52 protein-coding genes, 1 tRNA gene and 1 pseudogene (1 of these 54 only partly in view) are annotated in these 55,654 nt (G+C 64.9%); 29 read left to right on the top strand and 25 right to left on the bottom strand.

All coding sequences use genetic code 11. The features are described 5' to 3' along the window. Positions 1-800: 800 nt before the first annotated feature. The 4 genes and pseudogenes from A3AS_RS0104930 (at position 801) to A3AS_RS0104915 (ending at position 6,189) form a co-directional block, all read left to right on the top strand. Positions 801-4,217 (top strand): helicase-related protein, encoded by a 3,417-nt coding sequence (locus A3AS_RS0104930; protein ID WP_018316486.1) that lies wholly within the window; start codon positions 801-803, stop codon positions 4,215-4,217. A 75-nt stretch (positions 4,218-4,292) separates the two neighbouring features. Further along, positions 4,293-4,562, top strand: a pseudogene (locus A3AS_RS0104925) (RNA-binding S4 domain-containing protein); the annotation flags it as partial. A gap of 132 nt (positions 4,563-4,694) precedes the next feature. Then, entirely contained in the window at positions 4,695-5,033 is a 339-nt protein-coding gene (gene fdxA / locus A3AS_RS0104920; RefSeq protein WP_011082989.1) for a ferredoxin FdxA, read from the top strand. A 343-nt stretch (positions 5,034-5,376) separates the two neighbouring features. Beyond that, positions 5,377-6,189, top strand: a complete 813-nt coding sequence (locus tag A3AS_RS0104915) for a CarD family transcriptional regulator (RefSeq protein WP_084674786.1) — start codon at positions 5,377-5,379, stop codon at positions 6,187-6,189. Positions 6,190-6,471: 282 nt separating this feature from the next. On the opposite strand, the gene A3AS_RS0104905 is transcribed toward A3AS_RS0104915, so the two are convergent. From A3AS_RS0104905 to cyoA, 7 genes are read right to left on the bottom strand one after another with little or no spacing between them, the layout of a single operon-like run. Next, on the bottom strand, positions 6,472-7,005 hold the full coding sequence (locus tag A3AS_RS0104905) for a response regulator transcription factor (protein WP_018316482.1): 534 nt from the start codon (positions 7,003-7,005) through the stop codon (positions 6,472-6,474). Beyond that, positions 6,995-8,398, bottom strand: coding sequence for an ATP-binding protein (locus A3AS_RS0104900; protein ID WP_026201678.1), 1,404 nt, complete (start codon positions 8,396-8,398; stop codon positions 6,995-6,997). Before A3AS_RS0104900 ends, A3AS_RS0104905 begins: the two co-directional genes overlap by 11 nt. After that, positions 8,370-9,221 (bottom strand): SURF1 family protein, encoded by an 852-nt coding sequence (locus A3AS_RS0104895; protein WP_018316480.1) that lies wholly within the window; start codon positions 9,219-9,221, stop codon positions 8,370-8,372. Before A3AS_RS0104895 ends, A3AS_RS0104900 begins: the two co-directional genes overlap by 29 nt. Further along, the gene (gene cyoD, locus A3AS_RS0104890) at positions 9,218-9,598 is read right to left on the bottom strand and encodes a cytochrome o ubiquinol oxidase subunit IV (RefSeq protein ID WP_018316479.1); all 381 of its coding nucleotides are present in this window, start codon (positions 9,596-9,598) and stop codon (positions 9,218-9,220) included. The genes A3AS_RS0104895 and cyoD overlap by 4 nt, the downstream gene beginning before the upstream one ends. Beyond that, entirely contained in the window at positions 9,595-10,224 is a 630-nt protein-coding gene (gene cyoC / locus A3AS_RS0104885; protein WP_018316478.1) for a cytochrome o ubiquinol oxidase subunit III, read from the bottom strand. Before cyoC ends, cyoD begins: the two co-directional genes overlap by 4 nt. Beyond that, the gene (gene cyoB, locus A3AS_RS0104880) at positions 10,225-12,222 is read right to left on the bottom strand and encodes a cytochrome o ubiquinol oxidase subunit I (RefSeq protein ID WP_018316477.1); all 1,998 of its coding nucleotides are present in this window, start codon (positions 12,220-12,222) and stop codon (positions 10,225-10,227) included. It abuts the gene before it with no gap. 12 nt (positions 12,223-12,234) lie between these two features. Further along, positions 12,235-13,395, bottom strand: a complete 1,161-nt coding sequence (gene cyoA, locus A3AS_RS0104875) for a ubiquinol oxidase subunit II (RefSeq protein ID WP_018316476.1) — start codon at positions 13,393-13,395, stop codon at positions 12,235-12,237. Between the two features lie 180 nt (positions 13,396-13,575). On the opposite strand from cyoA, the gene A3AS_RS0104870 reads away from it, so the two are divergent. Next, positions 13,576-14,904 carry an MFS transporter gene (locus A3AS_RS0104870; RefSeq protein WP_018316475.1) on the top strand — a complete coding sequence of 443 codons (1,329 nt, stop codon included), beginning with the start codon at positions 13,576-13,578 and terminating at the stop codon, positions 14,902-14,904. Between the two features lie 351 nt (positions 14,905-15,255). On the opposite strand, the gene A3AS_RS0104865 is transcribed toward A3AS_RS0104870, so the two are convergent. Both A3AS_RS0104865 and A3AS_RS0104860 read right to left on the bottom strand, forming a co-directional pair. Then, complete coding sequence (locus tag A3AS_RS0104865; RefSeq protein WP_244550774.1) at positions 15,256-16,647, bottom strand: M48 family metalloprotease; 1,392 nt, start codon at positions 16,645-16,647, stop codon at positions 15,256-15,258. Between the two features lie 131 nt (positions 16,648-16,778). Then, positions 16,779-17,627: a thermonuclease family protein gene (locus A3AS_RS0104860; protein WP_018316473.1), complete on the bottom strand. Its 849-nt coding sequence runs from the start codon at positions 17,625-17,627 to the stop codon at positions 16,779-16,781. A gap of 309 nt (positions 17,628-17,936) precedes the next feature. Between A3AS_RS0104860 and A3AS_RS0104850 the strand changes: the two genes are divergently transcribed. From A3AS_RS0104850 to A3AS_RS0104835, 4 genes are all read left to right on the top strand, one after another. Next, positions 17,937-19,145 carry an ABC transporter substrate-binding protein gene (locus A3AS_RS0104850; protein WP_018316471.1) on the top strand — a complete coding sequence of 403 codons (1,209 nt, stop codon included), beginning with the start codon at positions 17,937-17,939 and terminating at the stop codon, positions 19,143-19,145. 137 nt (positions 19,146-19,282) lie between these two features. Then, positions 19,283-20,074 (top strand): enoyl-CoA hydratase, encoded by a 792-nt coding sequence (locus A3AS_RS0104845; protein ID WP_018316470.1) that lies wholly within the window; start codon positions 19,283-19,285, stop codon positions 20,072-20,074. 2 nt (positions 20,075-20,076) lie between these two features. Beyond that, positions 20,077-20,823: a hypothetical protein gene (locus A3AS_RS0104840; protein WP_026201677.1), complete on the top strand. Its 747-nt coding sequence runs from the start codon at positions 20,077-20,079 to the stop codon at positions 20,821-20,823. 166 nt (positions 20,824-20,989) lie between these two features. Then, positions 20,990-23,104 (top strand): acetate--CoA ligase family protein, encoded by a 2,115-nt coding sequence (locus A3AS_RS0104835; protein ID WP_018316468.1) that lies wholly within the window; start codon positions 20,990-20,992, stop codon positions 23,102-23,104. Positions 23,105-23,289: 185 nt separating this feature from the next. Here the strand turns inward: A3AS_RS0104835 and A3AS_RS0104830 are convergent, their stop codons facing one another. From A3AS_RS0104830 to A3AS_RS0104820, 3 genes are read right to left on the bottom strand one after another with little or no spacing between them, the layout of a single operon-like run. Continuing rightward, positions 23,290-24,102, bottom strand: coding sequence for an enoyl-CoA hydratase/isomerase family protein (locus A3AS_RS0104830; protein WP_018316467.1), 813 nt, complete (start codon positions 24,100-24,102; stop codon positions 23,290-23,292). A gap of 16 nt (positions 24,103-24,118) precedes the next feature. Next, positions 24,119-25,279 carry an acyl-CoA dehydrogenase family protein gene (locus A3AS_RS0104825; protein ID WP_018316466.1) on the bottom strand — a complete coding sequence of 387 codons (1,161 nt, stop codon included), beginning with the start codon at positions 25,277-25,279 and terminating at the stop codon, positions 24,119-24,121. Positions 25,280-25,295: 16 nt separating this feature from the next. After that, a complete protein-coding gene (locus A3AS_RS0104820; RefSeq protein ID WP_018316465.1) occupies positions 25,296-26,360 on the bottom strand; it encodes an acyl-CoA dehydrogenase family protein in 1,065 nt (354 codons plus the stop codon). A 260-nt stretch (positions 26,361-26,620) separates the two neighbouring features. Between A3AS_RS0104820 and A3AS_RS0104815 the strand changes: the two genes are divergently transcribed. Then, positions 26,621-27,406: an SDR family NAD(P)-dependent oxidoreductase gene (locus tag A3AS_RS0104815; protein WP_018316464.1), complete on the top strand. Its 786-nt coding sequence runs from the start codon at positions 26,621-26,623 to the stop codon at positions 27,404-27,406. Positions 27,407-27,629: 223 nt separating this feature from the next. Here A3AS_RS0104815 and A3AS_RS0104810 read toward each other — a convergent pair whose 3' ends face one another. After that, positions 27,630-27,902 carry a GlsB/YeaQ/YmgE family stress response membrane protein gene (locus A3AS_RS0104810; protein WP_018316463.1) on the bottom strand — a complete coding sequence of 91 codons (273 nt, stop codon included), beginning with the start codon at positions 27,900-27,902 and terminating at the stop codon, positions 27,630-27,632. 42 nt (positions 27,903-27,944) lie between these two features. Further along, positions 27,945-28,526, bottom strand: coding sequence for a YidB family protein (locus A3AS_RS0104805; protein WP_020508623.1), 582 nt, complete (start codon positions 28,524-28,526; stop codon positions 27,945-27,947). Positions 28,527-28,688: 162 nt separating this feature from the next. On the opposite strand from A3AS_RS0104805, the gene A3AS_RS0104800 reads away from it, so the two are divergent. Together A3AS_RS0104800 and A3AS_RS0104795 are read left to right on the top strand one after the other, a co-directional pair. Next, positions 28,689-29,696 (top strand): 2-dehydropantoate 2-reductase, encoded by a 1,008-nt coding sequence (locus tag A3AS_RS0104800; RefSeq protein ID WP_018316461.1) that lies wholly within the window; start codon positions 28,689-28,691, stop codon positions 29,694-29,696. A gap of 16 nt (positions 29,697-29,712) precedes the next feature. Beyond that, a complete protein-coding gene (locus A3AS_RS0104795; protein WP_018316460.1) occupies positions 29,713-29,925 on the top strand; it encodes a hypothetical protein in 213 nt (70 codons plus the stop codon). Positions 29,926-30,063: 138 nt separating this feature from the next. Here A3AS_RS0104795 and A3AS_RS48145 read toward each other — a convergent pair whose 3' ends face one another. Further along, positions 30,064-30,684 (bottom strand): hypothetical protein, encoded by a 621-nt coding sequence (locus tag A3AS_RS48145; RefSeq protein WP_018316459.1) that lies wholly within the window; start codon positions 30,682-30,684, stop codon positions 30,064-30,066. A 241-nt stretch (positions 30,685-30,925) separates the two neighbouring features. On the opposite strand from A3AS_RS48145, the gene A3AS_RS0104785 reads away from it, so the two are divergent. The 5 genes from A3AS_RS0104785 to A3AS_RS0104765 all read left to right on the top strand — a co-directional run bounded on the left by A3AS_RS0104785 (position 30,926) and on the right by A3AS_RS0104765 (position 35,596). After that, entirely contained in the window at positions 30,926-32,443 is a 1,518-nt protein-coding gene (locus tag A3AS_RS0104785; protein ID WP_018316458.1) for an AMP-binding protein, read from the top strand. 19 nt (positions 32,444-32,462) lie between these two features. Further along, entirely contained in the window at positions 32,463-33,101 is a 639-nt protein-coding gene (locus A3AS_RS0104780) for an RraA family protein (protein WP_018316457.1), read from the top strand. Positions 33,102-33,237: 136 nt separating this feature from the next. Next, positions 33,238-34,125 carry a hypothetical protein gene (locus A3AS_RS0104775; RefSeq protein ID WP_157644204.1) on the top strand — a complete coding sequence of 296 codons (888 nt, stop codon included), beginning with the start codon at positions 33,238-33,240 and terminating at the stop codon, positions 34,123-34,125. Positions 34,126-34,142: 17 nt separating this feature from the next. Further along, positions 34,143-34,514, top strand: coding sequence for a cupin domain-containing protein (locus tag A3AS_RS0104770; RefSeq protein ID WP_020508622.1), 372 nt, complete (start codon positions 34,143-34,145; stop codon positions 34,512-34,514). Between the two features lie 125 nt (positions 34,515-34,639). After that, positions 34,640-35,596 (top strand): tripartite tricarboxylate transporter substrate-binding protein, encoded by a 957-nt coding sequence (locus A3AS_RS0104765; protein WP_018316454.1) that lies wholly within the window; start codon positions 34,640-34,642, stop codon positions 35,594-35,596. 57 nt (positions 35,597-35,653) lie between these two features. Here the strand turns inward: A3AS_RS0104765 and A3AS_RS0104760 are convergent, their stop codons facing one another. After that, a complete protein-coding gene (locus A3AS_RS0104760) occupies positions 35,654-35,947 on the bottom strand; it encodes a GYD domain-containing protein (RefSeq protein ID WP_018316453.1) in 294 nt (97 codons plus the stop codon). Between the two features lie 106 nt (positions 35,948-36,053). Beyond that, the gene (locus A3AS_RS0104755; RefSeq protein WP_018316452.1) at positions 36,054-36,407 is read right to left on the bottom strand and encodes a VOC family protein; all 354 of its coding nucleotides are present in this window, start codon (positions 36,405-36,407) and stop codon (positions 36,054-36,056) included. Positions 36,408-36,549: 142 nt separating this feature from the next. On the opposite strand from A3AS_RS0104755, the gene A3AS_RS0104750 reads away from it, so the two are divergent. From A3AS_RS0104750 to A3AS_RS0104740, 3 genes are all read left to right on the top strand, one after another. Then, a tRNA-Arg gene (locus A3AS_RS0104750) sits at positions 36,550-36,626 on the top strand. 263 nt (positions 36,627-36,889) lie between these two features. Next, on the top strand, positions 36,890-38,017 hold the full coding sequence (locus A3AS_RS0104745; protein ID WP_018316451.1) for a DUF2252 family protein: 1,128 nt from the start codon (positions 36,890-36,892) through the stop codon (positions 38,015-38,017). Positions 38,018-38,149: 132 nt separating this feature from the next. After that, positions 38,150-39,289, top strand: a complete 1,140-nt coding sequence (locus tag A3AS_RS0104740; RefSeq protein WP_018316450.1) for an amidohydrolase/deacetylase family metallohydrolase — start codon at positions 38,150-38,152, stop codon at positions 39,287-39,289. Positions 39,290-39,332: 43 nt separating this feature from the next. On the opposite strand, the gene A3AS_RS0104735 is transcribed toward A3AS_RS0104740, so the two are convergent. Then, the gene (locus A3AS_RS0104735) at positions 39,333-40,058 is read right to left on the bottom strand and encodes an alpha/beta hydrolase (protein ID WP_018316449.1); all 726 of its coding nucleotides are present in this window, start codon (positions 40,056-40,058) and stop codon (positions 39,333-39,335) included. A 139-nt stretch (positions 40,059-40,197) separates the two neighbouring features. Between A3AS_RS0104735 and A3AS_RS0104730 the strand changes: the two genes are divergently transcribed. Next, positions 40,198-41,178 (top strand): helix-turn-helix domain-containing protein, encoded by a 981-nt coding sequence (locus tag A3AS_RS0104730; RefSeq protein ID WP_018316448.1) that lies wholly within the window; start codon positions 40,198-40,200, stop codon positions 41,176-41,178. A gap of 6 nt (positions 41,179-41,184) precedes the next feature. Here the strand turns inward: A3AS_RS0104730 and A3AS_RS0104725 are convergent, their stop codons facing one another. Continuing rightward, complete coding sequence (locus A3AS_RS0104725) at positions 41,185-42,330, bottom strand: acyl-CoA dehydrogenase family protein (protein ID WP_018316447.1); 1,146 nt, start codon at positions 42,328-42,330, stop codon at positions 41,185-41,187. A 126-nt stretch (positions 42,331-42,456) separates the two neighbouring features. On the opposite strand from A3AS_RS0104725, the gene A3AS_RS0104720 reads away from it, so the two are divergent. Then, on the top strand, positions 42,457-43,134 hold the full coding sequence (locus A3AS_RS0104720) for an alpha/beta family hydrolase (RefSeq protein ID WP_018316446.1): 678 nt from the start codon (positions 42,457-42,459) through the stop codon (positions 43,132-43,134). 3 nt (positions 43,135-43,137) lie between these two features. On the opposite strand, the gene A3AS_RS0104715 is transcribed toward A3AS_RS0104720, so the two are convergent. Further along, positions 43,138-44,112: a ketopantoate reductase family protein gene (locus A3AS_RS0104715; RefSeq protein ID WP_026201674.1), complete on the bottom strand. Its 975-nt coding sequence runs from the start codon at positions 44,110-44,112 to the stop codon at positions 43,138-43,140. A 148-nt stretch (positions 44,113-44,260) separates the two neighbouring features. Here A3AS_RS0104715 and A3AS_RS0104710 point away from each other — a divergent pair, with 148 nt between their 5' ends. Next, on the top strand, positions 44,261-45,064 hold the full coding sequence (locus A3AS_RS0104710; protein ID WP_018316444.1) for an enoyl-CoA hydratase-related protein: 804 nt from the start codon (positions 44,261-44,263) through the stop codon (positions 45,062-45,064). Positions 45,065-45,067: 3 nt separating this feature from the next. Here the strand turns inward: A3AS_RS0104710 and A3AS_RS0104705 are convergent, their stop codons facing one another. Next, positions 45,068-45,313 carry a hypothetical protein gene (locus tag A3AS_RS0104705; protein WP_245283144.1) on the bottom strand — a complete coding sequence of 82 codons (246 nt, stop codon included), beginning with the start codon at positions 45,311-45,313 and terminating at the stop codon, positions 45,068-45,070. Between the two features lie 175 nt (positions 45,314-45,488). Beyond that, entirely contained in the window at positions 45,489-46,373 is an 885-nt protein-coding gene (locus A3AS_RS0104700; protein ID WP_018316442.1) for a LysR family transcriptional regulator, read from the bottom strand. Between the two features lie 111 nt (positions 46,374-46,484). On the opposite strand from A3AS_RS0104700, the gene A3AS_RS0104695 reads away from it, so the two are divergent. From A3AS_RS0104695 to A3AS_RS0104680, 4 genes are all read left to right on the top strand, one after another. After that, complete coding sequence (locus tag A3AS_RS0104695; RefSeq protein ID WP_018316441.1) at positions 46,485-47,849, top strand: FAD-dependent oxidoreductase; 1,365 nt, start codon at positions 46,485-46,487, stop codon at positions 47,847-47,849. A gap of 35 nt (positions 47,850-47,884) precedes the next feature. Further along, complete coding sequence (locus A3AS_RS0104690; RefSeq protein WP_018316440.1) at positions 47,885-48,889, top strand: ABC transporter substrate-binding protein; 1,005 nt, start codon at positions 47,885-47,887, stop codon at positions 48,887-48,889. A 187-nt stretch (positions 48,890-49,076) separates the two neighbouring features. Then, on the top strand, positions 49,077-49,850 hold the full coding sequence (locus A3AS_RS0104685) for an ABC transporter ATP-binding protein (RefSeq protein ID WP_018316439.1): 774 nt from the start codon (positions 49,077-49,079) through the stop codon (positions 49,848-49,850). Then, entirely contained in the window at positions 49,843-50,664 is an 822-nt protein-coding gene (locus A3AS_RS0104680; protein ID WP_026201672.1) for an ABC transporter permease, read from the top strand. Before A3AS_RS0104685 ends, A3AS_RS0104680 begins: the two co-directional genes overlap by 8 nt. Before the next feature lie 123 nt (positions 50,665-50,787). Here the strand turns inward: A3AS_RS0104680 and gtdA are convergent, their stop codons facing one another. Next, positions 50,788-51,828, bottom strand: a complete 1,041-nt coding sequence (gene gtdA, locus A3AS_RS0104675) for a gentisate 1,2-dioxygenase (RefSeq protein WP_018316437.1) — start codon at positions 51,826-51,828, stop codon at positions 50,788-50,790. 179 nt (positions 51,829-52,007) lie between these two features. Between gtdA and maiA the strand changes: the two genes are divergently transcribed. After that, positions 52,008-52,640 carry a maleylacetoacetate isomerase gene (gene maiA, locus A3AS_RS0104670; protein ID WP_018316436.1) on the top strand — a complete coding sequence of 211 codons (633 nt, stop codon included), beginning with the start codon at positions 52,008-52,010 and terminating at the stop codon, positions 52,638-52,640. Then, on the top strand, positions 52,630-53,142 hold the full coding sequence (locus A3AS_RS0104665; protein WP_020508621.1) for a MarR family winged helix-turn-helix transcriptional regulator: 513 nt from the start codon (positions 52,630-52,632) through the stop codon (positions 53,140-53,142). Before maiA ends, A3AS_RS0104665 begins: the two co-directional genes overlap by 11 nt. A 318-nt stretch (positions 53,143-53,460) precedes the next feature. Here A3AS_RS0104665 and A3AS_RS0104660 read toward each other — a convergent pair whose 3' ends face one another. Together A3AS_RS0104660 and A3AS_RS0104655 are read right to left on the bottom strand one after the other, a co-directional pair. Continuing rightward, positions 53,461-55,074: a benzoate-CoA ligase family protein gene (locus tag A3AS_RS0104660; RefSeq protein ID WP_018316434.1), complete on the bottom strand. Its 1,614-nt coding sequence runs from the start codon at positions 55,072-55,074 to the stop codon at positions 53,461-53,463. Further along, positions 55,071-55,654, bottom strand: the 3' portion of a protein-coding gene (locus A3AS_RS0104655) for an FAD-dependent monooxygenase (protein WP_018316433.1). The gene runs 556 nt beyond the window's last position; only the last 584 of its 1,140 coding nucleotides appear in the window; its start codon lies off the right edge, out of view; its stop codon occupies positions 55,071-55,073. The genes A3AS_RS0104660 and A3AS_RS0104655 overlap by 4 nt, the downstream gene beginning before the upstream one ends.

Raw genomic sequence — 55,654 nt, 5'->3', positions numbered from 1 at the left:
CCGCGCCTGTCCTTTGTTAACTCGTCACCCTGAGGTGGCCGCCTCTTTGGCGGCCCTCGAAGGGCGACAGCTCGGCTCTCACCGCGAGGAAACCAGCGCCAGCCGCCGCAACCGGGCCGTCCATCCTTCGAGGCTCCCGGCGCGGTGCTGGGCACCGCGCCACTCGCACCTCAGGATGACGGAAGAAGTGTCGTGATTTCAAGCACATCCCTACTGTGCATGGGGTTGTTTTCGCGAAAACGAGTTCGGGCGGCCTCGATCCTGGAATCCATTTGACTCCTTCCCGATTCTGATTCGACTCCGCGCCGTCCCCAACTTAAGGCTTTGCGCCATCGAAACGTCACTTGTACGGCGGCCCAAAACTCCATCTAGTTGCAGCCAACAAGACTCCCGCGACATGTTGCGTGAACGGAACATGACTCCAGGGGGAGTCAGCGATTCGGCCGCGATTCGTTCTAGAGTCGTTCCGAAGCTTAAGACCAACGGGAAAAGCGTCGCAAAGTGAGACAGTTGCGCGAGGTTTGGGGAGGCGCCGGATTCTCCGCTGCCACATCCCGTCACCCTGAGGTGGCCGCTTCTTCAGCGGACCTCGAAGGGCAACGGGCCCGGCTGGCGCCGCGGACATTCGCTGGGTTGGCACCCGGACCGTTCATCCTTCGAGGCTCCCCATGCGGCGCGATGCGCCGCATGGCTCGCGCCTCAGGATGACGGGCTGATGGTGGGCGGATCAGCCCCCAAGCCCCGCCCCCGCCCCAGACAGCACTGACATTCGCCCAAATCGCCACTACCTAATCCCCCAGATGCCCTTTTCCTCCTCCCCCTTCGCTTCCGAGCGCGCGCCGTCCGATCGCGTGCCTGGCGCCGGCGTCACTGCGGTGCTCGGGCCGACCAACACCGGCAAGACCCATCTCGCCATCGAGCGGATGCTGGCGCATCCGTCGGGGATGATCGGCCTGCCGCTGCGCCTGCTCGCGCGCGAGGTCTACAACAAGATCGCTGGCAGGGTCGGCGCCGAGGCGGTCGCGCTCGTCACCGGCGAGGAGAAGATCAAGCCCAGGAATCCGCGCTATTGGGTATCGACCGTCGAGGCGATGCCGCGCGACCTCGACCTCTCCTTCCTCGCCGTCGACGAGGTCCAGATCGCCTCCGACCTCGAACGCGGCCACGTCTTCACCGATCGCATCCTCAACCGCCGCGGCCGCGACGAGACGCTGCTGCTGGGCGCCGCCACGATGCGCCCCATCATCGAGCGACTGCTGCCTGGCGTCTCCATGATCACGCGGCCGCGCCTGTCGCAGCTCGAATTCGCTGGCGACCGCAAGATCACGCGCCAGCCGCGCCGCACCGCCATCGTCGCGTTCTCGGCCGACGAAGTCTACGCCATCGCCGAGCTGATCCGCCGCCAGCACGGCGGCGCCGCCGTGGTGCTGGGCTCGCTCTCGCCCCGCACGCGCAACGCGCAAGTGGCGATGTTCCAGAACGGCGACGTCGATTATCTCGTCGCCACCGACGCGGTCGGCATGGGCCTCAATCTCGACGTCGACCACGTTGCGTTTGCCTCGGACCGCAAGTTCGACGGCTACCAGTTCCGTAGGCTGACGCCGTCCGAATTCGCGCAGATCGCCGGCCGCGCCGGCCGCGCCACGCGCAACGGCACCTTCGGCACCACCGGCCGCTGCGCGCCGTTCGAGCCCGAGCTCGTCAACGCGCTGCAGAACCACACCTTCGATCCCGTGAAGATGCTGCAATGGCGCAACGCCAGGCTGGATTTCTCCTCGCTCGGCGCGCTCCAGGTGTCCCTGAACCTCGCCCCCGGCCACGAGGCGCTGACGCGCGCCCCGGTCGCCGAGGACATGCGCGTGCTCGATCATGCCGCCCGCGACGTCGAGGTGCGCGATATCGCGCATGGCAAGGCGGCGGTGGAGCGGCTGTGGGAGGCCTGTCAGGTCCCCGATTACCGAAAATTGTCGCCGGCCGCCCATGCCGAGCTGGTGACGACGCTGTACGGCTTCCTGATGCGGAAGGGATGCATCCCCGACGCCTGGTTCGAAGCCCAGATCACCCAGGCCGACCGCATCGACGGCGATATCGACACGCTGTCGGCCCGGATCGCGCAGATCCGCACCTGGACCTTCGTCGCCAACCGCCCGGACTGGCTGAAAGACCCCGAACGCTGGCAGGGGATCGCGCGGGAGGTCGAAAATAAATTATCGGATGCGCTCCATGAACGCTTGACTGAGCGTTTCGTTGATCGCCGGACCAGTGTATTGATGCGCCGCCTGCGGGAGAACACGAGCTTGAATACTGAAATCGGCAAGACCGGCGAAGTCATCGTCGAAGGCCATGTCATCGGCCGCCTCGACGGCTTCACCTTTGCACCGGATGCGGCGGAAGCCGGCTCGGATGCGAAAGCCTTGCAGGCTGCAGCGCAAGCAGTGCTCGCCGGCGAGATCAACACGCGCGCCGAAAAGCTCGGCAATGCGCCCGACGATCAATTCGTGCTGACCTCGGAAGGCACCATCCGCTGGACCGGCGACGCCGTGGCGCGGCTGTCCGCCGCAGAGGACGCGCTGCATCCGCGCATCCGCATCATCTCCGACGAGCGCCTGACCGGCGGCCCCCGCGAGAAGGTGCAGGCCCGGCTCGAGCTCTGGCTCAAGACCCATGTCGAGAAGCTGCTCGGGCCGATGTTCGAGCTCTCCAAGGCCGAGGATGTCACCGGCATCGCCCGCGGCATCGCCTATCAGCTCGTCGAGGCCCTCGGCGTGCTCGAGCGTCCCAAGATCGCCAACGAGCTGAAGGATCTCGACCAGCCCTCGCGCGCGGTGTTGCGCAAATATGGCGTCCGTTTCGGCGCCTATCACATCTATTTCCCCGGCCTTTTGAAGCCCGCCGCGCGCGCGCTCGCAGCGCTGCTCTGGGCGCTGAAGCAGGACAATGTCGATCTGTCCTCGCTCTCGGGCGCGCAGCATCTGGCATCCTCGGGCCGCACCTCGTTCCCGGTCGACAAGGCCCTGCCGCGCGATGCCTATCGCGTGCTCGGCTACAAGCAGGCCGGCGAACGCGCCGTGCGCGTCGACATTCTGGAGCGTCTTGCCGATCTGATCCGCCCGGCGCTGGCCTGGCGCGAGAACGCATCCGGCGAAAAGCCGGCCGGCGCCTTCGATGGCCGCGGTTTTGTGGTGACGCAGGCGATGACCTCGCTCACCGGTTCGGCCGGCGAGGATTTCGCCTCGGTCCTGCGTGCCCTCGGCTATCGCATGGAGAAGCGTCCGCCGCTGCCGCAAAAGCCGGCCGTGGTGGAAACGGTCGCGGCCGAGACGCCGCCGGCTGAAGGCAGCGCCGAGTCCGCGACAGAGACCTCGACCGAGACCGCGGCGGAGGCCGTTGCCGGCCTGCCGGCGGAAGCCTCCACCGAAGCTGTCGCCGAGCCGGTCACGGTCGAAGATGCGCCCGGCATGGAGCTGCAGGACGAGCCGGCTCAGGAGGCTGAGCCCGCGCTCGAAGCCTCACCCGAGGCCCCTGTCACGCCCGAAGACGCCCCCGGCATTGCGCCGCCGGCGGACGAGCCCGCTGCGCCCACCGAGGCTGCCGGCCTCGAAGCCGCTCCGGCCGAGACGGCCGCAACCGAAGCCGCCGCGTCACCCGACGCCGCCGCGCCTGTCGAAGCTGCGGCGACGCCCGCCGAGCCCGAGCTGATCGAGGTCTGGCGTCCCGGCGGCCGTCACGAGGACCGCAAGCCGCGCCACGAGCGCCATCGCCACCAGCGTCATCACCATCAGCGTCCGCAGGCCGGCGCTGAAGCTGGCGCTGCAGCGAGCGCCGCGCCCGGCGAAGCAGCCGACGGCGCCAAGCCGGGCCATCGTCATGGCGGCCATCGCAGGGACGGCGGCAGAGACTTCCGCAAGCCGCGCGAAGGTGGCGAAGGCGCGCCGCGTCCCGAGGGGCGCGACGACAGGAACCGCCGCTTCGAGGGCAAGGATCGCGACAACAAGGGACGCGATCGCGACAAGGGCAAATTCGGCGGAGATCGCGACAAGGGCCGTGACAACCGCGGCCGTGACCGCGACAAGGGCCGCGACCGCCAGGGTGGACCCTCGCTGCGTCCCTACGCCTCGAGCGCAAATCCGCGCGAGCGCGATCGTCCGGCCGATCCGAATTCGCCCTTCGCCAAGCTCGCGGCGCTGAAAGAGCAGCTGTCCGGGCGGAAGGAGTAGCATAGCGTTTTCAAGCGAAGTGCGGAGCGGTTCGCGTGAAGAAAACGCGTCAGAAGGAATAGAGCCACGACGACCGAGCGGCAGCGCCTCGACAAATGGCTGTGGCACGCGCGGGTGGTGAAGGCGCGCACCTCCGCGGCCGAGCTCGTCGGGTCGGGCCACGTTCGCGTCAACGGTGAGCGCGAAAAGTCGCCGGGGCATGCGATCAAGATCGGCGACGTCATCACCGTCGCGCTCGATCGCACCGTGCGGGTGTTGAAGGTCACCGGCTTCAGCGAACGCCGTGGCGATGCTGCCGCGGCGCGGGTGCTCTTTGAGGAGCTAAGCGAAGCGAAACGCAATTAATTGCGTTTCGAATTCAGTTCTTGGTCGATCAAACACACAAAGCCGTCATGATCGGGCCTTCCCGACCTTGCAGCGCAGGGCCATACGCGCTACGCAAGCCGCGACTTTTAAAAGAGCTTTTCGGAGCGTTGGATGACTTACGTCGTCACTGAAAACTGCATCAAGTGCAAGTACACCGACTGCGTCGAGGTCTGCCCGGTCGACTGCTTCTACGAGGGTGACAACATGCTCGTCATCCATCCGGACGAGTGCATCGATTGCGGCGTGTGCGAGCCGGAATGCCCCGCCGACGCCATCAAGCCAGACACGGAACCGGGCCTGGAAAAGTGGCTTTCGGTCAACGCCGACTACGCCAAGAGCTGGCCCAACATCACCCAGAAGAAAGAATCACCTGCCGACGCCAAGGAATTCGACGGCATGGAAGGCAAGTTCGAGAAATATTTTTCTCCGAACCCCGGCTCCGGCGACTGAATCGGGCTCAAACTTAACCCTAATAGCGGCGCTTCCGCCGAAAACCAGCCCTCAAGACCCCTAAATCATTGATTTTTGCGGGAAATGTGCTATATTGGGCACATTAAGCCGAACCCGTCAGCCCCGTTGGCCCCGCTGGGTTCCCGTGAAACCAAATGTCGAACAGGGGCGTGGCAGTTTCCGCGCGCAGGCTGTGTCACAGAAAACGCGTAAAAAGAGTACTTCAGCGAGGGCTTCCCATAAGGAGGCCAAAAAAGTCGCCGCGGCCAGCCGTAGCGCATCCAAAGGTCGGACCGCGACGAAGGCGCCGGCTGCAAAGTCCTCGAAGAACAAAAGAAGCGCAATGCCTAACAAGACTGCCAAACCGGCCGCGAAAGCGACCGTTGCCAAGCCTGCTGTCAAGCCCGTTGCCGCCAAGGCTCCCGCTGCCAAGCCCGCCGCGTCGAAGGCTCCCGTTGCTGCTCCTGCCAAGGCTCCCGTTGCTGCCGCCAAGCCCGCTGTGAAGCCGGCGGCTGCTGCGCCGAAGGTCGAGGAAAAGAAGGTCGTGACCCAGCGTCAGGGCTTCAAGGCCAATGAATTCGTCGTCTATCCCGCTCACGGCGTCGGCCAGATCCTGGCCATCGAGGAGCAGGAGATCGCCGGCGCGAAGCTCGAGCTGTTCGTCATCAACTTCATCAAGGACAAGATGACGCTGCGCGTGCCGACCGCCAAGGTCGCCAATGTCGGCATGCGCAAGCTGTCCGAGCCCGCGCTGGTGAAGAAGGCGCTGGAGACGCTCAAGGGCCGCGCCCGCGTCAAGCGCACCATGTGGTCGCGCCGCGCCCAGGAATACGAAGCGAAGATCAATTCGGGCGACATCGTCGCGATCGCGGAAGTCGTGCGCGACCTCTACCGCTCGGAGTCGCAGCCGGAGCAGTCCTACAGCGAACGCCAGCTCTATGAAGCGGCGCTCGATCGTCTCTCCCGCGAGATCGCGGTGGTGCAGCACTCGACCGAGACCGAAGCGGTCAAGGAGATCGAAGCCCAGCTCGCCAAGAGCCCGCGCCGCACCAACGCCAAGGCGGAAGCCGCCGACGGCGAGGGCGATACGGATGCCGAGGGCGATACCGACGACACCGATGGCGACGACACCACCGTCGCCGACGAGGCCGCGTAAGCGTCGCGTCGTTCGCAAGAGATCAAAAGCCCGGCTGTCCAGCCGGGCTTTTTGTTTGGGGAATGTTTTCCAAGACGATGACTGAAGCTTTGTGCAAGAGGTCTCTCGACAAACTCGGTGTCGTCCCGGCGAACGCCGGGACCCATACCCCCAAGGAGAAGTTTGACGAAGACTAGTCGTTCGGTACGCCTACCGATCGCAACGATAGATTCCGCGGTAGGGGTCTCGGCGTTCGCCGGGACCACGAGAGGAGAGAGTCTTCGTCAAACGACGCGTGGCGGCCTACTTCACCGGCCGCTTCTCGAGCTTTCTTGCCAGCGTGCGCCGGTGCATGCCGAGCCTTCGTGCCGCCTCCGAGATATTGAAATCCGTCTCGATCAGGGTCTGGTGGATGCGCTCCCATTCCAGCGTCTTGATCGAGGTCGGCCGTGCATCGAGCGCGACCTCGGCGTTGCCTTCGGCCTTGTTGAAGGCGGCTTCGATGTCGTCGGTGTTCGAGGGCTTTGCGAGATAGTGGCAGGCGCCCAGCTTGATCGCCTCCACGGCGGTCGAGATGCTGGCAAAGCCGGTCAGCACCACGATCAGCATGTCAGGGTCGTGCGTGTGCAGCAGCTCGACGCAGGCAAGGCCGGAGGCGCCGCCGAGCTTGAGGTCGACGACGGCGTGGCCGAAGGAGCGTTCCTCCAGCACGTTCCGCACGTCCTCGATCGAGGCGGCGAGCACGACATCATAGCCGCGGCGCTCGAACGAGCGCTTCAGCGTGCGTGCAAAGCCGGCATCGTCCTCGACGACGATGAGCGAACGGTCAGGCGTCAAAATTCCCTCCGATCGCGAGCGTTGCGAGCGGCAGCGTGAGGCGGACGGTGGCGCCGCGCTTCCTGTGGTTCTCGGCGGTCACGGTGCCTCCGAGCTTGCGCACGACGTTCACCACCAGGAACAGCCCGAGCCCGCCGCCGGCGCGGCCCTTGCTCGAGTGATAGGGTTTTCCGAGCTGCGCCAGCATCTCCGGCGCAAAGCCCGGGCCGCGATCGCTGATCGACAGCACGAGGTTGTCGCCCTCGCGCTCGGCGACGAGCTCGACCCATTCCCGCGAGACTTCATAGGCGTTGTCGAGCACGTTGAAGATGACCTGCTTCAGCGCGATGTCGGAGACGATGGCGACGTCCGCTCCGAACGTATTGACGAAGTAGAGCGTCCGCGCCGAGCGCGCGTCGCGCCACTCGTCGACCAGGGCGGTGACGAAGGCCGTCACCGTCGTCGGCGATGAGCCTTCGCCGCGCGCTTCGCCGGCCGAGACCAGGATGCCTGTCACGATCGACTTGCAGCGCTGCAGCGAGGTTTCCATCTCCGCGAGGTCCTCGGCGAGCTCCTGATCGGCGGCAAGATCCGGCATGCGGCGCCAATCGCTGAGGATCACCGAGAGCGAGGCGAGCGGCGTGCCGAGCTCATGGGCCGCGCCGGAGGCGAGCAGGCCCATGCGGACGATGTGATCCTGCTCGGCGGCATGCTGGCGCAGCGCGGCCAGATTCGCGTCGCGCTCGCGCAAATTCCTGTTGATGCGGGTGACGAACACGACCAGTAGCACGGCGTTGAGAACGAAGCCCAGCAGCATGCCGGCGACCGTGAGCGTATAGGTCTCGCTCAGCGGATTCGGCGGCAAGTCCAGCGGGCGGTATGCCAGCGTCAGCCAGACAAAACTCGCGCAGGTCAGCGCGACCAGCGACCAGGTCGAGCGGGCATCGAGCAGCACCGCGCCGAGCGTCACCTGGAGCAGGAACAGCGAGGTGAAGGGATTGGTCGCGCCGCCAGAGAGGTAGAGCTGCGCGGTCAGCGCGGCGACGTCCAGCATCAAGGCGACCAACAGCTCGTTGTTGGTGATCGCGGCGCGATGGCGCACCCAGACCAGGCTGGAGACGTTGAGCAGCACCAGCGCGCCGATCACCGCGCCCATCCGCTCCAGCGGCAGGGGAATGCCGAGCCCAAGATGCACACCGCCGATCGTCACGATCTGGCCGACTACCGCGGTCCAGCGCAGCTGGATCAGCAGCGCCATGTTCTTGCGGTTGGTCTCGTCGTCGGTCGGACTCGTGCCGATCAGCTCGCTGCGCGCGTCCGCCTGCGATTGCAGCGTGACGGCCAGCCCGCCATGCGCAAGTGTGTGGGAAAGCGTCTTCCCGTCGTCAGGTCGGCTCGACGATCGTTCCAGCATCTGATCCCGTCCTGCGGGCGACGGCATCGGAGCCGCCTGCCTTTTCGTGGACGAAGCGTTTGCGGCGGAACAGCCCGCCGCCGAATGTGACGAAGAGTTTACCCGCCAGCATGAAAGCCAGGGCGAACCACGTCAGCGCGTAGATCAGGTGGTTATTGGGAAAGCTGACCACGGTCAATCCGCCGATTGGACCGCTGCCGGATTGTGATCCGGCATCGGCATCGACGAAGAACGGCGCGACATCGTACAGACCGCGGGCCGTCGCAATCGCGGCGACATCCCGCGAATACCAGCGGTTGTGCTGGGGCACGTTGTTCCGGAGAAATCCGCCTTTCGGCTCTGTCATGCGGAGCAAGCCGGTGATCTCCACCTGGCCGTCCGGATTGCCGTCCCGGCGCGTCGATGCGTCGCGCCGCTCGGACGGCACGAAGCCGCGGTTGACCAGGACCTGTGTGCCGTCGTTGCGCTGGAGCGGTGTCAGCACCCAATAGCCCGGGCCTTCCTCGGTGACCGCCTGGACCAGCGTCTCGCGGTCATGCAGGAAGCGGCCGGTGAGGCTGACATGCCTGTATTCGTCATTTGCCCTGGAAACCGCAGGCCATGAATCGGGCGAGGGGATCGGCTGGGCCGGGGCATGGACGCGCTGCTCGACACGGTCGATCAGCGCCAGCTTCCAGGTGCGGCGCTCGATCTGCCAGATGCCGAGTGCGATCAGAAGAACAAAGGCCGTCAGCGAGAGGACCGTGAGCCACAGGGACGGGGACCGCACAGCCTCGCTGCGCGCCCCGCTCGTCTTGCTGGTCACGGTCCTGACTTCGCTCACTTCATTCCGCTCATCTGGTGGATCGGCATCATGTTGCTGTTGAGGTGGCTCATCACCCACAGCGAACCCGACAGCGCGATCACCACCATCACGATGGTGAAGATCAGCGCCATCATGCTCCAGCCGTTCTCGGACGTCGTGTTCATGTGCAGGAAGTAGATCATGTGCACGACGATCTGCACGACCGCGAAGGCCATGATGACAAGCGCGGTGATCTGCTTGCTCGGCAGCACGCCGCTCATCACCAGCCAGAACGGGATCGCGGTCAGCACGACCGAGAGCACGAAGCCGAGCATGTAGCCCGAGAACGTGCTGTGGGCGTGGTCGTCGGCGTGGTGATGGTCGTGCGCGCCGGCTGCGTGGGTATCGGTGCTCATCGCAGAACTCCCAGGAGATAGACGAAGGTGAAGACGCCGATCCAGACCACGTCGAGGAAGTGCCAGAACATCGACAGGCACATCAGGCGGCGGCGGTTGGCTTCGATCAGGCCGAACTTCTGGACCTGCACCATCAGCGTCACCAGCCAGATCAGGCCGCAGGAAACGTGCAGGCCGTGGGTGCCGACCAGGGTGAAGAACGCCGACAGGAAGGCGCTGCGCTGGGGCGTGGCGCCTTCATGGATCATGTGAGCGAACTCGGTGAGCTCGATGCCGATGAAGGCGAGGCCGAACAGGCCGGTGATCGCCAGCCAGATTTGCGTCTGCGCGACCTTGTTCTGCTGCATCGTCAGCATGGCAAAGCCATACGTGATCGACGACAGCAGCAGCATCGAGGTGTTCACCGCGACCAGGTTCAGGTCGAACAGGTCCTTCGGTGCGGGGCCTGCGGCGTAGTTGCCGCCGAGCACGCCGAAGGTGGCGAACAGGATCGCGAAGATGAGACAGTCGCTCATCAGGTAGATCCAGAAGCCGAGCGAGGTGCTCCAGCCTTCCGGATGCGGGTGCTCGTCGGCGAGATAGAAGACCGGCTCGCCGGTCTGGGCGGGATTGACAGCGACAGTCATTTACTTGGCTCCGGCGAGCAGTTTGGTGCGCGCGTCCTCGGTCCGGATGACGTCTTCAGCCGGAATGTCGAAGTCGCGGTGATAGTTGAAGGTGTGGCCGATGCCGACGACGAGCAGCGCGGCGAAGCTCACGGCGGCGAGCCACCAGATGTACCAGATCAGGCCGAATCCCATCGCGGTGGCGAGGCCGGCAAGGATGATGCCGGTGCCGGTGCTGCTGGGCATGTGGATCGGCCTGAACCCGGTGAGCGGACGCTGGTAGCCGCGCTTCTTCATGTCCCACCACGCGTCATTGTCGTGAACGACGGGGGTGAAGGCGAAGTTGTAGTCCGGCGGGGGCGAGGAGGTCGCCCATTCCAGCGTGCGCGCGTCCCAGGGATCGCCGGTGACGTCCTTGAGCTGCTCGCGCCTGAGGAAGCTGACCGCGAACTGCATCAGCATCGAGAGGATGCCGAGCAGGACGAGGAACGCCCCGACCGCGGCGATCACGAACCAGATCTGCAAGGACGGATCGTCGAACACGCGCAGGCGGCGGGTCACGCCCATCAGGCCGAGCACGTAGAGCGGCATGAAGGCGAGGTAGAAGCCGGTGACCCAGAACCAGAACGACATCTTGCCCCAGAATGGATCGAGCTTGAAGCCGAATGCTTTCGGGAACCAGTAGGAGATGCCGGCGAAGGCGCCGAACACCACGCCGCCGATGATCACGTTGTGGAAGTGCGCGATCAGGAACAGGCTGTTGTGCAGCACGAAGTCGGCCGGCGGCACCGCCAGCAGCACGCCGGTCATGCCGCCGATCACGAAGGTCAGCATGAAGGCGATCGTCCACATCATCGGCAGCTCGTAGCGGATACGGCCGCGATACATCGTGAACAGCCAGTTGAACATCTTCGCGCCCGTCGGGATCGAGATGATCATCGTGGTGATGCCGAAGAACGAGTTGACGCTGGCGCCCGAGCCCATCGTGAAGAAGTGATGCAGCCAGACCAGGTACGACAGGATGGTGATGACGACCGTGGCGTAGACCATCGAGGTGTAGCCGAACAGCCGCTTGCCGGAGAAGGTCGAGGTCACCTCCGAGAAGATGCCGAACGCCGGGAGAACCAGGATGTAGACTTCGGGATGACCCCAGATCCAGATCAGGTTCACGTACATCATCGGGCTGCCGCCGAAATCGTTCGTGAAGAAATTGGTGCCGACGTAGCGGTCGAGCGAGAGCAGCGCGAGCACGACGGTCAGGACGGGGAAGGAGGCGACGATCAGGACGTTGGTGCAGAACGAAGTCCAGGTGAAGACCGGCATCTTCATCATGGTCATGCCGGGACACCGCAGCTTGACGATGGTGCAGATCAGGTTGATGCCTGACAACGTCGTGCCGACGCCCGCGACCTGCAGCGCCCAGATGTAATAGTCGACGCCGACATCGGGGCTGTAGCCGATGTTCGACAGCGGCGGATAAGCCAGCCAGCCGGTGCGGGCGAATTCGCCGATGAACAGCGAAGCCATCACCAGCACTGCGCCGCCGACCGTCATCCAGAAGCTGAAATTGTTCAGGAACGGGAACGACACGTCGCGCGCGCCGATCTGGAGCGGCACGACGTAGTTCATTAGGCCGGTCACCAGCGGCATCGCCACGAAGAAGATCATGATCACGCCGTGGGCGGTGAAGACCTGATCGTAGTGATGGGCGTTGAGATAGCCTTCGGAGCCGCCAAAGGCGAGCATCTGCTGGCCGCGCATCATCAGCGCGTCGGCAAAGCCGCGCAGCAGCATCACGATGCCGAGGATCATGTACATGATGCCGATGCGCTTGTGGTCCACGGTGGTGAACCATTCGCGCCAGAGATAACCCCAGAGGCGGAAATAGGTGAGGCCGCCGAGCAGTGCGGCGCCGCCGAGCGCGACCACCGCGAAAGTGCCGACGACGATCGGCTCGTGCAGCGGCAACGATTCGAAGCCGAGCCGGCCGAAGATGAGCTTGAGAAGATCAGGAGACATGCGGGGATCTCTTTAGGAGTCTGACTTCGGACGCAGTCCGAGGAAGAAGGACGAGGACTTGAGCGGCGCGAAGCTCGGCCGCTTCAGGCCGGCGCCGAGCAGCGGCGCGGTGTCGACGGGAGCCGTGATCGACGCCGTGGTCTTGCCCTGCGGCGCATCGGGCGTGCAGGTGCCGGCGACGAAGCTCGGCTCCGGCCCGAGCGGGGTGCCGCGGCGAGCGTATTTGTCGTAAGTGAGCGGCAGGGTGTTGTTCAGGCCCTGATGACCGTTGCCGCCCTTGGCGTCGATCGCCATCATTTCGCTCTGGCACATCTTGCCGGTCTCGACGCACATGTTGAGGATCAGGCGGTAGAGATCGGAGTCGATCGTGCCGTAGCGGCGCACCGGCTCGTTCTGGCTGGGCTTTTCGAGCTGGAGATATTCGGCGCGGCCGAGCGAGCCGCCGGCGGACTTGGCGCTGGCGATCCAGGCGTCAAAGCCCTTGTCGTCGAGTCCCCTAAAGTTGAAGTGCATGCCGGAGAAGCCGGCGCCGCTGTAGTTCGCCGAGAAGCCCTTATACGTGCCGGCGTGGTTCACCACCGCGTGGAGCTTCGTCTCCATGCCCGGCATCGCGTAGATCTGGCCGGCAAGCGCGGGGATGTAGAACGAGTTCATCACCGAGGATGCGGTGATGCGGAAGTTGATCGGACGGTCGACCGGTGCTGCGAGCTCGTTGACGGTGGCGATGCCGTAATCCGGATAAATAAAGAGCCACTTCCAGTCGAGCGCGACGACGTCGACCTCGAGCGGGGCCTTGGACTGGTCCACGGCGCGGTCGGCATGGATGCGGCCGAGCGTGCGATAGGGGTCGAGCAGATGCGTGCCCATCCAGGTCAGTGCGCCCAGGCAGACGATGATCAGCAGCGGCGCCGACCAGATCACCAGCTCGAGCTTGGTCGAGTGGTCCCATTCCGGCTCGTAGCGAGCGGCCGTGTTGGACTGGCGATAGCGCCAGGCGAACAGCACCGTCAGCGCCATCACGGGGACGACGATCAGGAGCATCAGGACGGTGGAGATGATGACGAGGTCGCGCTGCTGGGCAGCGATATCGCCGGCTGGCGCCAGCACGACGTAGTCGCAGCCGCTGAGCGCAGCAGCCAGAGGTAGTAGCGCCAGGATCTTGAGACGAGACACGGGCCGAGCCTTTGAGAATGAGTTTCTTTTGCGGGGCCAACGGGTAGCTGCGGCGCAACAATCCGGACATTGGACAATTTGTCCAATGTTGCAGTGCGGAATGTTGGGTCAGAGAGGGCCAGATTGCCCGGCGCCCGCCGGGCGGTCGGCTTTGGTTTTCAGGACGTTAAGGGCGCACGAATGGCGACGGCACAGACCCCCGCAATGGCAGACCTCCACACGGGCGAGCACGGCCACGACCAGGCCAGTCCCGGCGAGATCGCCATCGGCGTCATCATCGGCCGCACCTCGGAATTCTTCGACTTCTTCGTCTTCGCGATCGCCTCGGTGATCGTGTTCCCGCGCCTGGTGTTCCCGTTCGCGAGCGAGCTGACCGGCACCCTCTATTCCTTCATGATCTTCGCGCTGGCCTTCATGGCCCGGCCGATCGGCACCGTCATTTTCATGACGGTCGACCGTGCCTACGGCAAGACTGCCAAGCTGATCTCGGCGCTGTTCCTGCTCGGCACCGCCACGGTCGCGCTGGCGTTCCTGCCCGGCTATCACGACATCGGCGTTGCCGCGATCTGGCTGCTGGCGCTGGCGCGCATCGCGCAGGGTCTGGCCTGGGGCGGTGCCTGGGACGGCATGGCTTCGCTGCTGGCGCTGAACGCGCCGCCCTCCAAGCGCGGCTGGTACGCGATGGTGCCGCAGCTCGGCGCTCCGCTCGGGCTGATCGTGGCGAGCGCGCTGTTCGCCTATTTCGCCGGCAATCTCTCGGCCGACGATTTCTTCGACTGGGGCTGGCGCTATCCGTTCTTCGTCGCCTTCGCCATCAACGTCGTGGCGCTGTTCGCGCGCCTGCGCATGGTGACGACGGAGGAATATGCCTCGCTGTTCGAGACCCGCGAGTTGCAGCCCGCGCGCATCTCCGACACCGTCGCGAGCGAAGGCCAGAACATCATGCTGGGAGCGTTCGCGCCGCTGGCGAGCTTTGCGCTGTTCCACATGGTTACGGTGTTTCCGCTGTCCTGGGTGTTCCTGTTCACCCGCGAAAGCCCGGTACGCTTCCTGATCATCGAGATCGTCGCCGCCGTGTTCGGCGTTGGCGCGATCGTGATGTCCGGCATCATCGCCGACCGCGTCGGCCGCAAGTCGCTGCTGATGGGATCGGCGATCGCGATCGCGATCTATAGCGGCTTTGCCCCGCAGTTGCTCGATGCCGGCGCGTTCGGCGAGACCATCTATATGGTGATCGGCTTCATCCTGCTCGGCCTGTCGTTCGGCCAGTCCTCGGGCGCGATCGCCTCGAACTTCAAGCAGGCGTACCGATACACGGCGTCCGCGCTGACCTCGGACATGGCCTGGCTGTTCGGTGCCGGCTTCGCGCCGCTGGTCGCATTGCTGCTCGCGACCAATCTCGGCGTCATCGCCTCGGGTGCGTATCTGTTGTCCGGTGCGTTCTGGACCCTGCTGGCGCTCTGGCTCAGCGGCCAGCGCGAGAAGGGCGATATGGATACGGGGCGTTAGGCTCGAGCGGCCGCCACATCACAGCTATCGTAGGGTGGGCAAAGGCGCCCTTGCGCCGTGCCCACCATCTCTCTCGATCGCCAAAGATGCGTGGGCACGCTTGCGCTTTGCCCACCCTACCGGACCTGCGCCAGGCGTTCGAGGGTCGGCGGCGTTGTGCCGATGCTTTCACCACACGATTAGTTTCGTTGGGTGGGCAAAGGCGCATCGCGCCGTGCCCACCATCCGTCTCCGATTGAGAGAAATCGTGGGCACGCTACGCTTTGCCACCCTACGGCAGCGTTGCTTGTACCTCCGGATCCCGGGTTCGCTGCTCAAGCGCGCCCCGGCATGACATGCGCTTAGCGCACGTCAATCCGCCACGATCTTCACGCGATCGCGCACCTTCACCTGCGCGGTGCGATCGAGGCCGTTCAGCACGCGGAAGCGTTCGGCGGGATGGTCGACGCCGGCCATGCGGTGGGAGAGCGATTCCACGGTGTCGCCGGGCTGCACGGTGATGACCTTGATGCGGAGCGGGCGCGCGGCCTGAATCTCGTCGAGCGTCAGGCGGCGGAATGAATTGACGGTCTCGCGCGCGTTGCGCTCGCTCTCGGTCGACTTCTGCCGTGCCGCGAAGATGAAGCGGTAGACGTCGCTGCCGAAGCGCAGCGCGTAGACCTTGAACTGCCACTGGTCGCCTTTGGCGGTGGCGGACGCAGCCGGGAAACCGTTGATGGTGATGTCCTCGGTGGACGCCTTCTCGACGCCCTCCATCCAGCCGGAATTGAGGTAGTCGCCGAGCGACTGCTCGGCCGGCACGCGCACCACGTCGAAACGCATCGCCTGTGCGCCGCCCTCGCGCACGCCGATCACCGCCTGCGCGGTGTTGTCGAGCGTGAAATTGTCCGGCGCCTGGAAGGTGAAGCCCAGCTTCGGATGCAGGAAGCGGCGGCCGCGGACGAAACCTTCGCTGGGGTCTTCGCCGTAGACGAGGTTGTCGATCGCAGCGAGATAGCTCTCGCGGTCGCGCTCGGCGCCTTCAGGCGCCGTGTATTGCCGCGCGATGGTCTGCGCGTTCTGCACGCGCTCCGGGGTCGCCGGATGCGACGAGGTGAAATCCTGCGCGCGCGGATCGAGCGAGCTCTTGCCGGCCTTCAGCTCGGCATTGCGCTCCATCGCGGAGAGGAAGCGCGCCGCACCATAGGGGTCGAAATGCGCCTTGGCGGAAATGCCGACGCCAATGCCGTCGGCCTCGAACTCCTGCTTGCGCGAAAAGCTCGCCATGGTGAGCTTGGTCTTGGCCAGCGCGAGCGCGGTGAGATCGGGGTCGTTGCTCATGTCGGTGACGACGCGGGTGACGATCGCGGCCTGGCGCGCCTGGTCCTCGCGCATCGCGGCATGCTTGGACAGCACGTGCGCCATCTCGTGGCTGAGCACGGAGGACAATTCCGAGGTGTCGCTGGCGAGCGCGAGAAGTCCGCGGGTGACATAGAGCTGGCCGTTCGGCAGCGCGAAGGCGTTCACCGCGCCGGAATTGAGGATGGTGACCTTGTAGCCCTGGTCGGGACGGTCGGACGCTGCGACCAGCCGGTCGACGGTCTTACTGACGAGCGATTCGAGCCTGGGATCGTCATAGGTGCCGCCATAGCTCGCCAGGATGCGCTCGTGCTCCTTCTCGGTGGCGGGGGTCTGCGCGACGGCCGGCTTCGGCTTGGGCATCGCAACGGTCGGCGGGGTCGCGGCAGCCTGGAACCGGCCCATGTCGCCGCAGCCGGCGAGAAGCCCGCCCAGCGCAAGGCAAAGCGCGGCCGGCGCAGCCCGCAGGCGGCGGCAATCGCCCAGTCCGTGCCGTTCTAGCACCCCATTCACTTCGATTAACCCGTGCCCGGCCGTTAAGGCCTTACCCCAGTAGGCTCGTTTGCGCCCAGCAATTCAACCTGTCCCAAGAGACGCACATCGATGCGCGGCCCCGTACTTCCCTCGACCCAGCCTCGGACTCGGATACGCTTACTTTCCAATGACTTAAGGGTGATCCCGGCATTTTCGAACGCCGGTAGCGTGCGCTTTGAAATAGTCACGGCAAAGCCACGTGTCCAGTTCCGTCCGAAGTTGAGGTAGGTCATTGCCCCAGCTTGCCGGACCGACAGGACTTTGCCCTCGACCACCATAAAGCGCCCGATCCCCGCCAAAATATCGTCCGGACTTTCCGCGTTTTTTATGGCCGACGGGTCAGCCCAACTGCCCTTTTTTTGGCGCCGCGCCTCGGCCTCCGACGTCATCAGGGCCGCCGCGCAGTCCTTGTCCGTGATTTCGGCCGACACCAGGGCGTCGCCCTGGGCGAGCAGCATGGCCTGCACCGAGGTGTCGCTCTCGCCGATGAAGACCAGCGCGCCCTGGCGGCCGTAGCGGTCGGGCGTGTCGTCGTTGCCGCGGAGTGTCACGTCGCGGCTCGCGAGCAGCGAGGCCAGCGCCTGCTTCGTCGTCGCCGTCGTCTCGATGCCTGCGAGGCGGATCTCGCGGCCATCGTCGAGACGAACGCTGCGCGCATCGACGATCGCGGCGACGCGGCCTTCGCCTTGCGACTCGAACTGGCACGGCGTCGCGAGCGCGGTGCGACTCGCGAGGAGAAGGAATGCGACGATGAGGTGAAACAGTCGCGTCACGTGACCCGGAGAGGTTGCGTTGTGTTCGAGTTGTAACGCAAACGTGGCGAACCGCGAAGGCTCTCGTAGGGTGGGCAAAGCGAAGCGTGCCCACGTCTTTGCCGATCGCGCAGGCCGTGGGCACGGCGCGAAGAGCGCGCCTTTGCCCACCCTACGGCAGCGAGTGCGGGCTTTGATGTCATCTCACACGCTCGCAATGACGTGGAAACATGTTTCCGCATCTCACCATTCCGCTTTGCGGAAAACATGCCGCCACCGCAAGACTCGCATGGCGCTCTCGCGCTTGCTGCGCTCTTGCGCATGCGGCATGATTGCGGCAACAGCTTTCGCCAAGAGCAATAACCAAGCCGCCATCAGAGTACGGCGCGATAAGGGAGATCGTTTTCCATGAAGACAATTTTGTCGGGCATTTTTGCCGCCGCGTTTGCCCTCAGTGCGAGCGCCGCCGCGCAGGCCCAGGACAAGCCACCTCTCAAGATCGGCGGCATCCTCGACATGTCGAGCCTCTATGCCGACATCACCGGACCCGGCAGCGAGACCGCAGCCAAGATGGCGGTGGAGGATTTCGGCGGCGAGGTGCTGGGGCGCAAGATCCAGGTGCTGGCGGCCGATCATCAAAACAAGGCCGATCTCTCCGCCAACATCGCCCGCGACATGCTCGACAACCAGGGCGTCGAGATGATCTACGACGTCGCGGCCTCCGCGACCGCGCTTGCGGCAGGCGAGATCGCGAAAGCGCGCAACAAGATCATCATCTTCAACGGTCCGGGTTCAATCCGTCTCACCAACGAGGCCTGCGGTCCCTATACCATCCACTACGTGTTCGACACCTACGGCCAGGCCAACGTGACCGGCCTTGCGGCCGTGAAGTCCGGCCTCGACAGCTGGTACTTCCTCACCGCCGATTACGCCTTCGGCCAGGATCTGGAGAAGGACACCAGTGCCGTCGTCACCAAGACCGGCGGCAAGGTGCTCGGCAGCGTGCGCCATCCGCTCAACACGTCGGATTTCTCGTCGTTCCTGCTTCAGGCGCAGGCTTCGAAAGCCAAGGTGATCGGGCTTGCGAACGCCGGCGGCGACACCGTCAACGCCATCAAGCAGGCGGCGGAGTTCGGGATCATGAAGGGCGGTCAGAAAGTCTCGCCGCTGCTCGTCTTCGTCACCGATATCGATTCGATCGGCCTGGAGACCGCGCAGGGGTTGCTGCTGGCGGAAGCCTTCTATTGGGACATGAACGACGAGACGCGCGCCTTCTCCAAGCGCTTTCAGGAGCGCGTGAAGCGGCCGCCGACCTCGGCGCAGGCCGGCGTCTACTCCTCCGTCACGCACTACCTGAAGGCGGTGAAGGCGGCCGGCACGACCGATGCAGCGACTGTCATGAAGGTGATGAAGGAGACGCCGATCAACGACTTCTTCGCCAAGGGTGGCAAGATCCGCGAGGACGGCCGTATGATCCACGACATGTACCTGTTCGAGGTGAAGAAGCCGTCGGAGTCGAAGGGCCGCTGGGACGACTACAAGCTGCTCGCCACCGTGCCCGGCAGCGAAGCGTTCCAGTCGCTGGAGCAGTCACGCTGCCCGCTGGTGAAGAAGTGACGCGAAGCGTCATCCCGGGGCGCGCGTAAGCGCGAACCTGGGATCCATCGGGCCGCAGTGATTGTCGACAAATGGATTCCGGGTTCGCGCTTCGCGCGCCCCGGAACGACGGAGCAAAACAACAAGGGAGACGCCCTATGAGCAACGACATGGTCCTGCAAAAGCTCGAAGGCGGGCTGCTCACCATCACCATGAACCGTCCGGAGCGGAAGAACGCGCTCAACCCCGAGATGGTGGCCGGGCTGGTCGAGGCCGCGCGGCGCGCCGCTGACGATCCAGAGGTGCGCGCGGTGCTGTTCAAGGGGGCCGGCGGATCGTTCTGCGTCGGCGGCGACGTCAAGTCGATGGCCGCGGGCCGCGCGCCGCTGCCGTTCGAGCAGAAACTTGCGAATCTGCGCCGCGGCATGGAGGTCTCGCGCATCCTGCACCAGATGCCGAAGCCCGTGGTGGCGCAGCTCGACGGCGCCGCGGCTGGCGCCGGCCTGTCGATGGCGCTGTCCTGCGACCTGCGCATCGCCTCGGAATCCTGCAAGATCACGACAGCCTTCGCCAAGGTCGGCTTCTCCGGCGATTACGGCGGCACCTATTTTCTCACCCAGCTGCTCGGCAGCGCGCGGGCGCGCGAGCTCTATCTGATGTCGCCGGTGCTCACGGCCAAGGAAGCGCATGCAATCGGCATGGTGACCAAGGTCGTGCCCGACGCCGAGATCGATGCCGCCGCCCACGAGCTGGCACTGTCGCTGGCGCAAGGGCCGTCGATCGCGCTCGGCTTCATCAAGCGCAACATCAACAATGCCGAGCATCTGCCGCTGGAGGACTGCTTCGACGGCGAGGCGATCCATCACACCCGCTGCGGCGACACCGAGGATCACAAGGAGGCCGCAAAGGCCTTCGTCGAGAAGCGCAAGCCGACCTTCAGGGGCGCATGACCATGGCGCCCTATATGCGGTTGCGGCAGATCTGCCTGGTCGCGCCGCAGCTCGCGCCCGTGATCTCCGACATCGCGGAGATCATGGGCCTCGCCGTGTGCTACCGCGACGGCAATGTCGCAAAATACGGCCTGGAGAATGCGCTGCTTCCGGTCGACACGATCATGTTGGAGGTGGTGGCACCCTTCAAGGGCGGTACCACGGCCGGCCGCTTCATCGAGAAGACCGGCGGCCGCGGCGGCTATATGGCGATCTTCTGCTGCAATGATCCTGACGAGCGCGGTCGCAACGCCAATGCGCTTGGCGTGCGCACCGCCAACGTGATCGACCATGCGCCCTATCACGGCGTCCAGCTTCACCCCCGCGACTGCCGTGCTGCCTTCATCGAGTTCAACCACACCGAAGGCAGCGATGATATTTTGGGGCCATATCCGCCGGCCGGACCGGACTGGCAGAAATTCATCCGCAAGGACGTGACGCAGGCGCTGACCGGCGTGGAGATGCAGAGCCCGGATCCGAAGGGGCTGGCGGAGCATTGGGGGAGGATCATCGGCGTTGCGGCTGAAGGTGCCGAGTTGAGGCTCCCCAACGCGACCTTTCGCTTCGTGAAAGGCGCCAGCGAGATCATGAGCGCGCTGGAGTTTCGGGTGGCGGATCGGGCGAGCGTGCTGCATGCCGCGAAGGCGAGGGGGCTTGCGGTGGCGGACAATGAGTTCTTGCTGGGCGGGGTGACGTTCCGCGTCAGTTGATCCCTCGACCGTTATCCGTCACCCTGAGGTGCTCGCCTCTTCGGCGAGCCTCGAAGGGCGACGGCCACGGTGGGGCCGTTCATCCTTCGAGGCTTCCGCTGCGCTCCGGCGCCTCAGGATGACGGTGAGAGATGCGGTGCAGCCAACAATAGGAAGGACTCGTCCTATGCCGCATCCGCTCGACAGCTTCTTCGCGCCCGCCAGCATCGCGCTGATCGGCGCCTCGCGCGACCACGAGAAGATCCCGGGGCGGCTGTTGTCGATGCTGCGCAAGAACGAATATCCCGGGAAGATCTACCCGGTGAACCCGAACTACGCCGATATCTACGGGCTCGCCTGCTACAAATCGATTGGCGAGATCGGCGCGCCGATCGACCTTGCCGTCATCATCATCCCGGCCCGCGCCGTGTTTCCCGCGCTCGAGCAATGCGCTGCCGCCGGCGTCAGGAACGCCGTGATCATCTCCTCCGGCTTTGCCGAGGAGGGCGGCGACAGCGCGGCGATGCAGGACGCGATCGCGGCGCTGGCGAAGCGCGCCGGCATGCGGATATCCGGGCCGAACGCCGAGGGCTTCTTCAGCCAGGTGCAGCGCGTGGCGGCGACATTCAGTCCGGCCGTCGATGTCAAGCCAGGCGTGGTGCCGCTCGTTGCCAGCAAAAAACGGATCGGCATCGTCGCGCAGAGCGGCGGCATCGGCTTCGCCTATTATCATCGCGCGCGGGCCCTCGGAATCGCCGTCAGCTATGTCGTCAGCACCGGCAATGAATCCGATCTCGGCGCCGGCGAGTTCCTGGATTACATGGTGCAGGATTCCTCGACCGACGTGATCCTGCTGTTCATCGAGGGCATCCGCGACGTCGACAAATTTCTCGTCGCCGCCCGGCGCGCTGCGGAGATGAAAAAGCCGGTGATCGTGACAAAAGTCGGCCGCTCCGGCGCAGGCCAGCGCGCGGCTGCCTCGCATACCGCGAGCATGGCCGGCTGGTCGGCGGCCTATGACGCGGTGTTCGCGAAATACGGCTTCATCGTCTCCAACGATCTGGACGAAGCGCTGACGATCGCGGCGGTGCTTGCCAGCAATCCGCTGCCGAAGGGTGATCGCGTTGCCGTCGTCACCGTTTCGGGCGGTGCCGGCATCTGGGGCGCCGATGCGGTGGCGCTGCAAGGCTTGCAGGTGCCGGAGCTGTCAGAAAAGGTCCAGGCGGGGATCAAGCAGTTGATGCCGTCCTATGGCACGGCGCGCAACCCGATCGACGTCACCGCGCAAGGCGTCACCTCTGGCGGCTTGCAGAAGAGCGTCGATGTGCTCACTGCCTCGGACGAGGTCGATGCAATTCTGGTGGTGCTGTCGCTGTCGAGCGAGGTGCGCAAGCCCTTCAAGGAGGAGGAGCTGACGCCGGTGCTGTCGGCGCAACGCAAGCCGGTGGTGTTCTATTCCTACACGGTGCCGTCCGACTTCGCCCGCCGTGAGCTCGCCAAATCCGGCGTGGTGGTGCTCTCGGGCCTCACCCATGTCGGCGTCGCGATGCGTCGGCTGGTCGACTACGCCAGTTTCAAGCTGCCGCTACCTGCGGACACAGCGCGGCTGCCGGCGCGCGATCTTTCTGCGCATCTGAAATCGCCGGTTCTGTCCGAGGCCGACAGCAAGTCGTTGCTCCGCACCGCCGGCATTGCGTTGCCGGATGAGGTGCTGGTGAGAGACAAGAGCGAGCTCGACGAAGCCGTCACCCGCGTCGGCTTTCCGCTGGCCATGAAGATTCAGTCGCCTGATATCGCCCATAAGAGCGAAGTTGGCGGCGTGCGCGTCAACATCACCACCAAAGGCGAGGTGTTTCTGGCATTCGAGGCGCTGCTGGACAATGCGCGCCGGCACCGGCCGGAGGCGGATATCCAAGGCGTGCTGGTCGGCCCGATGGCGAAGAAGGGCGTCGAGATCATCGTCGGCACGATGACCGACGAGACGTTCGGTCCCATGGTGATGGTGGGTCTCGGCGGCATCACCACCGAGCTGTTCCGCGACGTCGTCTACCGCCCGGCGCCGGTGGGTGCGGAGGAGGCGGGTGCGATGCTGGCGGGCTTGAAAGCTGCGCCGCTCCTCAATGGGTTTCGTGGAGCGGTGAAGGCGGACGTTGCGGCTTTGTCGCGGTTGATCGCCGACGTTTCAGTGCTCGCCGCGCGGCATGCAATGGAGATCGCCGAGATCGAGCTCAATCCGGTCCTGGTGCACACCGAGGGGCAGGGCGTGACGATCGTCGATGCGCTGGTGGTGGGGAGGAAGTAGCGAGGCCACAAACACCACGGTCGTCCCGGGGCGCGAAGCGAACCCGGGACCCATAACTACAGGGAGGAGTTTGGCGAAGACTCGTGGTGACGGTATGCGCCCCATAGCTTCTTCCTGTGGTTATGGGTCCCCGCTTTCGCGGGGACGACAGGAGAAATTGCCGAAGCGCCGGCGCGATACGTCGACTATCGCCCCTTGAAATTCGCCGCCCGGCGTTCCTCCGTGGCCTTCACGCCTTCCTTGAAATCCTCCGTCGCGCGCAGCCGGGTCTGCTCGGCGAGCTCGTGGTTGGTCGCGGCCATGACGCGGTCGGCGAGGCCATTGCGCATCGTGGCGCGGGTGGAGAGTAGGCCGAGCGGCGAGCATTCGGCGATCTCGCCGGCGAGCTTCATCGCAGCCGCCTTGACCTGGTCCTGTGGCACCAGCTCGTTGGCGAGGCCCCACTTCACGGCTTCTTCGCCGGTGACGCGGCGGCTGGTGTAGAACATCAGCTCGGCGTTGTTCTTGCCGATCAGCTCAGGAAGAGTCGTCGTCAGGCCGAAGCCGGGATGGAAGCCAAGCTTGGTGAAGTTGGCTGAAAAGCGCGCTTCGGGGCAGGTGACGCGGAAGTCCGCCGACACCGCGAGACCCAATCCGCCGCCGATGGCGGCGCCCTGCACGGCGGCGACGATCGGCTTCTTGGCGCGGAAGATGCGCACGGCCTGGATGTAGAGATGGTTGATCGGCCCGAGATTGTCGGCGGGGTCGCCCTTCTTCTCGGCCTCGCGCGCCTCCTGCGCCTGCCGCGCCGGATCACCAAAGTTCGCGCCGGCGCAGAACGCCTTGCCCTGCGCCAAGAGCACCGAGCTGCGGATCTCGATGTCGCGGTCGAATTCGTCGAGCGCATCCGCGATCTGGTTGATCAGCGAGATGTCGAAGAAGTTCAGCGGCGGGCGGCGGATCTCGATGGTGCCGACATGTCCGACTTTCTCGACGCCGATGTCTTTGTAGGTGGTCATGATGATCCTCGAATGATTAGCGCAGGCCCAATCCGCGGGCGATGATGCCACGCAGCACCTCGGTGGTGCCGCCCTGGATGGTGAGTTTCGGTGCGGTCTTGATGGCGAAGTCGAGCTGTCGCTCCAAGGTCTCGCGGTTGGTCGCGGTCTCCTCGACGAAAGCAGCAAGGTCGCGGACGCGATGCGGAAGCTGCTGCTCCCACACCGTGCCGATATCCTTGACGATGGAGGCCTCGACCACAGGCTCCTTGCCGGCCTGCAGCATGCCGGCGACCGAGACCGACATGCGCCGCATGGTATGGAGCTGCGCCACCAGGCGCCCGATGCCTTCGGCGCTGCGCGTGTCGGGGTTGGGGCCGACTGCGCGGACCAGCTCGGTCAGCACGTAATAGGTTTCGAGGAAACGCTCGGGGCCCGAACGCTCATAGGCGAGTTCGCTCGTCGCCTGCTTCCAGGCGCCGTCGACCTCGCCGAGCACGTGATCGTCAGGCACGAAGAAGTCGGTGAAGACGACCTCGTTGAACTCGTACTGGCCGGTGATCTGGCCGATCGGGTTCACCTTGATGCCCGGCTGCTTCATCTTGACCAGGAATTGCGTCAGGCCGTGGCGGCGGTTTTCCTTGGTCGGCTGTGACGTCCGGAAGATCGCGATCATGTAGTCGGCGATGTGGGCCGACGAGGTCCAGATCTTGGTGCCGTTGATCAGATAGCCGCCGTCGGTCTTGGTCGCGCGCGTCTTTGCCGCGAACAGGTCGGAGCCGGAATTCGGCTCGCTCATGCCGATCGCAAAGCAGATCTCGCCGCGACAGATCCGCGGCAGGATGTCCATCTTGATATGTTCAGGCGCGTATTTCAGCAGCACCGGTCCGCTCTGGCGGTCGGCCACGAAGAAGCGCCGCGTCGGCGCATTCGCAACGCGCATCTCCTCGGTCACCACGTAGCGTTCGAGGAAGGAGCGCTCCTGGCCGCCATATTTTTTCGGCCAGGTCATCCCCAGCCAGCCCTTGGCGCCGACCCGGCGGGAAAATTCCGGCGCGTCGGTGTCCTCGCGATTGGGCTTGTGCGGATCGAAGGTGCCGGCGGCGATTTCTTCGGCGAGGAAAGCGCGCACTTCCTTACGCAATTGCTCGCACTTCTCGGGCAGGCGGATCGGATCGAAACGGAGGGCAGCGGTCATGTGTTTCTCTCCCTGATCAGCGCGACGCCACGAGCGGCCACAATTCGTCGGCGCCGAGGTTTGCGACCAGCTTGCCGAGCTCGACGGCCCAGTGGCTCTCCGAGCCGAAATCGTCGCGCCAGGCCAGCGCTCGCAGCGAATAGCGGTGCAGGATGTGCTCGAGGGTGAAGCCGATCGCGCCATGCACCTGATGTGCGATGGCGCCGCCCTTTTCCGCGGCTTCCGCGCAGCGGATCTTTGCCGAGGCGGCTTCGAGATAGACCTCGTCGTCGAAACGCGTCGCATTCGCGATGGCGTCGGCGGCCGAGGTCGCAGCCGCAAGAGCCGCGGCGGATTCGCCGGCGAGGCGGGCGAGATTGTGCTGCACGGCCTGGAATTTCGAGATCTTCTTCTCGAAGGCGACGCGCTCGTTGGAATAGCGCACGGAGATGTCGAGCATCGATTCCAGCGCGCCGGCGATCTGCAGGCTGCGGGCAACGCCACCCATCAGCATCATCGTGGTCTGGTCAAAGCCCTTCGGCGCGGCCTTGCGCGTGACGGGCTGGACCTTGTCGAGCGTCACGGTGTCGCTGTGGTCGTAGCCGACATTGAGGCCGGACTCGATCCGGACCTTGCCGGCATCGACCAGCGCGATCGAGACGCCATCCTTGCCGTGCGCCAGCACCGCAAAATGCTTGGCTGCTTTCGCAAAGGGCACGCCGCGGGCGCGGCCGGAAAGCGCGCCATCGGCATCGAGGGTGATGCGGTCCTTCGGCGAGGCCGGCACCACCGTCATCTCGCCCTCGGGCGATGCGATCTTCGCTTGCGCCAGCAGCCAGCCCGCCAACATGGTCTCGGCCAGCGGAACCGCGACGGCGAAACGGCCGGCGGCGTTCAGAAGCGCAAAGCCGTCGGCAAGGCTCGCGCCGGAGCCGCCGAGATCGTCGGGCACCCAGGACAATGGCAGGCCGGCTTCGCTCAGCGCCCGCCACAGCGGCGCCTGCCAGGCATCCTTCTTGTCGTTGTTGATGGTTTGCGGATCGGCGAGATCGGCGAAGATCTTCTCCGCAGTCTCGACGACGATGTTGTCACTCTCCGCCACAGCGTTCCCCGTGTTTTGCCGTTGGCGCGGCCCGCCTGGTGGAGCGAACCGCGCAGGTCTTCTTGCGCCCGATGATCCGAAAAAGCCATGGCCCTGACAAGCGTTGATCGCAGGTCAACCTGCGGCGCGGGCATGGGGCAAGGACCAATAGGAGGCTAATTCCGCTTAGCGGAGTTTGCTCGATTTGCAGGGCGCCGCAAACTCGCTAAACAAGGCCAGCGACCTAAGGCTTGCATTAGAACCAGGGGAAGGAAATCCGGATGGCCAAAGACAGTCTGTGCGCAATCGTGACGGGGTCCGCCTCCGGACTTGGCGCAGCAACCGCGGAAATCCTCGCGCGAAGCGGGGCGCGGCTCGTCATCAACTATTCCTCTAGCCAGAAAGAAGCCGAGGCCACCGCGGACGTCTGCCGCAAGGCGGGCTCTCCGGAAGTCCTGGTTGCGCAGGGCGACGTTTCAAAGGACGACGATTGCCGCAAGATCGTTGCGGCGGCCAGCGCCTGGGGCCGGCTCGACATCCTCGTCAACAATGCCGGCACCACCAAGCATGTCGCCCATGCCGATCTCGACGGATTGTCGGCTGAGGATTTCCAGCGCGTGTATGGCGTCAACACCATCGGCCCGTTCCAGATGGTGCGTGCCGCGCGCAGCCTGCTCGAAGCCGGTGCAAAGGCCTCGGAGCGGCCCTCCGCCGTGGTCAACGTGTCCTCGGTCGCCGGCATCAGCGGCGTCGGCTCGTCGATCGCCTACGCCGCGAGCAAGGGCGCGCTCAACACCATGACGCTGTCGCTGTCGCGCGCGCTGGCGCCGCTGATCCGCGTCAACACGGTCTGCCCCGGCTATATCGACACGCCCTGGTTCACCAAGGGCCGCGGCGAAGCCGGCGCCAAGCAGGTGCGGGACAGCGTGGTGGCGAAGGTGCCGCTCAGGGTCGCATCATCAGCCGAGGACATCGCGCAGCTCGTCTGCTTCCTCGCGATGCCGGCCTCCAGCAACATGACCGGCGAGGTCGTGCGCATGGATGCGGGGATGCATCTGATTACGTGAGATCGCGTTCCAATCTCCGCTGTCATCCCCGCCTAGTGCGCAATTGCGCACGGGGCGCGGGGATCCATAACCACAGGGAGAAGTTTGGCGCGACTCCGGTCACTCCGTGTCTTGGCCAAACCACTCCCTGTGGTTATGGGCCCCGGATCGGCGCGCGCTTAGGGCGCGCTTGTCCGGGACGACACCGAGTTGGGTGATAGGTCGCGCCACAACGCGACAGTGACTACCCCTTGATCACACCGCTCGCGACCAGCCGGTGCCAGATGAACAGCACCACCACCGCGCCGAGTGTGGCCATGATAAAGCCGGCGCCCTGGTCTGGGCTGTAATGGCCGATCGCCTGGCCGATGAAGGTCGCGAGAAACGCGCCGGCGATGCCGAGGATGGTGGTGAGGATGAAGCCGCTCGGGTTGTTCGGTCCCGGCGCCAGCCAGCGCGCGATGAGGCCGGCGACGAAGCCGACGACGATGATCCACAACAGGCCGCCCATGCTCATGAGTGTGCTCCCCTTCCCGAAAGCGCGTCGATCAACGTCCGATTAAAGTCTGCCCGAGATCTCGTTCTCGGTCGGCAGCCGTCCGTCCGGGGTCAAATGGTCGACCACCTGTGGCAGATACTGGCTGAGGCCGTTGAGCAACTCGTCGCGCGACAGGCCGCTTTGGGCGGACAGGCTGTCGATCTGGTCGGCGCCGAGTGCGCTCGCAAGATCGCCCGGCGCGATCGGCTTGTTCTGACCCTTGCCGACCCAGGAGTTCGCAGCGTCGCCGTGGCCGCCCTGCTGAAGCTGATTGAGGAGATCGCCGAGGCCGCCGCTGAGCACGGTGCCGGCCGCGCCGCCTGCAAGCAGGCCGCCGAGGCCGCCTTTGAGCAGGCCTCCGAGACCGCCAAGACCGCCGCTGTCCGCGGTGTTCGCGTTCACCGGCGGAGGGGCCGGCGTCGGCGACGGCTGCGGCGCCGTACCGGACTGGTTTGCCGTCATGTGCTTGAACGCCTTCCAGGCAAGCAGGCCGAGCAGCGCCATGGTCATCGGCGACATGCCGCCGGAGGATTTCTCGGAGCTGGGTGTAGAGGGGCCGCGCGGGCCGTTCTGCATGCCGTTGAGGACGTCGAGTAGACCCATGGTGCTCTCCTTTGGCGTGTCGTTCGGCGAGCGCTCGCCGCTGACTGCCCCCGGGCCGAAAACATATGGGGCTCTCATGACGGTTACAAGGCGGCTGCGCAGCGATGGGCAGCCGGCCTCGCCTCTGCTATCGAGGGGCGATCGTTCAGGGAGCAAGGCGAGGTGATGACGGATCGACCGATCGTGGTGGCCGGCGCAGGCGCCATCGGCTGTTTCGTCGGCGGCATGCTGGCCGCCAGTGGCCGCCGTGTCGCGCTGCTGGTGCGGCCGCGGGTGAAGACCGAGATCGAGCGGTTCGGCCTGCGATTGACGGATTTCGACGGCTCGGAGACGAAGCTCGGCGCAGGGCAGCTCGCGCTGTCCGAGGACCCCGCGATCGTCCACAGCGCCGGCATCGTGCTGGTCACGGTGAAGAGCGCCGACACCGCCGATGTCGCGGATCAGATCGCGCAGCATGCGCCTGAGGATGCCGTCATCGTTTCGCTGCAGAACGGCATCGGCAATATCGCGGTGCTGCGCGAGCGTCTCGGTGGGCGCCGCGTGCTTGCGGGCATGGTGCCGTTCAATGTGATCGCGATGGGCGAGGGCCGTTTCCACCGCTCGACCTCCGGCGACATCCATGTCGGAGAGGACGCTGGGAACACGGCCGCGGCATTGTCGGTATCCGGCCTCGCCATGCGCGCGAGCCGCGACATCACCGGCGTGCAATGGGGCAAGCTGATCATCAATCTGAACAACGCGCTCAGCGCATTGTCCGACATGCCGCTCGCCGCGCAACTGGCAAACCGCGACTGGCGCAGGCTGTTCGCCGACCAGATGGCCGAAGGGCTGGCCGCGCTGAAGGCCGCCGGCATCGCGCCGCTCTCGGCGACGCCGATCCCGATGAACTGGACGCCGGCCTTGCTGCGGCTGCCCGACATGATCTTCAATGCGATCCTGGGACGGACCATGAAGATCGATCCCGAGGCGCGCTCCTCGATGTGGCAGGATTTGAAACAGGGACGCAAGACCGAGATCGACTATCTCCAGGGTGCCGTCATCGCGCTCGCCGAGCAAAACCATGTCGAGGTGCCGCTGATGCGCCGTATTGTTGCGCTGATCAAGGAGGCCGAAGCCGCCGGCAACGGTCCGCCGCGGCTGACGCCGCAGCAGATTCGCGCGGTGGTTTGAGTGCAAGGAGGGACCGATGAAACGTAGCTTGATGATCGGGCTCGCGCTTGCCGCGCTTTGCGGCGCATCGACGCTCGCTCTTGCGAGACCGCCGACGGTCGTGAACTCGCCCGGCTATGATAGGCGGTTGCAGGAGAGCAGGTCGCAGTTGGGCAGCTCGCCGACGACTGCGCCGGTGGATGCGCCAACGGTCAAATCGAAGCGCGGCAAGAAGAAGCAACCGAACTGACGTTCCACACCTCGCTGTCGTAGGGTGGGCAAAGCGGAGCGTGCCCACCAACTTCTTTGTCTTGCTTCTTTGTCTTGCCAGGGTGGTGGGCACGGCGCTTGCGCGCCTTTGCCCACCCTACAAGTCAGTGCGAGGAGCTTACCCCTTCTTCGCCGGCTTGCTCGGGGTCGGATTGAACAGCTTTTTCAAATCGTTCAAGCTCTCCGACAGCCGCGGCCATTCGCAGGAGAATGAGCCTTTGGTGCACGCGCCCTTCGGGCGCTGACCGACGGTCTGCTGCACCTTTGGCCGCTCGACCGGGACGGGCACGCGCGCGACGTCGGTTCGCAGCGCGACCTGCTGGAGTTGCCGCGCCTGCAGTTCCTGCTGCTCGCGCTGTTGACGGGCGGCGGCCTCGGCCGCTTCGTTGCTGCCGCGCTCTTTGGCGAGATAGGCGGTGTAAGCTGCGTCGATCTTCTTCTGCTCCTCCGGCGTCGGATTGGGGCCGGCGATGTCGAAGGTGCGATCCTGCAGGAAGTCGTAATAGGAATAACCCCCGCCTGCCTTGCGGCGGCCGGCGAACTTGGCGTTGCAATCGGCAAGCGCGGATGTCTTCTCGGACTTGGTCGCGGCCTTCTCGGCGGCGTCGGCGCATTCCTCGAAATCGACCGGCGCGCGTTTCCACCATTGCGCCTGGGCATGCGCGTGCGTCAGCAGGAAAAATCCTGCCGCGGCAACAAGAACCAGCGCCGCACGACGCAATGCTATCACGGACGACATTCTACGAGAGCATTCCTTGCAAAACTCAACCCGAACTGAGTCGAGCCAGATTTTTGCCTCTTTATCGCCGGCTTGTCACCCATGGAACCCGGGAATTTCATGGCTGGGATGATGACATTTTGTGCTTGACGTGGCGCGTGAGTCACAGCGCCGCCCCGGCGGGCTGCTACACTTCGCCTTGCGAGCGCCTCACCTGAGGCGGCGCCAAGAAAGACCCCAAGAAACGAAATGGAAACGCCCGATGCTGCTGCCCCTGTCTGACGTGCCGCGCTGGTACGCTGAACGCAAACCACATGGCACGATTGCAATCCGTCACGGGCAGGACACGCTGACATGGGACGAGCTCGAGCGCGGCGCCAACCGGCGCGCGCGGGCGTTCATGGCCAAAGGCGTCAAGCCCGGCGACTTCGTCGCGATCGGATTGCCCAACGGCAATGCGTTTTTCGAGACCTCCTTTGCGGTGTGGAAGTGCGGTGCGACGCCGACCTCGCTGTCATGGCGGCTGCCGCGCGGCGAGGCCGCCGCGGTGCTCGACATCCTCAAGCCGGCGCTGGTGGTCGGCGGCGAGGCTGACTGGAACGCGCCGAACCGCCTGCCTGCGGATTTCGTGCCGGAAGGATTTTCGGACCAGGCGCTGACGCTGCCGGTGGCGCGCTACTGGAAAGCCATGACCTCGGGCGGCTCGACCGGCCGGCCGAAAGTGATCCTCGATCATCAGCCGGCCGTGACCGACACGGTCGCCGCGCCGCCGCTCAACATCCCCTTCGGGGTCTCGCTGCTCAATCCGGGACCGCTCTATCACAATGCGCCGTTCATCGTGTCGCACTACGCCCTGTTCACCGGCGGCCAGCTCACCGGTCTCGTCAAGTTCGACGCCGAGGAGACATTGCGGCAGATCGAACGCGAGCGCGTGCAATGGGTCAATTTCGTGCCGACCATGATGCACCGGATCTGGGCGCTGCCGGAGCAGGTGCGCAACGCCTACGATCTGTCGAGCCTTCAGACCGTCTTCCACATGGCGGCGCCGATGCCGCCCTGGCTGAAGGAGAACTGGATCGCCTGGCTCGGCCCCGAGCGGATCTGGGAGCTCTATGGCGGCACCGAGCGGCAAGGCTCATGCATCATCTCCGGCACGGAATGGCTGACGCACAAGGGCTCGGTGGGCAAGATCGGCGAGATGGCGCGCTTACGCATTATCGGCGAGGACGGCAACGACGTCGCGCCCGGCGAGACCGGCGAGATCTATTTCCTCAACAATGACGGCAGGGACGCCACCTATCATTATCTCGGCGCCGAGCCGAAGCGCCGCAGCGATGGTTGGGAATCACTCGGTGATATCGGCAGGCTGGATGCGGAAGGCTATCTCTATCTCGGCGACCGCCTCGCCGACATGGTGCTGCGCGGCGGCGCCAACATCTATCCGGCCGAGGTCGAGGCTGCCGTCTCTGAGTCTCCCGGCGTGCGATCCTGCGTCGTGGTGGGACTGCCCGATCCGGAATTGGGCCAGCGCGTGCACGCCATCATCGAGCCGGAGGGCGATGCCGACGGCCAGGCGATCGCCGACGGCATGGCGGAGTTCTTGAAGGACAGGCTCAGCCGCTACAAGCATCCGGAAAGCTTCGAGATCGTCGGCGCCCCGCCGCGCGATGATTCAGGCAAGGTTCGCAGAACACTGTTGCGCGACGAGCGCGCGGCGTGGATGAAGGAAGGGCGCGCCTTCCGGATCATGCCGGCGAAGGCGCGGGCGCACGCCGATTAAGAAGGAAGGATTTTTGGACATGACCATCACGATCGCAGCCAACAGCGTGCCGAAACCGCCGGCCGAGATCATCGAGGGTTTTCGCGGTGCGCCGACCTCGGTCATCTCAGACAATCTCGCCCGGCTGCCCGGCGCGGTCGGGCTAAAACCGTATCATCGCGGGGCTAAGCTGGTGGGCACCGCCTTCACGGTGCGCACGCGCCCCGGCGACAATCTCGCCATCCACCGCGCGCTCGAGCTGGTCGGTCCCGGCGACGTCATCGTGGTCGATGGCGGTGGTGACGAGACGCGCGCGCTGGTGGGCGAGATCATGAAGAACATCGCGCAATGGCGCAAAGCGGAAGGCTATGTGATCGACGGTGCGATCCGCGATGTCGCGGCCTTCGCGGCCGACAACTTCCCCTGCTACGCCCGTGCGGTGATCCACCGCGGTCCTTACAAGAACGGTCCCGGCGAGATCAACGTGCCTGTCACGATCGGCGGCAGCGTGATTGCGCCCGGCGACATCGTGGTTGGCGACGAGGACGGCGTGGTGTCGTTTCCCGCCGCCGGCGCCGCGGCGCTGCTCGAAGCGGTCCGCGCCCAGGTCGCGCGCGAGGAAGAGACCCTGAAGGCGATCCGCGAGGGCCGTTATCAGGGCTCTTATGGCAAGACTTGATCAGGCGGGCTTAAGTCAAGGCAATGGCTGAACTGATCGAAAGCCGACGTCAGCCATCTGCTATTTTCGAAAGTGATTCACGACCTTTGTTTCGGCCAAAGTTCTCTCATGCTTTTTGATGCTCAGGCTACTTTACATGATGAGGAATTACGCGATCGTCCTGCCCAGCTTCCTCCTTCTGTGGATGTCCGGAAGCAACGAGGTCAGCTCGGCGAAAATGCGCGAGGCCACCAACACTCATCCCACGCCGGCGATCGGCACTGTCGCTTTGACGGATGCGGAACGGCGGATGACGGAGGAGACTTATGCAAAGGTAACGGGGCTGTCCCAAGGTGAGGTGGGAAAGCGCTTCGCGGCAAGTGGAGTCCTACGATGTCCCGGCGGAGCCAGCAGCGCTCAAGTCACCGGAGCGCGCGACGTGATCACGACGGTGGCTCACGCGTTTCGGGACGCTTGCAAGCCTCATACGTCACCAGAGAAGTGCATATTCGAATACTATTTGGGAGCGGAGAAGCGGATCATTCCCTTGTCGGCAGCTCTATGGATGGGCACCTGCGTCGATGCTGCACCGAGGCAGGGCAGCGTCGATTGGGCCGTCGCAAGACTTAGATTTCCCGCAGATGTGACGCCGTACGAAATATATGAGCAGCCCGAAACTCTCGTGGAGCTGGAGCGTGTTCTGGCAGTTGTCGGTTATGATATCGAAGCCACAGGAAAGAGGGACAAGGACGGGCCGTTCAACAAGACGATCCAGGAGTGCCAAATCCGCGACGTGAGGGATTGGCAGACATTTGAAACGAACTGCGAGTTCGAGTTCGGGGCATCAGGAAGCGCCCTCTTTCGCCAGTGGGGCCGTCGAATGACTTTGCTTGGCGTCGTTTTCGGGGACTATCACGACGAAGAATATTGTCCACGAGGCGGCTGCGAGTTCAAGAGCCGGAGATGGTCGAGCTTGTTTGTGACCTTAAGGGGCGAGTTCAAAGACCGGCTCGTGGCCGCCGTACGTCAGTCGGCAGCAAGATGAAACGAAGGGAGAATGACGTGAGTCAGAAGGAAGAATTCCACAATATCGATGATCCCAGCGACGGGCTGTTCCGCGAGCTCGCGGCGGGGGTGACCACGCGCATCTTCTCCGGCGAGCAGGCGATGCTGTCGGTGGTGACATTGGCGCCGCATGCGCAGGGCACGCTGCACCATCATCCCGAGGAGCAATGGGGCGTGCTGCTCGATGGCTCCGCCATCCGCGTCCAGGGCGATGAGGAAATTGCCGTGACGAAGGGCGATTTCTGGCGCACCCCGGGCAATGTGCCGCACACCATGCGCGCCGGCCCCAATGGGGCCCGGGTGCTGGACATCTTCAGTCCGCCTCGGCCAGAATACAAGAAAGCGGGGTCGGGCTTCGGGACGACTTAAGCGCTTCGCGCTTAGGGTATTTTCTTGAGCATGATCTTATCGGAAAACCGCTGCACACTTTTCCGGATCATGCTGTAGCGCCAAAGAGCAAAAGCCGGGCGCTGAAACCAAAAAGGGAGGGGACCATGACGATCACACGACGCACGCTGCTGGCTGCACCGGCCATTCTCGCATTGACGCCGGCGATGGCGCAGGCCGGCAAGATCACGCTGGTGGTGCCGTTTCCGCCGGGCGGCTCGACCGATGCGATGGCGCGGCTGCTGCAGGCCAGCCTGCAAACCAAGCTCGGTCGCATCGTCGTGGTCGAGAACAAGTCGGGCGCCGCGGGCGCGCTCGGCGCGGCGCAGGTCGCCAAGAGCCCGGCGGACGGCACCTCGTTCCTGGTGACGTTCGATTCCCATGCTGTGATTCCGTCGATCCTCGACAAGCCGCCGGTCGACGTCGAGCGCGAGCTGATGCCGGTGCTGCTGATCGGCACTGCGCCCTATGTGATCGCCGCCGGCGCCGGCCGCCCCTACAAGAGCTTTGCCGATGTGGTAGCCGCCTGCAAGGCGACCCCGGGCGCGGTGAAATATGCGTCCGTCGGCATCGGCACGCTCGGCCATCTCGCCATGACCGTGCTCGGCAGCAAGGCCGGGGTCGAGATCATGCACGTGCCCTATCGCGGCGGCGGCCCGGCCATGAACGACGTGCTCGGCGGCCATGTCGATCTCATCGCGGGATCGGCCGCGCTGGTCGCCGCCCAGCTTGGCACCAACATGCTGCGTCCGATCCTGCAGCTCGGCCGCGAGCGGCTGCCGGCCTTGGGGGATACGCAGACCGCGATCGAGGCGGGCTTTCCCGATTTCGAGACGCTGGCCTGGTGGGGCATCTTCGCGCCCGCAGGCACGCCGCCCGATATCGTCGCAGCCTTCGCGGCGGCGTCCAAGGAGATCCTGAGCGAGCCCGCGACCGCCGCCCAGCTCAAGGACACCCAGCACATGACGCTGCTGCTCCAGGACGGCGCCGCCTTCAAGACCTTCTTCGACAAGCAGGTCGCCACTTGGGGCAAGGTCGTGAAGGACAACAATATCAGGGCGTGAGAGGCCTCTGCCCGGGATTGCCATCCCGGGTCCGGTGCGCTCGCGCGGGCCTGAGCGTCAGAGCATCTTGCCGACGATCTTTGTCATATCCGCTGCCGAAAACGCGCGCAGCGTTTCGGTGCGGACGTTGCCGAGTGCGCTGAGACTCAGGCTGAGCGACATCGCGGCAGCCTCATCTGGAGCCTCGAGAACGGTCACAACGTCATATCGTCCCTGCGTCCAGACGATCTCTTTCACAGTCACGCCGAACGTTTTGGCCATCTCCTTGAAGGCGTCTGCCCGCTTCGGCGAGTCCTTGACGTTGCGGACTCCCTGATCCGTGAAGTTCGACAGCACAACATAGGTTACCATGGTCGTCCTCCCTGGTTAGGACTTGAGGAAACCGCGCTGAGCTTGCCACGGCGGCTGAGACAGCGCTACTTGCGCGTTGGAACGTCAGCAGATGCGACTTATTCGGTCAGGACAACGGCCGTGCGAAACTGAGCTCATGGCCGTCGGGGTCGGTGAGATGGAAGTAGCGCTCACCCCATTCCGCATCGCGCGGCGTGGTCGACGGCTGCCACCCGGCAGCGCGCGCCTGTGCGTAGGTCTCGTCGACATCGGCCACGTAGAAGATGACGCGGCCCCACCAGGACCAGCGCTTGTCTTCCGGTTGCGCAGTCAGATTGAGATAGCCGCTGCCGGCGCGGAAGCTCGTGAATGCGGCGGCTTCGCCACCATACAGGAGCTCGAACCCCAGCGATCGGTAGAAGTGCACGGCGACCTCCATGTCATGCGTGCCGAGCGTGATGGCGCTGATGCTTTCGATCATGTGAGCTGCTCCGCTGAGGGGGGCCTGGCAGCGATTGTATAGCCGCCCCGTTCAGGTTGACGATGGTCTGGCCCGCCTGACGGCTGGCGAACCGCATTTTGCTCTGCTATGACGGGATCGAACCCGTACCCACGGGTTCCGCGGTCCCGTAGCTCAGCCGGATAGAGCGACGGTTTCCTAAACCGTAGGTCGGAAGTTCGAGTCTTCCCGGGATCGCCAATATCTCAGATACTTGACGTGATTGCGGGCCGCCCCCAGGGGGCTTGCGTGCGCCTTCCCCAATCCTTCGGCTTCGCCCTCGTGTTCGCCCGTCATCCCGCCGCTGACGATGGCAAGGTCATGTCGTCCCGGCTAGCGGAAGGGTAGCGGCGGGGGTATCCTGCTCGCTTTGTAATTGAAGATCTGGACGCCCTGCGCAGCAGCTCGCAGCAATCATTTCCACAGGGCTCGCTCATCATCACTCGCTTCAGGAAGCTCTGGCCGTGATCAAGCAAACGTCAAACAGAAGCGGCGGGATCGAGCCGCGTTCATTTCTGGGCGACAACAAGGCGTTCGAGCGCTGGCTGCGTTCCCAATGCACTGTCGTCGAGCCCGACCTCGACGAAAAGCACAAGAAGATGAAAGATGACCCGTTCGTCTTCCTTCGTGCAACTTTCTTCCGCTGGGCCAGGTGTATCGAAGCGCTCTGCCCGGAGTTGAAGGACGCGCCGCGGGTGCCGTCCGTGGGCGACACTCATATCGAGAATTTCGGCACCTGGCGCGACGCGGAGGGACGTCTCGTCTGGGGCGTCAACGATTTCGACGAGGCCGCGAGCATCGCCTATCCCTTCGATCTCGTACGCCTGGCGACGAGCGCGCGGCTGGCGCCAAAGGCCAGGAAAAAGAAGGCGAGAGCCATGACCCATGTCGGCAATGGCGACGCCGCCATGGCGATTCTCGATGGTTACAAGAAGGGTCTCAAGAAGCCGCTGCCCTCGCTACTGGATGAGCAGGCGAGCTGGATGCGCGCTTATGTGGCATGCACCGACGACGAACGTCAGGAGTTCTGGGACGATGTGAAGAACTACCCGCGGGCGAAGCCACCGTCCCCTGTTGCCGCAGCCCTCCGCAAGAAACTACCACCCGGCGCCTCATCCGGTCGCTTCGCGACGCGCGTGGCAGGTGTCGGCAGCCTGGGCCGGCCGCGTTTTCTCGTCATCGCCGACTGGTGCGGCGGCCAGATCGTCAGGGAAGCCAAGGCGCTGGTGCCGTCGGCCTGGGATTGGGCGCATGACCAGCAGGGCAGGCTGCGCTTCCTTGATCTCGCCAAAGCTCCGTATCGAGCTCCCGATCCACACCTCGCGCTCGAACGTCGGGGTGGCTTCGTGATCCGGCGCCTTGCGCCCGACTCCCGCAAGATCAATCTCGGGGATCACGCGAACATGAGCCTGGAGCTCGATCTGCTCAACGTCATGGGCTTCGACATCGGCGCCATTCATGCCGCCAAGGGTGCATCGGAGAGGATCGCTGCAGATCTGAGCAAGCGCGACAATGATTGGCTCCATGCCGCTGCAAAGGCCGCCGCCGCATTCGTCGAGGACGATTTCAGGGCGTGGCGCAGGCACGGTTGACCGGCGAGCGCCGGCCCCGCTCTCGATTGTCCCCCGTGCTTTGCTCGATTGGTGCAAGATTTGCTATAGGGCATTTGAAAGAGGCAGGAAGCGGCTTGGCCCGCGCCCGCCATGCCACGTCCGGAGACAAAAATGACTTTCGACTTGATCCTGCGCGGGGGCCGAGTGATCGACCCCTCCCAGAAGCTCGATGCTGTGATGGATGTCGCCTTTGCCGGTGGCAAGGTGGCGGCGGTCGGGACCGGGCTCAAGGCGGATCCGGGCACGGATGTGCGCGACGCTTCGAAATACATCGTGACGCCGGGGCTGATCGATCTCCACACCCATGTCTATTGGGGCGGCACCTCGCTCGGCATCGATGCCGAGGAATTCTGCCGCCTCTCCGGCGTCACTACCGCGGTCGACACCGGCAGCGCCGGGCCCGGCAATTTCGCCGGCTTCCGCAAGCATGTGATCGAGCCGAGCCAGGTCCGCATCCTCGCTTATTTGCACGTTTCCCATGCCGGCATCTTCGGCTTCTCGCACCGGATCATGGTCGGCGAGAGCGAGGAGCTGCGGCTGATGAACCCGATCGAGGCGGCCAAGGTGGCCGATGCCAACCGCGATCTCATCGTCGGCATCAAGGTCCGCGTGGGCCTGCATTCCTCGGGTACCTCGGGCGCGGTGCCGCTCGACATCGCGATCGAGGTCGCCAACGAGGTCGGCATGCCCTTGATGGCGCATATCGACCATCCGCCGCCGAGCTATGAGGAGGTGCTGGCACGCCTCCGTCCCGGGGACGTGCTGACCCATGCGTTCCGCCCGTTCCCGAACACGCCGGCAACCGCGCAGGGCACGGTGAAGAAGGCGGTGCTGGACGCGCGCGAGCGCGGCGTGCTGTTCGACATCGGCCACGGCAAGGGCTCGTTCGCGTTCAAGACCGCGCGCGCGATGCTCGCGAACGGCTTCTATCCGGACACGATCTCGTCCGACATCCACCAGCTCTGTATCGACGGCCCGGCCTATGACCAGGTCACGACCATGTCGAAATTCCTCTGCATGGGCATGGAGCTATCCGACGTGATCGCGGCCTCGACGGTGAATGCGGCGATGGCGCTGCGCCGCCCCGAGCTCGGCAGCCTCAAGCCCGGCTGCGTCGGCGACGCCACGCTTGTTACGGTCAGGCAGGGCCAGTTCGACTACGAGGACGTCGTCGGCGAGCATTTGATCGGCGACCGCAAGATCGTCTCCGAAGGCGTCGTCATCGGCGGCCGCTGGTGGCATCCGAACTGAGGCGGCGCTCACCGGTCGTGAGCGTCGCCACGGGATTCACCTGTCAGTCGCGTCCCGCCTCCATGATCGCTTTGGCGAGCCGTGCCGGATCGGAGAAGCACAGCTCATGGCTTCCCGGCACTTGCACCAGGCGGAACAGGCCGAGCTTCTCTGACAGCCGCGGATGCCAGGGATGGCTGTGCGGCATGGCGGTGTCCTCGGTGCAGTTGATGTAGGATTTGGCCAGCGGCATTTCGGCTGGATTGGTCTTGAGCGCGATCTTGTCGGTGAAGGTCGCCAGGGGATGCGGATTGAGCACGTCGTAGGCCTTCTGCGCCAGCGCGATATCCGCATCATTGATAAAGGCCTCGCGCCAGACCGGGAAAGGCAAGACCACCGAGCCGTCGCCGCGCTCGGCCGCGATCGCGTCAAACAGCCCGATATAATGCGGCGGCACCATGTCGTTGAGACATTCGCCGTCGTTGGGCACGAAGGCATTCCAATAGACCAGGCGGCGGATCCGCTCGGGAGCCAGGTCGGCAACGCCGGTGATGACCATGCCGCCATAGGAATGGCCGAGCAGGATGACGTCCTTTAGATTGTTCTCGGCAAGATAATCAGCGATCGACTGGATCGCTTCCTTCAGCCCGGTCGTCTTGGCATCGCCCGGACGGTTGCCTTTGATGGTGGGGGTATGGACCTGATGGCCTGCCGCGCGGATGGGGGCGGCGACAGGCTCGAACTCGGTGCCGGTGTGCCAGGCGCCGTGGACGAGAACGTAGGTGGACATGTTGTGGCTCCTCCCGAGGGTGTGGTTAGATCGGCGCATGATGGTCTTGGCGGGGCAGTGTGGCCGCGCAGCAAACCTGAACCGGTAACGAATTCGTTGCTTGGCTGGGAGTGAACCGGATTGGTCTCGGAGTGAACCGATGCAGCAGATCGAGCGCGCCGTTCCGTCACGCCAATCGGCCTGGGACACCGCGGGCGTCCGGCCAGCGGAGCAATTCGCCTATTATCGCGAGGCGATCTGCCAGGCTTTCATGAATCTGACGCCGGAGCCGGCGGCGGCAGCCGGCTTTCCCGCCAGCGTCGAGCACGTCCGTCTCGGCGACGCCGCAATCAACCGCGTCAGCTTTCCCGAACACGTCGTGCGCCGTTCCGCAGCCGACATCGCGGCGTCCGACCGCAGCTGCTTCTATCTCAATCTGAAGCTGGCCGGCCGCTGTCGCATCCTGCAAGGAAATCGCGAGATCAGCCTGTCGCCCGGACAGGTCGGCATCTTCGACAGCGACCAGCAGTTCGCGCTTTTGCACGATCGTGGTCCGCAATTGCGTGTCGCCTCGTTCTGGGTGCCGGCTGAGGCGTTGCGCGAACGGCTGCCCGTTTCGTTCGATGTCGCTGCGGTGCGCGTGTCCGACGATCCCTTCGTCGGCCATCTCATCGTCGAGACGGCGCGCACGCTCAGCGACGGGGCGCTGCGCATGACCGAGGATGAGGGCGTGCTTCTGTTCCGGGCGTTGATCGAGCTGGTTGCCGTGAGCCTGTCACGTCGCAGCCGGGCAGGTGCTGCCGAGTCGGAAAATCTCGCCGATACCACCACGCTGGCCTTGAAACGTGCCATTCACCGGCGGCTCCGCGAGCCCGGGCTTGCGGTTGCCGATGTCGCCGATGCCGTGGGCATCAGCGAGCGCTACGTGCACAAGCTGCTGGCGCGATCGGGCTCCAGCTTCACCGAATACGTCATCGACCATCGGCTCGACGGCGCGGCCAGGGATCTCAGGGATGCTGCGATGGCGGATCGTGCGATCGGCGCCATCGCGTTCGACTGGGGCTTCTCGGACCTGTCGCACTTCACGCGGCGCTTCAAGCAACGCTTCGGCTGCCGGCCGCGTGACTGGCGTGCGCAATGAATCGAGCTACAACGACCTCGCGATCAGCAGCTTCATGATCTCGTTGGTGCCGCCATAGATCTTCTGGATGCGGGAATCGATGAAGATGCGCGAGATCGGGTATTCCTGCATGTAGCCGTAGCCGCCGAACAGTTGGAGGCATTCGTCGGCGGTCTCGACCTGCTTCTCCGAGCACCAGTATTTCGCCATCGACGCCGTGACGGTGTCGAGATCCCCGGCGACCAGGCGCTCGATGCACCAGTCGACGAAGACGCGCGCTATCATGGCTTCGGTCTTGCGCTCGGCGAGCTTGAAGGCGGTGTTCTGGAAATCCATCAGGGGCTTGCCGAACGCTTTCCGCTCCTTGGTGTAGTCGGTGGTGAGCTTGACCGCGCGCTCCATCGAGGCGACGGCGCCGACCGCGAGCGCAAGGCGCTCCTGCGGCAATTGCTGCATCAGCTGGACAAAACCCTGGCCTTCCTCCTTGCCGAGCAAATTCTCGGGCGGCACGGTGACGTTGTCGAAGAACAGTTCCGAGGTGTCGGAGGCATGCAGGCCGATCTTGTCGAGGTTGCGCCCGCGCTTATAGCCGTCCGCGCCTGCGGTCTCGACCACGATCAGCGAGATGCCCTTGGCGCCGGCGTCGCCGGTGCGCGCGACCACGATGACGAGATCGGCGGCCTGGCCGTTGGTGATGAACGTCTTCTGGCCGTTGATGACGTAGGAATTGCCCTGCTTCTTCGCCGTGGTCTTGACGGCCTGCAGGTCCGAGCCGGTGCCGGGCTCGGTCATGGCGATGGCGCCGACCATCTCGCCCGAGGCCATCTTCGGCAGCCAGCGCTTCTTCTGCTCCTCCGAGCCGTAATTGAGGATGTAATGCGCGACGATGGCGCTGTGCACGGAGACGCCGGTCGTCATCTCCGGCACCGTGCTTTCGAGATCGTCCAGCACCGCCGCGTCATAGGCGAAGGTGGCGCCCAGGCCGCCATATTCCTCCGGGACGCTCGCCAGCAGCGCGCCCATCTCGCCGAGGCCGCGCCAGGCGAAGCGGTCGACCATCTTCTGCTCACGCCATTTCTCGGCGTGCGGCGCCAGGTCCTTGGCGAGGTATTTCCGGAACTGGTCGCGAAAGACGTCGAGCTCTTCGGTCATCCAGGAGGAGCGGTAGGACATGGTTACCTCGGTTGATGCGCAGTTCCGGCTTGGTAGGCCAGCCGGGCGCGGCAATTATTGTGTTTTCAGGCTGCGCCGGTGACGCTACCAAGGCGGCCGGAAACGCGTCTGTCAGGATGATCGATTGTGGCTGTCAAAACTCAAGAGCTCAAGCTCGACATCGAAAACATCGGCACGGTGTCAGCGATCCTGACGCAGCCTGACGGCGCGAGGGCCTGTTACGTGCTGGCACATGGTGCGGGCGCCGACATGCGGCATGCCTTCATGGCGAAGACCGCAGAAGGACTCGCGGATCGCGGCATCGCGGCGCTCCGCTTCAATTTCCTCTACATGGAAGAGAAGAAGGGGCGCCCCGACCAGCCGGCGGTCGCGCACTCCGCCATCCGTGCGGCGGTCGCGGAGGCGGCGCGGCAGTGTCCTGGGGTGCCGCTTGTCGCCGGCGGAAAATCGTTCGGCGGGCGCATGACCTCGCAGGCGCAGTCGAAGGCGCCGCTGCAAGGCGTCAAAGGGCTCGCCTTCCTCGGCTTCCCCCTGCATGCCGCCAAGAAGCCGTCGTCCGAGCGTGCCGAGCACCTCGCGGGGGTCACGATCCCCATGCTGTTCCTGCAGGGCACGCGGGACGGGCTTGCCGATCTCGGCCATCTCAGGCCCGTCGTCACGGCGCTCGGCGCGAAGGCGACGCTGCACGAGGTCGAAGGCGGCGATCATTCCTTCGCGGTGCTGAAGAAGTCCGGCCGGACGAATGAAGAGGCGCTCACAGAAGTGCTCGACACGCTCGCGGCCTGGATTGACCAACTCGCCTGAGCTTCACGCCGCATAAAGCCCCTTGTCACGCGCCTTCTGGATTGCCAGCGCGGCGATCAGGTCGAGCGTCGGCGTCGACAGGCCGGCGGTGCGCGCGAAGGCAGCCGGCGCCCTCACCAGCACGTCGATCTCCATGGCGCGGCCGAGCTCGTAGTCCTGCAGCAGCGAGGGCTTGTGATTGGGGGCGGGCCCGCTGCGCGTCACGCGCTTGACTTCGGGAATGAAGTGCTGAGCGATGTCGTTGGCCTCGTTCAGCATGCGCGGGATGACCTCCGCAAAGGCGGCATCGTCGCGCACGCCGCGTGCGGTCTGGCCTGTCAGCAGGCACAGCACCGATAGCGACATGTTGGTCAGCAGCTTTGACCAGATCGCCTCGCGGATTTCGGCGACCGGCGGCGATTCCAGCCGCGCGTCGTTGAAGACGCCGCGAAGCCTGGTGATGCGCTCGCAATTGCGGTCGTCGCATTCGCCGATCAAGAGGCGGTTTCGGTCCGGGGTGAGGTTGTGCACCACGCCTGGCGCCGTCACCTCGTTGGAGGAGAAGACGACGCCGCCGATGATCCGCTCCTTCGGGATGCAGCTGCGCAAGCGCCCGCCGGGATCGAGGAAGGAAATGTCCGGCGGCGCCGGATGCCGCGGCGGCAGGCCGATCCCGTACCACCAGGGGATACCGTTCTGGGCAAAGACGATGGCGGTGTCGTCCTGAAGCAGCGGCTTGATGCTGGCGACCAGCCCCGGCAGCGCAGTGGCCTTCAACGTCGAGATCACGACGTCCTGCGGCCCGAGCTGGGCCGGATCGCCCGAGGCGTTCACCTTGGCGGAGACCTCGGAATCACCGACGCGCAGTTTGAGGCCACCTGCCCGGACCGCCTCCAGATGCGCCCCCCGCATCACGCACGAAACGTCATGACCGGCGCGCGCCAGCCGGACCGCGATGTGGCTGCCGACGGCGCCCGCGCCGAAAATGCAGATGCGCATGATGATTCCGTCCTGTCCCTTGGTGCCACCGGGCGGCAGCATGACACAAGCCGCCATGCGATGGACGCGGCCGCCCCACGCTGGAAAGATATGGATCGGCATGCGCTGCCTCGGCCATAGTGCGCAGCAAACAACCGGAGGATCGCCGATGACTGCCAGCCCCGTGCTGTGGACCCTCGATGAGCGTGGGGTTGCGACCGTCACGTTGAACCGGCCGGAGGTCAACAACGCCTATGACGGCGCGTTGATCGCGGGCGTGCTCGCGGCGATGGACGATCTCGGCAAAAAGCCGAATCTTCGCGTCGTCGTGCTGAGGGGCAACGGCAAGCATTTCCAGGCCGGCGCCGACCTGAAATGGATCAACGGCGTGCGGCCGCAATCGGCAGAGGCGAACGAGGCGGCCTCGCGCGCGACCTTCGAAGCCGTGCAGCGGCTGAACACGCTGCCGATCCCGACGGTCGCTTTGGTGCAAGGCGGCTGCTTCGGCGGCGGCACCGGCGTGATCGCGGCCTGCGACGTCGTGATCGCCGCGGACAATGCCCTGTTCTCGATCACCGAGGTGCGCTGGGGCCTGACCGCCGCGATCATCATCCCGCAGCTTTGCGACGCCATCGGCGTCCGGCAAGTGCGGCGTTACGCGCTGACCGGCGAGCGTTTCGGCGCTGAGGACGCCCGCCGCATCGGCCTCGTCCACGAGGTGGTGCCGCTCGCCGATCTCGAAGCCGCAGGCGCGAAGGTCGTCGAGCAGTTGCTCGCCAACGGGCCGGAGGCGATGGCCGAGACCAAGAAGCTCGCACTGGAGAGCTCGTTCGGCGGCATGGCGGTGGACGATGCCGCCTACACGCGACTCGTGCAGCTGCATTCACTCAAGCGCCAGAGCGCGGAGGCTGCAGAAGGGCTGGCCTCGTTCGCCGAGAAGCGGGCGGGAAATTGGAGTGGGGGGAAGGGCTGAGCGTCAGCAGCCGCGGCAGATGTTGTTGATGCTGCGATAGACGGCGTCGTCGTCCTGCCGCATCTGGCGCAGCGTTTCGAGTGTTTGGCCGTCATTGGCAGGCGTAACGGGCTTGCGCTTCGCCGCGAGTTCGTCCTCCTGCTGCTTGTAGCAGGCTTCACGCTCGGGTTTGGTTTGAATGAAGCGGCAGTTCTGCTCCAGGGCCGAGGCAGCGGTGGTTGAGATCGCGAGAGCGGTCAGGGCGGGCAAGGCGAATTTCAAGAGTAGCGAATCCATGCGGGCACTTCTGTCAGGTCCGTCATTCCCGGGCAACCGTCTTTTGGCGGGCGTGTAGCCCGGATGAAGCGAAGCGTAATCCGGGGCCGGTGTCCCCGCATTCCGCTGCGCTCCATGCGGGCTACGGCCCTCTCACAAATGATCCGGCCTACAGCGACGGCGCCAGTGACGTTTTCAGCAGTGTCAGCAGCGCCTGCACTGCCGCCGCATTGCGCCGCCGCTCGGGGATCGCGGCTTTCACCCACAGCTCCGGAATCGGAAAGTCGCGCAGCACCGGCTTGAGCGTGCCGTCGCGCAAGGCATCGGCCACGAGATAATGCGAGAGCAGCGCGATGCCGTTGCCGGCGATGGCGCTGCGCGCCAGCACGTGTCCCTCGTTGGAGGAGAGCAGCGGGCTGACCTGGATGCTGATGCGGCCGCGCGGTCCGTCGAAGATCCATTCCGGGCCGGTGGGCAGAAAGCTGAGGCAGCGATGCTCGACGAGATCGCGCGGATGCTTTGGCGTGCCGTGCTTCTTCAAATAGGCGGGCGATGCGCAGAGCAGCCGCTTCAGCGCGCAGAGCGGCTCGTCGACCACGCCGCCGAACGAATGCGGGAAGGCGCCGATGGCGATGTCGAATCCTTCGGTGACGGGATCGACCGGGCGATCGATCAGCACGATGTCGAGCTTCAGCTTCGGGTTCTGGGTCTGGAACGCGCTGAAGGCGTCGGCGAGCCGGGCGACGGTCAGCGAGGTCGGTGCCTTGATGCGCAGATGATCGACGAGATCGTGGCCCTTCTCGCCCATGCGTGAGAGCAGGTCGGTGGCATCGGTCACCACGCCGCGTGCGCGATGCACATAGCGCTGTCCAGCCTCGGTCAGCCGCAACTGCCGGGTCGAGCGGTGAAACAGTGCCGTGCCGATCCGCGCCTCGAGCTGCGTGACGCGTTTTGCCACCACCGAGGTCGAGACATTGAGTTTGCGTGCTGCGGCCGAGAAGCCGGCGGCATCCGCGGTGGCGAGAAAGGCTTGCAGGTTCACGAGGATGTCCATGTCGACCTTTCTCGATTTGCAAAAGCTGATCGCGTATTTTGGTGGATTGTACCTCGGTGCGAGCTAATTCATAGTCGCTCCCAAGCAAAGGAATTTGGGAAGGGACGCGCCATGCGGGCCACAATGATCGAAGAACCGGCACGCCAGGTGCCGCTCTATGGCGAATATGAAGTCGTCGTCCTCGGCGGCGGCCCGGCCGGCATCGTGGCTGCGGCTTCAGCGGCGCGCGCGGGGCGAAAGACGCTGCTGGTCGAACGCTACGGCTTTCTCGGTGGCATGGGCACCGCGGCCGGTGTCACAAATTTTTGCGGTCTGCATGGCAATGTCTACGGTCAGGCCCATCGCCTCGTGCAGGGCATGGCGTCCGAGCTGCTGGCGCGGATCGATCGGCTGAACGGCCTCAACACCCCGCATCTGATTCTCGGCAAGGTTTTTGCGCAGGCCTATGACACCGCGGCCTACAAGATCGCGGCCGATCAACTTCTCGCAAGCCACAGGGTGCACATCCTCTTCCACGCGCTCGGCGCCGGCATCGTGATGAGCGACAACAGCCGCATCGACGCGCTGATGGTCGAGACCAAGGCCGGCCGGCAGGCGGTGCGATCGGAGATTTTCATCGACTGCTCCGGCGACGGTGACCTCGCGGTCTGGGCCGGCGCCCCGTTCGAGATCGGCGACGCGCACGGCCATCCCATGTACCCCTCGATGATGCTCCGTCTCAACGGCATCGACCCCGACAAGGCCGGCGATGCCTGGCGCACCATCCCGCAATTGATGGAAGAGGCCATCGCGGCCGGCACGCATAAATTTCCGCGCAAGAGCGCCATCGTGCGGCCGCAGAAATCCGGGATCGAATGGCGGGTGAACTTTACGCAAGTGGCGCGCGAGGATGGCCATGCCATCAACGGCGTCGAGCCCGACGATCTCACCCGCGGCGAGATCGAGGGCCGCAAGCAGGCGCTCGCCGCGTACGAGTTCCTGCGCACCGTGCCGGGCTTTGAAAAATCCTACATCGTCGATTTGCCGCCGCAGCTCGGCATCCGCGAGACCCGTCGCATCAAGGGCGGCTACCAGCTCAGCGGCGAGGACGTGCTCCGCTGCGCCTCGTTCGAGGATTCCATCGGCGTCAATGGCTGGCCGATCGAGGCTCACGTGCCCGGCGACGTCGTCTTCACCTTCCCGCCGATCCCGGAATCGCGCGGCTACAACGAGCTGCCCTACCGCATGCTGGTGCCCGAAGGCGTCGACAACCTGCTGGTTGCCGGCCGCTGCGCCTCCATGACCCATGAGGGGCAGTCGGCGGCGCGGGTCTCCGGTGCCTGTTTCGTGATGGGCGAGGCGGCCGGTTCCGCCGCTGCGCTGGCGCTCTCCGGAAACCGGATCCCGCGCGAAATCCCCATTGAAAAGTTGCAGGAAACGTTGAAACAACAGGGCGCCTTCATCGGACGGGACCAGCCGGTGCCCGAGGGCCTGTAACGGACTGCAAGATAAACGACGGCGGAGGAAACGGGATGATCGGAATTGCGCGGCTCGCGGCAGCCAGTCTTTTGGCGATCATGGCAATGGGCGCAGCCCATGCCGAGGATGCGCTGAAGGCCAGGATCGGCGTGCTCCGTCTGTCGTCCTCCGCGCCTGTCTTCATCGCGCAGGACAAGGGCTATTTCCGCGAGGCCGGCCTCGAGGTGGAGCTGAAATTCTTCGACGCGGCGCAGCCGATCGCGGTCGCGACGACCTCGGGCGACGTCGATTTCGGCATCACCGCCTTCACCGCCGGTCTCTACAATCTCGCCGGCAAGGGCGTGCTGAAGGTCATCGGCGGCATGAGCCGCGAGAAAGCCGGCTATCCCCTGATCGGCTATTTCGCCAGCAACAACGCTTACGCAGCCGGATTGAAGACGCCGAAGGACCTCGCGGGTAAACGCGTGGCGATGACGCAGGTCGGCTCCTCCTTCCATTATTCGCTTGGCCTGCTCGCCGACAAATACGGCTTCAAGCTTGCGGACGTGAAGATCGTGCCGCTGCAATCGCTGTCGAATGCGGCGGCCGCACTGAAAGGCGAGACCGTCGATGCGGCGCTGCTGCCGATCTCGACCGCGCGCAAGCTCACGGACGAAGGCGGCGCGAAATTCCTGGGGTGGGTCGGCGACGAGACGCCCTGGCAGCTGGGTGCGGTGTTCGCCTCGCCGAAGACACTGACCAACAAGGCGCTGGTGACAAAGCTGCTCGGCGCACTCGCCAAGGCCGACCGCGAATATCACGACGTCATCCTCGCCGCGATGAAGGATGGCGTCGCCCCGATCAACGACAAGACCAAGCCGCTGCTGGAGATCATCGCGAAGTACACCAATCTCCCGGTCGAGCAGGTGGTCGGCAATTGCGCCTATATCGATCCCGACGGCAAGCTCGACGTGAAGAACGTCGACAACCAGATCAAATGGCTCCAGGAGCAGGGCTTTGCCGACAAGGGTTTTGACGCGAATGCGATCATCGCGAAGGACTATGTGAAGGCGGATTGATGCCCCGTACTCCCAACTATCCCCGTCACCCTGAGGTGCCCACCTTGCGGCGTGCCGCAAGGTGGGCCTCGAAGGGCGTACGGCCCGGATGCGCCTCGGCCGTTCATCCTTCGAGGCTCTCATCGCGATGCATACGCATCGCAATGCTCGCACCTCAGGATGACGGGTTGAGAGTTGAAGGTTCCCCATGGACCTGATCGCCAACCACATCTCCCACCGCTTCGGCGACCTCGCCGTGCTCGACGACGTCTCCTTCACGGTGAGCGCCGGCGAGGTGGTGGCGATCGTCGGGCCCTCCGGCTGCGGCAAGAGCACGCTGCTGTCCATACTGGGTGGCCTGCTGCAGCCGACCTCCGGCGCGCCCGAGCTGCGCGGCGCGCCGCCGGCGGACAGCCTCAATCCGCTCACCTTCGTGTTCCAGGATTTTGCGCTGCTGCCCTGGGCGAGCGTGGAGGAGAACGTTGAATTCCCTTTGCTGCACACCCAGCTCTCGGCCACGCAGCGCCGCGCGCTGGTCGACGATGCCTTGCGCCGCACCGGCCTGACCGATTTCCGCAAAACCTACCCAAAGCAGCTCTCCGGCGGCATGCGCCAGCGTGTCGGCATCTCGCGCGCGCTGGCGGTGAAGCCCGCCATTCTGCTGATGGACGAGCCGCTGTCGGCGCTGGATTCGCAGACCCGCGAACTCCTGATGGAGGATTTCGTCCGCCTGCTCGCCGATGGCGGCATGGGCGCGGTCTATGTCACCCATAATCTCGAAGAGGCCGCGCGGCTGGCCGATCGCATCGTGGTGCTGTCGCGACGACCGGGGCGCATCCGCGAGGTCGTGACCGTGCCGATGACGCGCAGCGAGCGCGGCGAAGCTGCGGCGCGCGAAAAACTGCTGGCGCTGCAGAACCAGATCTGGTCGCTGATCCGCAACGAAGCCATCGATGCCGAGCGCGAGGTCCAGCATGCTTGATCGCGCGGCGGCTGACACTGCGAAGGATAGCGCGACGCGGCGCGTTCGCTTTCGTGGCGCAGGCTTCGTGCCCGCGTCGAGCCGTTTCGGCGGCTGGATCGCGCTCGCTTTCGTCATCGCGATCTGGCAGGCGGCGGGCAGCACCGGCCTCGTCAATCCCCTGTTTCTGCCGGCGCCATCGGCGATCGCGCGCGCGATTTACCAGCTCGCGATCTCGGGCGCGCTCTGGCAGCATCTGTCGGCATCGCTGCTGCGCATCGGCGTCGGCTGGCTGCTGGGGACGGCGGCCGGCGTCGCCGTGGGCTTTGCCATCGGCTTGTCGCGGCTGGCGCGCAGTGTCGGCATCACCTTCATCTCGGCGCTGTTCCCGATCCCGAAGATCGCGCTGCTGCCGCTGTTGATCCTGTGGCTCGGCATCGGCGAAGAGCCGAAGATCGCGACGATCGCGCTCGGTGTGTTCTTCTCGACCGCGATCTCGGTCTATAGCGGCGTCGATGCGGTGCCGCGCAACCTCATCCGCATGGCGCAGAGTTTCAACGTTCCCTTCGCCACCATCGTGCGCAAGGTGGTCTGGCCCGGCGCGCTGCCCGCGATCCTCGCCGGCTTCCGCATCACCGCCTCCGTCGCGCTGCTCCTCGTCGTCAGCGCCGAGATGATCGGCGCCCAATACGGCATCGGCGCCTTCGTGCTCCAGGCCGGCAATCTGATGCAGACCGATCAGCTGCTCGCGGGCGTGGTGATTTTGTCGGTGTTCGGGTTGGCGGTCGGGAAGGTGATCGGCTGGCTGGAGCTTAGGCTGTTGCACTGGCGGTAGCCACAATCCGCGCTGCCGTAGGGTGGGCAAAGCGTAAGCGTGCCCACCATTCCTTCATGAGTCGCGAAGGCGCGTGGGCACGGCGCAAGTGCGCCTTTGCCCACCCTACGAGACCGGCGTGCCTCACGCGTTACCGCGATCCTCCCTGAACAGATCCAGCTTCTGCTGCCCGGGGCGATCCGAGAAGCTGAACAGCACGGCATCCTCATCCGCTTCGTGCGTGACCCATTGCCAGCTCGGCACCACGAACAGATCGCGCGGGCCCCATTCGAACACGGCATCGCCGATGCGGCTGCGGCCACGGCCTTCGATCGGACAGAACACGGTGGCATCGGTCGCACGATAGCGCGCGGTGTTAAAACCTTTGGGCAGCAGCTGGATGAAGGTGCCGATGGTCGGCATGGCGAAATCGCCGGTCTCGGGATTGCTGAACTTCAGCTTCAACCCGTGGCAGGCGTCCCACTCCTGGCTCGTCCTGGCTTTCTCCAGCGCCTCGCGGGTGTAGGCATAGGGATAGCTGAAGATCGGCGAGGTCTTCGAGCTCCGCTTGACGTCGACCGGCAACAGGTTGTGGCCGTAGCGGGCAAAGCTGTCGCCGGCCGGTCTCGTAATCTTCTGCTGGTCTTCCTTGGAGCCTTCGGCAAAGGAGCAGTCGAAGAACTGCACCAGCGGAATGTCGAGGCCATCCAGCCAGAACATCGGCTGATCGGTCTCGTTGGAATGGTCGTGCCAGGTCATCGACGGCGTGATGATGAAGTCGCCGGGCTCCATCGCGGTGCGCTCGCCGTCAACCGCGGTATGCGCACCCTTGCCTTCGAGCACGAAGCGCAGCGCCGACTGGCTGTGCCGGTGCGCCGGCGCGACGTCGCCGGGCACCACCATCTGCACGCCGGCATAGAGCGAGGTCGTGATCTTGGACTGGCCGCGCAGGCCGGGATTCTCCAGCACCAGCACGCGCCGCTCGGCTTCCTTGGCGGTGATCAGCTTGCCGGCCTCCGTCATGTAGTCGCGGATGACGTCGAACTTCCAGAGGTGCGGCCGGCAGGCGCTTTTCGGCTCCGGCGTGATCAGATCGCTCATCACCGTCCAAAGCGCGGTGAGATTCTCGCCGTCGATCTTCTTGTAGAACGCCTCGCGTTCCGGCGTCTTGGTCACGGCTTCCATGGCGGCGCTCCCGTTCGTTTGTTGATTGACAGTATACTGACGATCTAGGTAGCGTCAATGTGACGGATAGTGATAAGGCTGTCGTTCCGGGGCACGCGAAGCGTGAACCCGGGACCTCGAGATTCCGGGTTCGATGCCGGCGCATCGCCCCGGAATGACAAAAAGCAGGGAGGGTCCCAATGAAGCTGCACGGCTATTTCCGCTCCAGCGCCGCCTATCGGGTGCGGATCGCGCTGAACCTCAAGGGCCTTGAAGCCGAGCATCTGCCGCATCATTTGCGCAAGGGCGAGCAATGCGCGCCCGCATATCTCGCCATCAACCCGCAAGGTCTCGTGCCGGCGCTGGAGAACGACGGCGGCGCGGTGCTGACGCAATCGGTCGCGATCATCGAATGGCTCGACGAGACCCATCCCAATCCGCCGCTGCTGCCGAAGGATCCGCTGCGGCGTGCCAAGGTGAGGGCGTTCGCGCTGGCGATCGCCTGCGACACCCATCCGGTGCAGAACCTGAAAGTGCTGGGGCGGCTGCGCGAGCTTGGCTTGCCCGAAGAAAAGGTCCAGGACTGGGCCGCCTGGGTCAACCGCGAAGGGCTGTCGGCTTGCGAGACTCTGATCAAGGACGAGCCCGGCCCGTTCTGCTTCGGCGATGTGCCGACGCTCGCCGATCTCTGCCTGGTGCCGCAGCTCGCCAATGCCCGCCGTTTCGGCGTCGACGTGTCGGCCTATCCGCGCCTGCTCGCGGCAGAGGCGGCCGCAAAGGCGCTCGCCGCGTTTGCCAATGCCGCACCGGAGAAGCAGCCCGATGCCGAGTAAGCCGCCTCCGTCGATCACGATCGACGCGGTCTATGCCGCGCCGGGCTATCTGTTCCGGCGCATGCAGCAGATCGCGGTCTCGATCTTCATGGAGGAGTGCAAGGCGTTCGACCTCACGCCGGTGCAGTATGCGGCGCTGATCGCGATCCACACCCATCCCGGCATCGACGCGACGCGGCTGTCGGCGGTGATTGCCTTCGACCGCTCCACGCTCGGCAGCGTGATCGAGCGTCTCCAGGTCAAGGACTATGTCGAGCGCAAGCCGGCGCTGGAAGACAAGCGGATCAAGCTGCTTCATCTGACCAAATCCGGCGCCGCGATCCTGCGCGAGATCATCCCCGCCGTCGAACGCGCCCAGGCACGGATGCTGGAGCCGCTGAAGCCAGCCGATCGCAAGACGCTGATGGCGCTTTTGGTGCAGCTCGTCGATCTCAACAACGAGGCCTCACGCGTGCCGCTGCGGGCCGAGGATGCGCTGGAGCATCTCGGGAAGGCGGGGTGAGGAGGGGTGTGAGGCGATGTTCGCGCCCGACACTCAGATCTCGTAGGGTGGGCAAAGGCGCCCTTGCGCCGTGCCCACGATCTCTCTCCAACGATCAGAAGACGTGGGCACGCTCCGCTTTGCCCACCCCACGATTGCTGTGGTATGGGCCCCGCGTTTGCGGGGACGACAGCGAGAGTGTGGCGGCGCTGTCGCCCTGATCTGCGCTGTCATTCCCCGCGAAGGCGGGGAATCCAGTACGCCGCGGCTTCTCGGTTCAATCACAAACGCCTCTGGAATACTGGATCGCCCGGTCAAGCCGGGCGATGACAGTGGTGGTCACATCCGCAGCAGCGCCTGCCGATCGATCTTGCCCGTGCCCGTCTTCGGCAGCTCGTCGGTGAAGATCACCTCTCGCGGATATTTGTAAGGAAGCAGCTTGCCCTTCACATAGTCCTGCAGCCGCCGTGTCGTCTCGCCCGGGTTGGCCGCGCGGTTGTTCATCACCACCACCGCCTTCAGCGTCATGCGACGGTCCGGCAGCTCGGTGGCGAACACGGCGCATTCGCGAATATCGGGATGGTCGGCGAGGCACAGCTCGACCTCGAGCGGATAAACCCATTGGCCCGAGATCTTGATCAGATCGTCGGCGCGGCCGCGGAAGAAGTGGAAGCCGTCGGCGTCGCGGATGAAGCGGTCGCCGGTGTAGATCCAGCCGCCTTCGCGGATGGTTTCGGCGGATTTGTCCGGCCGGTTCCAGTACAGCGGCGTGTTGGAATCGCCACGCACCCACAAGATGCCTTCCTCGTTGTCGGCGACATCGCGTCCGTCCTTGTCGCGCAGCGCGACCTCGTAGCCGGGCACGCGCAGGCCTGCGGCCCCTAACTTCTTCTGCTCGGGCCTGTTGGAGAGGTAGATGTGCAGCACCTCGGTCGAGCCGAGGCCTTCGACGATCTCCAGGCCCGTGAGCGTCTTCCAGCCGTTGAAGACCTCCGCCGACAGCACTTCGGCGGCGGAGAGCGACATGCGCAGCGACGAGAAGTTGGTCTGTTGCGCGCCCTCGGCCTTGGTCAGGGACGTGTAGAGCGTCGGCAGGCCGAAGAACACCGTCGGGCTGTACTGCTCGATCGCTGCGAAGATCGCGGCGGGTTTCGGTTGCCCCGGCAGCAGCAGCGTTGCCGCGCCTGCCGAAAACGGGAAGGTGACGGAGTTGCCGAAGCCGTAGGCGAAGAAGATCTTTGGCACCGAGAAGCAGATGTCATCAGGCGTCAGCTTCAGCACGTTCTGCGCAAAGGCGAGCTCGCTATAGGCCATGTCGTGCTGGAGATGCACGATGCCCTTGGGCCGGCCGGTCGAGCCGGACGAGTACATCCAGAACGCCATCTCGTTGCGATGCGTCTCCGCTTCCGCCACCTTGGCCGGGAATTGCTTGAGCCAGTCCGTCGCCGCGAGCGCGCTCGGCGCGGCGTGATCGCCCGCCTCGCCATTGGCGACGATCAGCGTGCGCAGGCGCGTATCCTTGCAGGCCTCGGCATTGAAGCGTGGCGCGAATTCAGCGTCCGCCACCGCAACGCTGGCGCCGGAATCGGCGAGGTAGAATTGCAGCAAATCCGGCGGCGTCAGGGTGTTGATCAGGAGCGGCACGAAGCCGGCCCGCACCGCACCGAAGAACGCGGCCGGATAGGTCGGCGTGTCGTCGAGGAACAGCAGCACGCGGTCGCCGCGCTTCAGGCCGAGCGATGCAAAACCGTTGCCCCAGCGGCAAGCCTCGTCGCAGAGCTCGGCATAGGTCCGCGCGCCTGCCGGACCGATCAGCGCGACCCTGTCGCCACGGCCCTTGGCGAGATTGTCGAACAGCACTCGGCTGGCGTTGTAGATTTCAGGAATGGCAAAGCCGATCTCGCGCGCCCCTTCGCTGTCGGCAGGCACCTGGTCGAAGATCTCGTTGCTCATGCCTCGCCCCCGCCGTTCTTGGCAGCCTCGTAGCGCGCCATGAAGCCCGGCGACATGTGACGCAGGCGTGCATCGTCGATGCGGCCGGAGCGGGTGATGTAGCTGTAGGCGAAGTCCATCAGGTCCTGCTGCATGTGCTGGGCAAAATGCTCGTACCAGAAGGCACTGGTGCGCGCGGCGTTGACGAGCTTCTGCACCACCGGTTTTCGCGCGGCCTGGTAGCGATGCAGGGCGGTCGCAAGATGCGCATCCGATTCCAGCGCCTTGACCAGCGCGATGGCGTCCTCGATCGCGAGCCGCGTGCCCGAGCCGATCGAGAAGTGCGCTGAGTGCAGGGCATCGCCGATCAGCACCATGTTCTTGAACGACCAATGCTCGTTCCAGACCCAGGGGAAGTTGCGCCAGACCGATTTGTTGGAGACGAGGCAATGGCCGCCAAGCGTGTCCGCGAACACCTCTTCGCAGACGCCCTTGGACTGCTCGACGTCCTTGTAGGCGAAGCCATAGGCCTGCCAGGTCGCGTGGTCGCATTCGACCAGGAAGGTGCTCATGGCCGGCGAGTAGCGGTAGTGATGGGCGT

Source organism: Bradyrhizobium sp. WSM2793, from assembly GCF_000379585.1.
Lineage (GTDB): Bacteria > Pseudomonadota > Alphaproteobacteria > Rhizobiales > Xanthobacteraceae > Bradyrhizobium.
Note: the sequence above shows the minus strand (reverse complement) of the source record. Positions and strands in the feature narration are given on the sequence as shown.

What these genes read in the sequence shown, in the direction of transcription:
- A3AS_RS0104930 (WP_018316486.1), top strand. Translation starts at nt 801, where the DNA reads ATGCCCTTTTCCTCCTCCCCCTTCGCTTCCGAGCGCGCGCCGTCCGAT.
- fdxA (WP_011082989.1), top strand. Translation starts at nt 4,695, where the DNA reads ATGACTTACGTCGTCACTGAAAACTGCATCAAGTGCAAGTACACCGAC.
- A3AS_RS0104915 (WP_084674786.1), top strand. Translation starts at nt 5,377, where the DNA reads ATGCCTAACAAGACTGCCAAACCGGCCGCGAAAGCGACCGTTGCCAAG.
- A3AS_RS0104900 (WP_026201678.1), bottom strand. Translation starts at nt 8,398, where the DNA reads ATGCTGGAACGATCGTCGAGCCGACCTGACGACGGGAAGACGCTTTCC.
- cyoD (WP_018316479.1), bottom strand. Translation starts at nt 9,598, where the DNA reads ATGAGCACCGATACCCACGCAGCCGGCGCGCACGACCATCACCACGCC.
- cyoC (WP_018316478.1), bottom strand. Translation starts at nt 10,224, where the DNA reads ATGACTGTCGCTGTCAATCCCGCCCAGACCGGCGAGCCGGTCTTCTAT.
- cyoB (WP_018316477.1), bottom strand. Translation starts at nt 12,222, where the DNA reads ATGTCTCCTGATCTTCTCAAGCTCATCTTCGGCCGGCTCGGCTTCGAA.
- A3AS_RS0104870 (WP_018316475.1), top strand. Translation starts at nt 13,576, where the DNA reads ATGGCGACGGCACAGACCCCCGCAATGGCAGACCTCCACACGGGCGAG.
- A3AS_RS0104865 (WP_244550774.1), bottom strand. Translation starts at nt 16,647, where the DNA reads ATGGGCCGGTTCCAGGCTGCCGCGACCCCGCCGACCGTTGCGATGCCC.
- A3AS_RS0104850 (WP_018316471.1), top strand. Translation starts at nt 17,937, where the DNA reads ATGAAGACAATTTTGTCGGGCATTTTTGCCGCCGCGTTTGCCCTCAGT.
- A3AS_RS0104845 (WP_018316470.1), top strand. Translation starts at nt 19,283, where the DNA reads ATGAGCAACGACATGGTCCTGCAAAAGCTCGAAGGCGGGCTGCTCACC.
- A3AS_RS0104840 (WP_026201677.1), top strand. Translation starts at nt 20,077, where the DNA reads ATGGCGCCCTATATGCGGTTGCGGCAGATCTGCCTGGTCGCGCCGCAG.
- A3AS_RS0104835 (WP_018316468.1), top strand. Translation starts at nt 20,990, where the DNA reads ATGCCGCATCCGCTCGACAGCTTCTTCGCGCCCGCCAGCATCGCGCTG.
- A3AS_RS0104830 (WP_018316467.1), bottom strand. Translation starts at nt 24,102, where the DNA reads ATGACCACCTACAAAGACATCGGCGTCGAGAAAGTCGGACATGTCGGC.
- A3AS_RS0104825 (WP_018316466.1), bottom strand. Translation starts at nt 25,279, where the DNA reads ATGACCGCTGCCCTCCGTTTCGATCCGATCCGCCTGCCCGAGAAGTGC.
- A3AS_RS0104815 (WP_018316464.1), top strand. Translation starts at nt 26,621, where the DNA reads ATGGCCAAAGACAGTCTGTGCGCAATCGTGACGGGGTCCGCCTCCGGA.
- A3AS_RS0104810 (WP_018316463.1), bottom strand. Translation starts at nt 27,902, where the DNA reads ATGAGCATGGGCGGCCTGTTGTGGATCATCGTCGTCGGCTTCGTCGCC.
- A3AS_RS0104805 (WP_020508623.1), bottom strand. Translation starts at nt 28,526, where the DNA reads ATGGGTCTACTCGACGTCCTCAACGGCATGCAGAACGGCCCGCGCGGC.
- A3AS_RS0104795 (WP_018316460.1), top strand. Translation starts at nt 29,713, where the DNA reads ATGAAACGTAGCTTGATGATCGGGCTCGCGCTTGCCGCGCTTTGCGGC.
- A3AS_RS48145 (WP_018316459.1), bottom strand. Translation starts at nt 30,684, where the DNA reads ATGTCGTCCGTGATAGCATTGCGTCGTGCGGCGCTGGTTCTTGTTGCC.
- A3AS_RS0104785 (WP_018316458.1), top strand. Translation starts at nt 30,926, where the DNA reads ATGCTGCTGCCCCTGTCTGACGTGCCGCGCTGGTACGCTGAACGCAAA.
- A3AS_RS0104780 (WP_018316457.1), top strand. Translation starts at nt 32,463, where the DNA reads ATGACCATCACGATCGCAGCCAACAGCGTGCCGAAACCGCCGGCCGAG.
- A3AS_RS0104775 (WP_157644204.1), top strand. Translation starts at nt 33,238, where the DNA reads ATGATGAGGAATTACGCGATCGTCCTGCCCAGCTTCCTCCTTCTGTGG.
- A3AS_RS0104765 (WP_018316454.1), top strand. Translation starts at nt 34,640, where the DNA reads ATGACGATCACACGACGCACGCTGCTGGCTGCACCGGCCATTCTCGCA.
- A3AS_RS0104760 (WP_018316453.1), bottom strand. Translation starts at nt 35,947, where the DNA reads ATGGTAACCTATGTTGTGCTGTCGAACTTCACGGATCAGGGAGTCCGC.
- A3AS_RS0104755 (WP_018316452.1), bottom strand. Translation starts at nt 36,407, where the DNA reads ATGATCGAAAGCATCAGCGCCATCACGCTCGGCACGCATGACATGGAG.
- A3AS_RS0104740 (WP_018316450.1), top strand. Translation starts at nt 38,150, where the DNA reads ATGACTTTCGACTTGATCCTGCGCGGGGGCCGAGTGATCGACCCCTCC.
- A3AS_RS0104735 (WP_018316449.1), bottom strand. Translation starts at nt 40,058, where the DNA reads ATGTCCACCTACGTTCTCGTCCACGGCGCCTGGCACACCGGCACCGAG.
- A3AS_RS0104730 (WP_018316448.1), top strand. Translation starts at nt 40,198, where the DNA reads ATGCAGCAGATCGAGCGCGCCGTTCCGTCACGCCAATCGGCCTGGGAC.
- A3AS_RS0104725 (WP_018316447.1), bottom strand. Translation starts at nt 42,330, where the DNA reads ATGTCCTACCGCTCCTCCTGGATGACCGAAGAGCTCGACGTCTTTCGC.
- A3AS_RS0104715 (WP_026201674.1), bottom strand. Translation starts at nt 44,112, where the DNA reads ATGCGCATCTGCATTTTCGGCGCGGGCGCCGTCGGCAGCCACATCGCG.
- A3AS_RS0104710 (WP_018316444.1), top strand. Translation starts at nt 44,261, where the DNA reads ATGACTGCCAGCCCCGTGCTGTGGACCCTCGATGAGCGTGGGGTTGCG.
- A3AS_RS0104700 (WP_018316442.1), bottom strand. Translation starts at nt 46,373, where the DNA reads ATGGACATCCTCGTGAACCTGCAAGCCTTTCTCGCCACCGCGGATGCC.
- A3AS_RS0104695 (WP_018316441.1), top strand. Translation starts at nt 46,485, where the DNA reads ATGCGGGCCACAATGATCGAAGAACCGGCACGCCAGGTGCCGCTCTAT.
- A3AS_RS0104690 (WP_018316440.1), top strand. Translation starts at nt 47,885, where the DNA reads ATGATCGGAATTGCGCGGCTCGCGGCAGCCAGTCTTTTGGCGATCATG.
- A3AS_RS0104685 (WP_018316439.1), top strand. Translation starts at nt 49,077, where the DNA reads ATGGACCTGATCGCCAACCACATCTCCCACCGCTTCGGCGACCTCGCC.
- A3AS_RS0104680 (WP_026201672.1), top strand. Translation starts at nt 49,843, where the DNA reads ATGCTTGATCGCGCGGCGGCTGACACTGCGAAGGATAGCGCGACGCGG.
- gtdA (WP_018316437.1), bottom strand. Translation starts at nt 51,828, where the DNA reads ATGGAAGCCGTGACCAAGACGCCGGAACGCGAGGCGTTCTACAAGAAG.
- maiA (WP_018316436.1), top strand. Translation starts at nt 52,008, where the DNA reads ATGAAGCTGCACGGCTATTTCCGCTCCAGCGCCGCCTATCGGGTGCGG.
- A3AS_RS0104665 (WP_020508621.1), top strand. Translation starts at nt 52,630, where the DNA reads ATGCCGAGTAAGCCGCCTCCGTCGATCACGATCGACGCGGTCTATGCC.
- A3AS_RS0104660 (WP_018316434.1), bottom strand. Translation starts at nt 55,074, where the DNA reads ATGAGCAACGAGATCTTCGACCAGGTGCCTGCCGACAGCGAAGGGGCG.